This is a genomic window from Actinomadura sp. RB99 (genome assembly GCF_014706005.1).
Lineage (GTDB): Bacteria > Actinomycetota > Actinomycetes > Streptosporangiales > Streptosporangiaceae > Spirillospora.
The window spans coordinates 55397-111041 of sequence record NZ_JABMCA010000018.1; the positions used below are offsets into that span (position 1 = coordinate 55397).

The 55645-nt window shown below is 72.9% G+C and carries 57 protein-coding genes (2 of these 57 cut by a window edge); 25 read left to right on the forward strand and 32 right to left on the reverse strand.

Annotated features, from left to right (window positions below; translation table 11 throughout):
* The 8 genes from amrb99_RS18505 to amrb99_RS18540 form a co-directional block, all read right to left on the reverse strand.
* Window positions 1-692, reverse strand: partial view of a hypothetical protein gene (locus amrb99_RS18505; protein WP_190857379.1) — the 5' portion only. Its footprint begins 49 nt before the window's first position; only the first 692 of its 741 coding nucleotides appear in the window; its start codon is at window positions 690-692; its stop codon lies beyond the left edge, outside the window.
* Between the two features lie 16 nt (window positions 693-708).
* Entirely contained in the window at window positions 709-1050 is a 342-nt protein-coding gene (locus tag amrb99_RS53205) for a helix-turn-helix domain-containing protein (RefSeq protein ID WP_190857381.1), read from the reverse strand.
* On the reverse strand, window positions 1047-1490 hold the full coding sequence (locus amrb99_RS18515; protein WP_190857384.1) for a M50 family metallopeptidase: 444 nt from the start codon (window positions 1488-1490) through the stop codon (window positions 1047-1049). Before amrb99_RS18515 ends, amrb99_RS53205 begins: the two co-directional genes overlap by 4 nt.
* Window positions 1487-3832 carry a YfjI family protein gene (locus tag amrb99_RS51185; protein ID WP_206700000.1) on the reverse strand — a complete coding sequence of 782 codons (2346 nt, stop codon included), beginning with the start codon at window positions 3830-3832 and terminating at the stop codon, window positions 1487-1489. The genes amrb99_RS18515 and amrb99_RS51185 overlap by 4 nt, the downstream gene beginning before the upstream one ends.
* A complete protein-coding gene (locus tag amrb99_RS18525) occupies window positions 3829-4035 on the reverse strand; it encodes a hypothetical protein (protein ID WP_190857387.1) in 207 nt (68 codons plus the stop codon). Before amrb99_RS18525 ends, amrb99_RS51185 begins: the two co-directional genes overlap by 4 nt.
* A gap of 86 nt (window positions 4036-4121) precedes the next feature.
* Window positions 4122-4418: a hypothetical protein gene (locus amrb99_RS18530; protein WP_206700001.1), complete on the reverse strand. Its 297-nt coding sequence runs from the start codon at window positions 4416-4418 to the stop codon at window positions 4122-4124.
* Window positions 4419-4988: 570 nt separating this feature from the next.
* Complete coding sequence (locus amrb99_RS18535) at window positions 4989-5885, reverse strand: tyrosine-type recombinase/integrase (RefSeq protein WP_190857395.1); 897 nt, start codon at window positions 5883-5885, stop codon at window positions 4989-4991.
* Between the two features lie 49 nt (window positions 5886-5934).
* Window positions 5935-7035 carry a DNA polymerase domain-containing protein gene (locus amrb99_RS18540; RefSeq protein ID WP_190857397.1) on the reverse strand — a complete coding sequence of 367 codons (1101 nt, stop codon included), beginning with the start codon at window positions 7033-7035 and terminating at the stop codon, window positions 5935-5937.
* A gap of 64 nt (window positions 7036-7099) precedes the next feature.
* Between amrb99_RS18540 and msrB the strand changes: the two genes are divergently transcribed.
* A complete protein-coding gene (msrB, locus tag amrb99_RS18545) occupies window positions 7100-7501 on the forward strand; it encodes a peptide-methionine (R)-S-oxide reductase MsrB (protein WP_190857399.1) in 402 nt (133 codons plus the stop codon).
* Window positions 7425-8117, forward strand: a complete 693-nt coding sequence (locus amrb99_RS18550; protein ID WP_347256735.1) for a TIGR04222 domain-containing membrane protein — start codon at window positions 7425-7427, stop codon at window positions 8115-8117. Before msrB ends, amrb99_RS18550 begins: the two co-directional genes overlap by 77 nt.
* A 27-nt stretch (window positions 8118-8144) precedes the next feature.
* Here the strand turns inward: amrb99_RS18550 and amrb99_RS18555 are convergent, their stop codons facing one another.
* The 3 genes from amrb99_RS18555 to hemG all read right to left on the reverse strand — a co-directional run bounded on the left by amrb99_RS18555 (window position 8145) and on the right by hemG (window position 10972).
* Window positions 8145-8738 (reverse strand): hypothetical protein, encoded by a 594-nt coding sequence (locus amrb99_RS18555; RefSeq protein WP_190857404.1) that lies wholly within the window; start codon window positions 8736-8738, stop codon window positions 8145-8147.
* Window positions 8739-8826: 88 nt separating this feature from the next.
* Window positions 8827-9531, reverse strand: coding sequence for a hydrogen peroxide-dependent heme synthase (gene hemQ, locus amrb99_RS18560; RefSeq protein WP_190857406.1), 705 nt, complete (start codon window positions 9529-9531; stop codon window positions 8827-8829).
* Complete coding sequence (hemG, locus tag amrb99_RS18565) at window positions 9482-10972, reverse strand: protoporphyrinogen oxidase (RefSeq protein WP_190857408.1); 1491 nt, start codon at window positions 10970-10972, stop codon at window positions 9482-9484. Before hemG ends, hemQ begins: the two co-directional genes overlap by 50 nt.
* A 115-nt stretch (window positions 10973-11087) precedes the next feature.
* On the opposite strand from hemG, the gene amrb99_RS18570 reads away from it, so the two are divergent.
* Window positions 11088-12218, forward strand: a complete 1131-nt coding sequence (locus amrb99_RS18570; RefSeq protein ID WP_190857410.1) for a hypothetical protein — start codon at window positions 11088-11090, stop codon at window positions 12216-12218.
* 129 nt (window positions 12219-12347) lie between these two features.
* Window positions 12348-13415, forward strand: a complete 1068-nt coding sequence (locus amrb99_RS18575) for a DUF4349 domain-containing protein (RefSeq protein WP_190857412.1) — start codon at window positions 12348-12350, stop codon at window positions 13413-13415.
* A gap of 79 nt (window positions 13416-13494) precedes the next feature.
* Here amrb99_RS18575 and hemE read toward each other — a convergent pair whose 3' ends face one another.
* The gene (hemE, locus tag amrb99_RS18580) at window positions 13495-14505 is read right to left on the reverse strand and encodes a uroporphyrinogen decarboxylase (RefSeq protein WP_194736967.1); all 1011 of its coding nucleotides are present in this window, start codon (window positions 14503-14505) and stop codon (window positions 13495-13497) included.
* Between the two features lie 240 nt (window positions 14506-14745).
* Between hemE and amrb99_RS18585 the strand changes: the two genes are divergently transcribed.
* The 4 genes from amrb99_RS18585 to efeU all read left to right on the forward strand — a co-directional run bounded on the left by amrb99_RS18585 (window position 14746) and on the right by efeU (window position 18462).
* Complete coding sequence (locus amrb99_RS18585) at window positions 14746-15015, forward strand: hypothetical protein (RefSeq protein ID WP_190857415.1); 270 nt, start codon at window positions 14746-14748, stop codon at window positions 15013-15015.
* Window positions 15016-15148: 133 nt separating this feature from the next.
* Window positions 15149-15715, forward strand: coding sequence for a DUF3000 domain-containing protein (locus amrb99_RS18590; RefSeq protein WP_190857417.1), 567 nt, complete (start codon window positions 15149-15151; stop codon window positions 15713-15715).
* A gap of 502 nt (window positions 15716-16217) precedes the next feature.
* Window positions 16218-17420, forward strand: a complete 1203-nt coding sequence (locus tag amrb99_RS18595) for an HRDC domain-containing protein (protein WP_190857580.1) — start codon at window positions 16218-16220, stop codon at window positions 17418-17420.
* 172 nt (window positions 17421-17592) lie between these two features.
* The gene (gene efeU / locus amrb99_RS18600) at window positions 17593-18462 is read left to right on the forward strand and encodes an iron uptake transporter permease EfeU (protein WP_190857419.1); all 870 of its coding nucleotides are present in this window, start codon (window positions 17593-17595) and stop codon (window positions 18460-18462) included.
* A gap of 75 nt (window positions 18463-18537) precedes the next feature.
* Here efeU and amrb99_RS18605 read toward each other — a convergent pair whose 3' ends face one another.
* From amrb99_RS18605 to amrb99_RS18630, 6 genes are all read right to left on the reverse strand, one after another.
* The gene (locus amrb99_RS18605) at window positions 18538-18900 is read right to left on the reverse strand and encodes a hypothetical protein (RefSeq protein WP_190857421.1); all 363 of its coding nucleotides are present in this window, start codon (window positions 18898-18900) and stop codon (window positions 18538-18540) included.
* A 98-nt stretch (window positions 18901-18998) separates the two neighbouring features.
* On the reverse strand, window positions 18999-20189 hold the full coding sequence (locus amrb99_RS18610; protein WP_190857422.1) for an ABC transporter permease: 1191 nt from the start codon (window positions 20187-20189) through the stop codon (window positions 18999-19001).
* The gene (locus amrb99_RS18615) at window positions 20186-20896 is read right to left on the reverse strand and encodes an ABC transporter ATP-binding protein (RefSeq protein WP_190857424.1); all 711 of its coding nucleotides are present in this window, start codon (window positions 20894-20896) and stop codon (window positions 20186-20188) included. The genes amrb99_RS18610 and amrb99_RS18615 overlap by 4 nt, the downstream gene beginning before the upstream one ends.
* A complete protein-coding gene (locus amrb99_RS51190) occupies window positions 20893-21939 on the reverse strand; it encodes a peptidoglycan-binding protein (RefSeq protein WP_347256736.1) in 1047 nt (348 codons plus the stop codon). Before amrb99_RS51190 ends, amrb99_RS18615 begins: the two co-directional genes overlap by 4 nt.
* Window positions 21936-22445, reverse strand: a complete 510-nt coding sequence (locus amrb99_RS18625; protein ID WP_190857426.1) for a hypothetical protein — start codon at window positions 22443-22445, stop codon at window positions 21936-21938. Before amrb99_RS18625 ends, amrb99_RS51190 begins: the two co-directional genes overlap by 4 nt.
* Window positions 22446-22616: 171 nt before the next feature.
* Window positions 22617-23747, reverse strand: a complete 1131-nt coding sequence (locus tag amrb99_RS18630) for a serine hydrolase domain-containing protein (protein WP_190857428.1) — start codon at window positions 23745-23747, stop codon at window positions 22617-22619.
* Window positions 23748-23950: 203 nt separating this feature from the next.
* Between amrb99_RS18630 and amrb99_RS18635 the strand changes: the two genes are divergently transcribed.
* The 6 genes from amrb99_RS18635 to amrb99_RS18660 all read left to right on the forward strand — a co-directional run bounded on the left by amrb99_RS18635 (window position 23951) and on the right by amrb99_RS18660 (window position 29130).
* Window positions 23951-24718: an alpha/beta hydrolase gene (locus tag amrb99_RS18635; RefSeq protein ID WP_190857430.1), complete on the forward strand. Its 768-nt coding sequence runs from the start codon at window positions 23951-23953 to the stop codon at window positions 24716-24718.
* Between the two features lie 93 nt (window positions 24719-24811).
* Entirely contained in the window at window positions 24812-25681 is an 870-nt protein-coding gene (locus amrb99_RS18640; RefSeq protein ID WP_190857432.1) for a hypothetical protein, read from the forward strand.
* Between the two features lie 14 nt (window positions 25682-25695).
* Entirely contained in the window at window positions 25696-26310 is a 615-nt protein-coding gene (locus amrb99_RS18645) for a TMEM175 family protein (RefSeq protein ID WP_190857434.1), read from the forward strand.
* A 100-nt stretch (window positions 26311-26410) separates the two neighbouring features.
* Complete coding sequence (locus amrb99_RS18650) at window positions 26411-27196, forward strand: SAM-dependent methyltransferase (RefSeq protein ID WP_190857436.1); 786 nt, start codon at window positions 26411-26413, stop codon at window positions 27194-27196.
* 60 nt (window positions 27197-27256) lie between these two features.
* Window positions 27257-27919, forward strand: a complete 663-nt coding sequence (locus tag amrb99_RS18655; protein WP_190857438.1) for a response regulator transcription factor — start codon at window positions 27257-27259, stop codon at window positions 27917-27919.
* Entirely contained in the window at window positions 27916-29130 is a 1215-nt protein-coding gene (locus amrb99_RS18660) for an ATP-binding protein (protein WP_241755668.1), read from the forward strand. Before amrb99_RS18655 ends, amrb99_RS18660 begins: the two co-directional genes overlap by 4 nt.
* Before the next feature lie 89 nt (window positions 29131-29219).
* Here the strand turns inward: amrb99_RS18660 and amrb99_RS18665 are convergent, their stop codons facing one another.
* The gene (locus amrb99_RS18665; protein WP_190857440.1) at window positions 29220-31052 is read right to left on the reverse strand and encodes an AMP-binding protein; all 1833 of its coding nucleotides are present in this window, start codon (window positions 31050-31052) and stop codon (window positions 29220-29222) included.
* Window positions 31053-31283: 231 nt separating this feature from the next.
* On the opposite strand from amrb99_RS18665, the gene amrb99_RS18670 reads away from it, so the two are divergent.
* The 5 genes from amrb99_RS18670 to amrb99_RS18690 all read left to right on the forward strand — a co-directional run bounded on the left by amrb99_RS18670 (window position 31284) and on the right by amrb99_RS18690 (window position 38111).
* Window positions 31284-32522: an acetyl-CoA C-acyltransferase gene (locus amrb99_RS18670; protein ID WP_190857441.1), complete on the forward strand. Its 1239-nt coding sequence runs from the start codon at window positions 31284-31286 to the stop codon at window positions 32520-32522.
* Window positions 32519-34606 carry a 3-hydroxyacyl-CoA dehydrogenase NAD-binding domain-containing protein gene (locus amrb99_RS18675; RefSeq protein ID WP_190857443.1) on the forward strand — a complete coding sequence of 696 codons (2088 nt, stop codon included), beginning with the start codon at window positions 32519-32521 and terminating at the stop codon, window positions 34604-34606. The genes amrb99_RS18670 and amrb99_RS18675 overlap by 4 nt, the downstream gene beginning before the upstream one ends.
* 103 nt (window positions 34607-34709) lie before the next feature.
* Window positions 34710-36194, forward strand: coding sequence for an amino acid permease (locus tag amrb99_RS18680; protein ID WP_190857445.1), 1485 nt, complete (start codon window positions 34710-34712; stop codon window positions 36192-36194).
* Window positions 36195-36278: 84 nt separating this feature from the next.
* On the forward strand, window positions 36279-37628 hold the full coding sequence (locus tag amrb99_RS18685; RefSeq protein WP_190857447.1) for an FAD-dependent oxidoreductase: 1350 nt from the start codon (window positions 36279-36281) through the stop codon (window positions 37626-37628).
* A 117-nt stretch (window positions 37629-37745) separates the two neighbouring features.
* Entirely contained in the window at window positions 37746-38111 is a 366-nt protein-coding gene (locus amrb99_RS18690; protein WP_190857449.1) for a hypothetical protein, read from the forward strand.
* 28 nt (window positions 38112-38139) lie between these two features.
* Here amrb99_RS18690 and dxs read toward each other — a convergent pair whose 3' ends face one another.
* A complete protein-coding gene (dxs, locus tag amrb99_RS18695) occupies window positions 38140-40050 on the reverse strand; it encodes a 1-deoxy-D-xylulose-5-phosphate synthase (RefSeq protein ID WP_190857451.1) in 1911 nt (636 codons plus the stop codon).
* A gap of 148 nt (window positions 40051-40198) precedes the next feature.
* On the opposite strand from dxs, the gene idi reads away from it, so the two are divergent.
* The 5 genes from idi (at window position 40199) to amrb99_RS18720 (ending at window position 44837) form a co-directional block, all read left to right on the forward strand.
* Window positions 40199-40777, forward strand: a complete 579-nt coding sequence (idi, locus tag amrb99_RS18700) for an isopentenyl-diphosphate Delta-isomerase (protein ID WP_190857452.1) — start codon at window positions 40199-40201, stop codon at window positions 40775-40777.
* 189 nt (window positions 40778-40966) lie between these two features.
* Window positions 40967-42274: an ABC transporter substrate-binding protein gene (locus amrb99_RS18705; protein WP_241755669.1), complete on the forward strand. Its 1308-nt coding sequence runs from the start codon at window positions 40967-40969 to the stop codon at window positions 42272-42274.
* On the forward strand, window positions 42271-43191 hold the full coding sequence (locus amrb99_RS18710; RefSeq protein WP_347256737.1) for a sugar ABC transporter permease: 921 nt from the start codon (window positions 42271-42273) through the stop codon (window positions 43189-43191). Before amrb99_RS18705 ends, amrb99_RS18710 begins: the two co-directional genes overlap by 4 nt.
* The gene (locus tag amrb99_RS18715; protein ID WP_190857454.1) at window positions 43188-44054 is read left to right on the forward strand and encodes a carbohydrate ABC transporter permease; all 867 of its coding nucleotides are present in this window, start codon (window positions 43188-43190) and stop codon (window positions 44052-44054) included. Before amrb99_RS18710 ends, amrb99_RS18715 begins: the two co-directional genes overlap by 4 nt.
* A gap of 339 nt (window positions 44055-44393) precedes the next feature.
* Window positions 44394-44837, forward strand: coding sequence for a hypothetical protein (locus tag amrb99_RS18720; protein WP_190857456.1), 444 nt, complete (start codon window positions 44394-44396; stop codon window positions 44835-44837).
* Here the strand turns inward: amrb99_RS18720 and mug are convergent.
* Genes mug through amrb99_RS18735 form a run of 3 tightly spaced genes read right to left on the reverse strand, consistent with a single transcriptional unit; the run spans window position 44791 to window position 47090 of the window.
* On the reverse strand, window positions 44791-45387 hold the full coding sequence (gene mug, locus amrb99_RS18725; RefSeq protein WP_190857458.1) for a G/U mismatch-specific DNA glycosylase: 597 nt from the start codon (window positions 45385-45387) through the stop codon (window positions 44791-44793). The genes amrb99_RS18720 and mug overlap by 47 nt on opposite strands.
* Complete coding sequence (locus amrb99_RS18730) at window positions 45387-46106, reverse strand: TSUP family transporter (protein WP_190857460.1); 720 nt, start codon at window positions 46104-46106, stop codon at window positions 45387-45389. The genes mug and amrb99_RS18730 overlap by 1 nt, the downstream gene beginning before the upstream one ends.
* Before the next feature lie 45 nt (window positions 46107-46151).
* Complete coding sequence (locus tag amrb99_RS18735) at window positions 46152-47090, reverse strand: aldo/keto reductase (protein ID WP_190857463.1); 939 nt, start codon at window positions 47088-47090, stop codon at window positions 46152-46154.
* A gap of 103 nt (window positions 47091-47193) precedes the next feature.
* On the opposite strand from amrb99_RS18735, the gene amrb99_RS18740 reads away from it, so the two are divergent.
* A complete protein-coding gene (locus amrb99_RS18740) occupies window positions 47194-47784 on the forward strand; it encodes a LysE family translocator (RefSeq protein WP_347256738.1) in 591 nt (196 codons plus the stop codon).
* A 6-nt stretch (window positions 47785-47790) separates the two neighbouring features.
* On the opposite strand, the gene amrb99_RS18745 is transcribed toward amrb99_RS18740, so the two are convergent.
* The 9 genes in view from amrb99_RS18745 to amrb99_RS18785 are tightly spaced (at most 14 nt apart) and all read right to left on the reverse strand, a layout consistent with a single transcriptional unit that may run on beyond the window.
* Window positions 47791-48828: an oligopeptide/dipeptide ABC transporter ATP-binding protein gene (locus amrb99_RS18745; protein ID WP_190857467.1), complete on the reverse strand. Its 1038-nt coding sequence runs from the start codon at window positions 48826-48828 to the stop codon at window positions 47791-47793.
* Window positions 48825-49862 carry an ABC transporter ATP-binding protein gene (locus amrb99_RS18750; RefSeq protein WP_241755670.1) on the reverse strand — a complete coding sequence of 346 codons (1038 nt, stop codon included), beginning with the start codon at window positions 49860-49862 and terminating at the stop codon, window positions 48825-48827. The genes amrb99_RS18745 and amrb99_RS18750 overlap by 4 nt, the downstream gene beginning before the upstream one ends.
* 11 nt (window positions 49863-49873) lie before the next feature.
* Window positions 49874-50752 (reverse strand): ABC transporter permease, encoded by an 879-nt coding sequence (locus tag amrb99_RS18755; protein ID WP_190857469.1) that lies wholly within the window; start codon window positions 50750-50752, stop codon window positions 49874-49876.
* 13 nt (window positions 50753-50765) lie between these two features.
* The gene (locus amrb99_RS18760; protein ID WP_190857471.1) at window positions 50766-51692 is read right to left on the reverse strand and encodes an ABC transporter permease; all 927 of its coding nucleotides are present in this window, start codon (window positions 51690-51692) and stop codon (window positions 50766-50768) included.
* On the reverse strand, window positions 51692-52774 hold the full coding sequence (locus amrb99_RS18765; RefSeq protein WP_190857473.1) for a LacI family DNA-binding transcriptional regulator: 1083 nt from the start codon (window positions 52772-52774) through the stop codon (window positions 51692-51694). The genes amrb99_RS18760 and amrb99_RS18765 overlap by 1 nt, the downstream gene beginning before the upstream one ends.
* Window positions 52771-54288, reverse strand: a complete 1518-nt coding sequence (locus tag amrb99_RS18770; RefSeq protein WP_190857475.1) for an ABC transporter substrate-binding protein — start codon at window positions 54286-54288, stop codon at window positions 52771-52773. Before amrb99_RS18770 ends, amrb99_RS18765 begins: the two co-directional genes overlap by 4 nt.
* A 12-nt stretch (window positions 54289-54300) precedes the next feature.
* Window positions 54301-54651 carry a hypothetical protein gene (locus amrb99_RS18775; protein ID WP_190857478.1) on the reverse strand — a complete coding sequence of 117 codons (351 nt, stop codon included), beginning with the start codon at window positions 54649-54651 and terminating at the stop codon, window positions 54301-54303.
* A 14-nt stretch (window positions 54652-54665) separates the two neighbouring features.
* On the reverse strand, window positions 54666-55616 hold the full coding sequence (locus tag amrb99_RS18780) for a DUF6772 family protein (RefSeq protein WP_190857480.1): 951 nt from the start codon (window positions 55614-55616) through the stop codon (window positions 54666-54668).
* Window positions 55613-55645, reverse strand: the final stretch of a protein-coding gene (locus amrb99_RS18785) for a hypothetical protein (RefSeq protein WP_190857482.1). The gene runs 1074 nt beyond the window's last position; only the last 33 of its 1107 coding nucleotides appear in the window; its start codon lies off the right edge, out of view — the gene reads right to left on this strand; the stop codon is at window positions 55613-55615. Before amrb99_RS18785 ends, amrb99_RS18780 begins: the two co-directional genes overlap by 4 nt.

Genomic DNA, 55645 nt, shown 5'->3' on the forward strand with positions numbered 1-55645 from the left:
GCCTGATTCGCCGTCTGCTGCGTCTGCGTCCCGCCACCGGGGTTCAGGTGGGAGACGTCCGCGCCGTCCGGCGGAGCGGCGGCCGTGACCCGCTGGACGTCGGCGGGGCTCATGCCCTCCATCTCCGGCGGCCGGTGCACGCCGGTCTCGATCGCCTCCATGGTGCGGCGCTCGCGGGTGTCGACGTTCTGTAGGTGGACGAGCTCGTCGACCACGGGCTTGAGGTCAGGGCGGGCCTGGTCGACGTAGGCGCGGACGACTTCGCCCCAGCCGGATCCGAGCATCCGGTCGCCGGCGCGCTGCCACCCGGCGTCGAACAGTGCGCGCTGCAGGATGTGGTCGCCGTGGCGGATCGCCTGCCCCATCATGATCTGGGCTTCCGCTCCGGTCTTGATGTCCCGGACCCGGTCGGCTGCGTCCCGCATGGACAGCGACGCACCCACCGAATCGGGGTAGTCGGCGGACAGGTCGAACAGCTTGCGCTCGAGCTCGGCGCGCCGTCCGCTGTAGGTCTGCTGCGCAGCCTGCTTGATGGCCTCAATGTCGTTGAGGGCCTGCTGGCGGGCGACCGCCATCGCCTGCCGCTTGCCTTCCGCGGACAGGGTGATGTCGGAGCGGATCAGCTTGATGCGCCGGTTGTAGGCGTCCTGCCGGCGCCGGATCTTGTTCATGGAGTCTTCGTCGATCGGCACGCCGGCGCCCTCCTGCTCAGGCGGCCCGGTTGCGGTACTCCACGTACGCCGCGGCGGTGATCCGCCATTCGCGGGAGCCCGGCCGTTTCACGGCTTTGAGGCGCCCGGTCCGGCATGCCTGCCGGACGGCTTTCGGAGTGACTCCGAGCCGGGCCGCTACCTCGCTCGGTGTCATCTCCAACGATCCCGGATCACCGTCCTGACCGGCGAATACAGGTGCGTCGGCGCACCCGTACTCCTCCACCAGGTAGTGGATGATGAGTAGGTCCCGGTGGATCGCGGGCCGGTTGCGGTACTGGCGGCGGAGCCGGCGGAGAATCGTGAACGTCTCCGCGCTGATCCCTGGGGCGTCGGTCACTTGTCGCCCTCCCCCAGCAGTGCGAGGAACTCTCGGTAAGTGAGGGCGCGGGTCTGATCCTGCAGGGCGTTCGCGATCGTCTCGACCGCCCGTAGGCGGGTGCTCACGGCGAGAACCTTGTCGACGGCAAGGACCGTCTCCCAGAGGTCTATGCCGGGGGTTCGCTCAACGATGTCGGCAGCCTTGAGCAGGTCCCGGCATCCCGTGCTGGTGAGGACGTCCACGACGGGCCGCCCCTCAATCGCCGATTGCACGACCGGGCCAGCCATCAGGACATACACCATGGCTAGTCGGCCGGGCGTGCGGACGCCGTACACGTGGCCGTTCGTGCCAGCCTTCTTCCCCCGTGGCCGCAGGGTGATGTAGCGGAAGTGACCGCGGACCATGTGGCACATGACGGCGTGTCCGGCCTCATGCCATGCGGTTGCCATGCGGCTCATGTGGAGGACTCCGGGGGCTCGGCGACCCATGGGTGGACCTCATAGCGTGGTGAAGGCTTACGGCCGCGGCGGCCGGAGGTGTCCGGCGGCGGGAGCATGGCTATCCAGCCGTGCTCCTCCAGGTCCTCAAGAACCGACCACATGGCGTCCATGTCTTCGGCCCACTTGCGGCCCTTGAGCGCCTGCCAGACCTCCCGCGCGGTGAAGTCCGCGCCCGGCTTGCTGCGCTGACGGAGCCACGCTAGGACGTCCTGCAGCGGCTTGAGACGTCCGGCGTGGTTCTGGCCCATCAGGTCGAACACGGCCCGTGCGTGCGCGATGAAGTACGGCGCCATCGCCAGCACATCGGCGATGCGTTCCGCGGTGATCTCGCGGGCGAGCGGCTCCTCATAGAGCGTCAAGCACGCGGCGAGGCGGATGAGCTGCCCGCGGAACTTGCCCGCCCAGTCGGCGATGTCGTGGAGGTCCCCGCCCGGCATCCTGCGCTTGGCGAAGTCGTCGTAGTACTGGCCGAACATCTGCAGCGCTTCCGGCGTCAGCGTGAGCGCGTGCGGCTCATGGTCGGGGTAAACCGAGGTGATCAGCCTTCGGATCCGCCGGTCGTACTCGTTGCAGACCTCGATGGGGATGTCAGGTGCGCTGAACGAGTCGACGCCGCAGGCTGCGGGCAGGGCGTACAGATACCGGCCCAAGAGACCGTTCTCGCGGAACTCGGGGTTCTTCTTCTCGATGCCGGCGAGGACCCCGGGTTGCACGATGAGCCCCACGGACAGGAACGTCGTGGGCATGTGCGCCGCGGGGCGGCCCGTCCGGTCGATGGTGTACGGGCCGCCGCTGAACGCCTCGAGCAACAGGTCGGTGTTGGCCTTGCCGTTGTTGCCGTACAAACCCGCCGCGACCTTGAGGAGCCCGCCCTCGGAGGCGAGAAGACCGATGCGGCCGCCCTGCTCGTACATCACCTTGGCGATGGCCTCAAGGGTCGCGTCACGGATCAGCAGCCGGGGAAGGTGGGGCGCCTCCCCCAGTTCCAGAAGCTTGTCTCGGGCGGCTTCCGCATCCGCGATGGCGTTGTCCGGCTTGTCACCGGCGGCCTTCTGCTCAGCCTTCGCCATACGCGCCTGGGTGATGCGGATCTCCTGAGCCTTCTTCTCCACCTCCGGCCGGGCCGCCTCCATGAGATGGCCCTCGACGTCGCGGAGCGTCTCCGCGGCGAGGTTCAGCGCCGGCGTCTTCTTCTCGGAGGAGTCAGCTAGGGCAGCCATGTACAGCGCCAACGACTCCGACCAACTCGGCTTCACCCGCACGTACCGGCGCCCGCCCGTGCACATGGAGATGGTGGCGAGGCACGCGAACGCAATGAGATCCGGCGGAGTCTGCAGGGCAGCAGCGCCCGCCTCCACGAACGGCGCCAGCTTGCCGAGCCGCTCCACGGGAAACGCGGGGAGCGGCGCGACCTCGACGGGGATCGGATCGTCCCACTCCTCAGAACGCGTCCCAGAAATCCCAGAATTAGCCGCAGCGGCGCCCTCCTGGCTGTCACTGGCCATTCTGGGATTTGTGGGATGCGTTTCGGCGGGGACCAGGTCCGCGACCGCATGACCGGCGTTGATGTGGTCGGTAGCGTCCTTGCCTTCCGCAGCCTCGACGACCCGGACGGTCCGGGCGACGTGGGCGAGGGCTGCAGACACCTTCGCAGCGTGCTGGCGTCCCTGGTCGTCGCGGTCCTGGACGATGGTGACGTCCGCGCCCTTGAAGAAGTCGCTGTACTCCGCACGCCACCCGCCGCCCACGCCACCCGGGTTGCACGTGGCGGTGACGCCGTGGCGGGCGAGGGTGTCGGCGTCCTTCTCGCCCTCGACGATGAACACCGGGTTCCCGGCCGCGACGGCCGCGACGAGTTCGGGGAGCCGGTACGGCACCCGGCGGGTGTCGCCGAGCTTCCACCGCCACCCGTGCTTCGCGGTCGCGTCGGGGATGCGCACCGGGAACTGCTTCCCGGCCGTGCGGAGCACCTGGTACAGCAGTACGCCGTGCTCGTCGACGTAGTCATAGACGGTGGTCGCGGGCCCGTGGGGCGTCCACTCGCCGGCGCCCTGGTCGTCTTCACGCGGGTGGCACAGGTCAGGCCACGTGAACCCGAGAGCGGCGATGACATCGTTCGGGTGGCAACCGGCCTTGCAGTCCAGAAGGACGGGTTGCCGGTCCCCGATCCGGATGGACAGGGACGGGTTGCGGTCGTCGTGCGCGGGGCACTGCGCCGACCAGTAGCCGCCGCGGGGCAGGACGGTGAAGTCCTGCGCCTGCAGCGCATCGAGGAGCCGGTCAACCGGCCGGTCGCTCACGCGGCACCCTCCGGCGGCTCGGAGTTCCCGCCAAAGATCGGGAACAGGTGGTAGGTCCGTCCGCAGCACGAACGGACACGCGGCGGCGCCGTCCGGGTGCCGTAGAACTGGTGGGGGCGCTGGCACCTGGGGCAGACCTCGAGGACGACCAGCCAGCGGGTGCGGCGCGCGTCCGGCTGGTATGCGACGACCGGGACCGGCATGTCGGCTACGCTGGTCGTCGTCCTGGTCGAGGACTTCTGTGGGCGGCTCTCCGTGTCGGGCGGGGGGCCGCTTCGCTTTCCGGTGGTCACGATGCCGCCGCCTCCCCCGCTTCGGCTGCAGGCTGCGCCTGGGCGGCGCGTTTGCGGCGCGCGACGGCCGACTTGAAGGCGAGCCTGGCGAAGTAGGCGCGGCGGGCGTTCGCGGCCCGCTTCTCGCGCTCGGCGGGGTCGAGCGTGTTGTCGGGGTCAACCTCGCGGTAGAACCGCAACTCGAACGCAGCCCGGCCGGCGGCCGTCTCCTCGCTGCGGTCGCCGGTCTTCGCCCACTTGCTGTGGGCCGCCATGGTGGCGCGGAGCGAGCGTTCTTCTGGCGTCAGGGCCATGGGGGGACCTCTCCCATATGGCCCAGCGCAACGCGGGGATCATGTCAGCATGGCGCTCGGGCGCGGCGCGCCCTCCTACTCACCTGGCTTGTTTGCAACCTGGCGAGCCCTGCCCGTAATCTGACAGCGCTGGGTACCCACACGCGAGTAGGGCCCAGCATGATCCCAGCGCTGAGCTGGGTATTTGGTTGGTTGGGCCCGGTAGAGCGGCTAGTTTGGCGACTACGCTCTGTCGGGCCTGACTTGTTTTCTAGCACCTCCAAACGGGCTACGCAATTCAAGCACAGCGCTCTCAGAGCAAACCATGATCAACTATCCGTATGCGGATATGCATAACGAGAAGAAAAGACTGGCTAGGACTGACTCTAGGAATCAATCAGACGCGATCAGACACGCTCCGACCTGCGTCTTTGATAGGCGGCGAGCCATTCCGAGATTCTCCGAGAATCCGGGGGCGGGGTGCCGCGAACCATCCAGGACGCCCGGCTCAGCCAAGGTTTCCATGCATCCCGCGTGCGACCGCACCGACCGCCCTGTTCGACTACAAGTCGTAGTTGAAAAGGCCCTGCGTCACAGGCGGTCCCCCCTCTTGAGTCGCCGCGCCGCCTTGTGCGCGCGCTCGACGGCGGCTGACGCGCCATAGACGCCGATCATCGTGTCCGAGGACCAGCCCATCAGACGCATGAGGTCGCGTTCCTGTCCGCCCTGGACGAGCCAGTCATGTGCTGCTGTATGGCGGAACCGGTGCGCGTGGAGCCCCTCGACGCCCGCCTGCTCGGCACGGCCGCGGAGCATGTTGTCCACGCCCCACGTGGAATAGGGGCCGCGCTGCCCCAGCCACAGCCCGTCAGCGTCGGCATGCTCATGCCGGCGGCGGAGCCGTAGGTACCGGTCGAGAGAGCGGGCGGTCTTCGCGCCGAACGGGACGACGCGAACCTTGCCGCCCTTCCCGACGACCCGCAGTACCTCTTGGTCGAGGTCGACGTCATCGACGGTTAGTCCGGCGAGCTCGCTGATGCGTAGTCCGCAGTCGAACAGCACACGGAGGATCGCCTCGTCCCGCCGGCCCCGGAACGTCTTGGGGTCGCACGTCTTGAACAGCGCCAGGACGTCCTTGTCGGTCAGGACCGGGACCGGTTTGGGTTGAGGCTTCGGCTGCTCCAGCGTCGCGAACGGGTTGCCCTCGATCTCCTCTTCGGCGATGAGCCATCGCACGAACCGACGCATGGAGCGATACCGCGTCAAGATCGTGTTCTCCGACTGGCCCTCATCGGCGAGGTGCGCGAACCAGTCCGCGAGGTTCTCCTTGGTGAGCGCGTCGACGGTGGCAGGGGTGCCCTTGGAGGCGAGCCACTCAGAGAAGAACCGGACAGCTTGCCCGTAGATCTCGATCGTGCGTGGCGCCTTCTGTGCCGCACGTAGGTCCCGCGCGAACGACGCGAAGAGACCGTCCAGGGGTTCAGTCACGGGGGTAGGTTATCTGGCGAACCTGCGTTATGCTAGTCCCCGTGTGGAGCTACTCCGCAGTGTTTTCCCTGGTAGAGGCGGCTTTCCGGCTCGGTTGAACCCGCTTCGGCTCGCCCGGCATCTTCGGGTAGTTGGGCGGGTACGGCATGTCGCCGAGGCCGTGGTCGCGCTCGTCGCGGTCGGCCAGCTCCAGCAGCCTGTCCAGGGAGAACGCCTCGTCGTCGATCGACGCGTGCAGGTCGCCGACCTTCGCGAACCGCTCCGGCATGGTGGCGATCGTGAAGTCGCGCGGGTCGACGTCGGCCAGCTCGTCCCAGGTCACCGGCGCCGAGACGGGCGCGTGCGGGGCCGGCCGGACGCTGTAGGCCGACGCGATCGTCCGGTCGCGGGCGTTCTGGTTGAAGTCGATGAAGATCTGCTCGCCCCGCTCCTCCTTCCACCACCGGGTGGTGACCTCGTCGGGGACGCGGCGCTCCACCTCGCGGCCGAACGCCAGCGCCGCCCGGCGCACCTCGGTGAACGTCCAGCGCGGCTCGATCCGCACGTAGATGTGCACGCCGCCCTTGCCGGAGGTCTTCACGAACCCCGTCATGCCCAGCTCGGACAGCAGGTCGCGGGCCGGGCCGAGCGCGACCCGCACGGCGTCGGAGAAGTCGGTCCCGGGCTGGGGGTCGAGGTCGATGCGCAGCTCGTCCGGGTGGTCGACGTCGCCGTCGCGGACGGGCCACGGGTGGAACGTCAGCGTGCCGAGGTTCGCCGCCCAGGCGATCACCGCGACCTCGGTCGGCCGTACCTCGTCGGCGAACCGGCCGCTGGGGAAGGCGATCCGGGACGTCCGCACCCAGTCGGGCGCGCCCTTGGGCACGCGCTTCTGGTAGAACGCGTCGGACCTGCCCGCGCCGAAGCCCGCCTGGCCGCGCGCGTAGTCCTCCCGGGTGGCCATCTTCGCGCCCTCGAAGACGCCGGCCGGCCAGCGCTCCAGCGTGGTGGGCCGGTCGCGGGTGGCCCGCAGGATGCCCTCCCCCACGGCGATGTAGTACTCCACGAGCTGCCGCTTGGTGTAGCCGTGCTCGGGGAAGTAGACCTTGTCGGGATTGGTCACCTTGACGAGCCGATCCCCTACCGGGATCTCGATGAAGGGCGAGGCCATGACTGCACGTTAACCCAGGGATACGACAGTCTCCGGGAGCGGCCTCTCCGGGTACCTTCGAAGCATGGAGAAGATCCGCAAGAGCGAGGAAGAGTGGCGGGCCCGGCTCAGCCCCGAGGAGTTCCACGTGCTCCGCGAGGCGGGCACCGAGAAGCCCTTCACCGGCGAGTACACCGACACCAAGACCGTCGGCGTCTACCGTTGCCGCGCCTGCGGGACGGAGCTGTTCCGGTCGGAGACCAAGTTCGAGAGCCACTGCGGCTGGCCGTCGTTCTACGCGCCGTCCGACTCCGACGCGGTCACCCTGATCGAGGACCGCTCGCTCGGCATGGTGCGGACCGAGGTGCGCTGCGCCGCCTGCGACTCCCACCTCGGCCACGTGTTCCACGGTGAGGGCTACGCCACCCCGACCGACGACCGGTACTGCATCAACTCGGTGTCGCTCACGCTCGAACCCGCCGAATGACCGCAACCGCGGGCACGCTCCGCGCGTCCTAAGGACGACGACGCGCCCGCGGGAGGCCATCATGGGCGAGCACGGTCCCTACGAGAGCGAGCACGGTCCCTACGAGATCGCGTTCCTGACCGGAGGCGCCGTCCGGGTCGCCCAGACGGCCCTGGTCGCCCTGCACGAGGGGCGGCGCGTCCGCGTGTCCCGGGGGACGCACCGGGTGCAGGCCGTGAACCGGGAGGCGGACGACGCGGTCCAGGCCGCGCTCCTGGCGCTCGTCCCCGGCACGGGCATCCTGCTGGGGGACCTCCTCCAGGGGGCCGCCGCGTCGGAGGAGGTCCGCGCCATCGGGGACGCGCTCAAGGAGGCGGGACTGGTCCGGGGCGGCCTGCGCGGCGCGCTCCGCCCCACCCGAGCCGGCCGGGCGGCGCGGAACCGGGCCGTCGAGGACGTCCCGCCGGACGGCCCGGGACGCTGCGCCGCCCTGGGCCCGGACGGCGTCGAGGACGCCAGGCTCCGCGAGATCCTGCTGACCAGGGACCCGAAGCCGCTGAAACTGGACCAGGGCCGCAGGCAAGGCCACCAGAACCTGGAATCCAGCAACCTCTCGGACAACCAGTACGGCCTCTGACCGGGCCGATACGGGCCCCAGCCGGGCCTAGGGGGTGTCGGGGACCTTGCAGTCGTCGGAGTCGCTCTGCTTGTTGGCGAGGACGACGCTGCCGTTGTCGCTGCTCTTGCCGTGCACGAACACGCGCGGCTCGTCATCGCCGCCGTCCTTGAGGTAGCCGACCGTCCACTCGCAGAGAGAGACGGCGGACTTGGAGTTCTCGTCGTCCTCGCCGAGGTCGGTGTAGACCCGGACGAACGTCCCGCTGCGCCGCACGTCCTTGACATGCTTGACGATCTCGCCGCCCGGGTCCTTGGACCGCAGGTACGGCAGGGCCTCGGAGGAGAGGTCGTCGGGATCGCCGGAGTCGCCGGCCGCGGCGAGGGTCGCTCCGGCGGAGGACGGCGCGGACCGGGCCGTGTGCGCGGCGGCGGCCGCCCTCGGCGCGGTGCCGGAGCCGCCGCCGGTCAGCGCCACCGCGGCGAGCAAGGCCACGACCGCCAGCGACGCGCCGCCCGCGCCCACCGCGACGAGGCGGCGCCGCCTGGACGCCGCCGCGAGCATCCGGTTCCAGCGGGCGGACAGCTCGGACGGCGGCTTGGCGTGCCGCCCGCGGGAGGCACCGGCGGGAGTCTCGTTCACGGGCGGCACTTTACTGGCGTTGCGTCCGGATTCTGGGCGGATCCTGGGATCTATACGTTCCCGTCGGGCAAGATCCCCAATGTTCCGGTTACGGGAGGTTCGCTATGAGTTCGGCCAGGGGCTTGCGGCGGCCGGTGTAGAACGGGATCTCCTCCCGGGTGTGCAGCCGGGCGCGCGCGCCGCGCAGGTGCCGCATGAGGTCGACGATGCGGTGCAGCTCGTCGGCCTCGAACGCGAGCATCCACTCGTAGTCGCCGAGCGCGAACGCCGACACCGTGTTGGCGCGGACGTCGGGGTAGTCGCGCGCCATCTTGCCGTGCTCGGCGAGCATGGCGCGGCGCTCCTCGTCCGGCAGCAGGTACCACTCGTAGGACCGGACGAACGGGTACACGCACACGTACGCGCGCGGCTCCTCGTCGGCCAGGAACGCCGGGATGTGGCTCTTGTTGAACTCCGCGGGGCGGTGCAGCGCCATCTGCGACCACACCGGCTCGCTGGCGCGGCCGACGGCGGTGCGGCGGAACCGCGTGTAGACCTCCTGGAGGTCGTCGGAGCTGGGCGCGTGCCACCAGAACATGTAGTCGGCGTCCGCGCGCAGGCCCGCCACGTCGTAGGAGCCGCGGGTGGTGACGTCCTTCTCGGCCATCTGGTCGAGCAGGTCCCGCACCTCGGCGGCGTCCTGCTCGCCGAGCGTGCCGGTGTCGCGCACCCGGAACACCGACCACATGGTGTAGCGGATGACGTTATTGAGTTCGCGCGCCTTCGGCCTGGCCGCCGGCTCCGTCCCTGACATCGTTCGTTCCTCCTCGACTGCGCAGATGGTCCAGCACCCGGTCGGCCGCCGCGTTCGCCGAGGCGATGCAGGCGGGGATCCCCAGGCCGTCGTAGGCGGCGCCCGCGACGGCGAGCCCCGGTTGGCGGGCGACCGCGGCGCGGACCCCGGCCACGCGGTCGGCGTGGCCCACGTTGTACTGCGGCAGGCCGCCGCCCCAGCGGGTCACCCGGCTGTCGACGGGCAGCTCGGTGACGCCGGAGGTGGCGGCCAGTTCCGCCATCGCGGCGGCCTTCAGCTCCTCGTCGGGCCTCTGGAGCACGTGCTCCTCGCCGAACCGCCCGATGGAGCACCGGACGGCGATGAGGCCCGGGTCGCGGTCGCGCAGATGCGGCCATTTTACCGAGCTGAAGGTGACGGCCTTGACGCCCCGGCCGCCCGCCTCGGTGTCGCTCTCCACGCCGGGGACGAGGTATCCGCTGCCGTCCAGGGGCTTGGGGAACGCGGTGGCCTGGTAGGCGAGGGTGACGATCGCCATGCTCGCGGACTCGATGCCCGCCAGCGCGCGCCCGGCGGCAGGCACCTCGTCGGCCAGCAGCCGGGACGCGGGCGCCGCGGGCACCGCGATCACGACGGCGTCGGCGTCGAGGAGTTCGGGGTCGCGGGCCGAGCCGACGGTGAGCCGCCAGCCGGCGGGACGGCGCCGCAGCTCGCGGACGGTGGCGTTCACGCGGACCGTCCCGCCGGCCGCCTCGACGTCGGCGGCGATCAGCGACGGCAGCGAGCCGAGCCCGCCGGTCAGGGTGGCGAACACCGGACCGGCGTCCTTCGGCGCGGTCTCCCGGATGCCCTGGACGGCGTTGATCAGCGAGCGGTGGGCGCGCGCGGCGGCGGCCACGGCGGGCAGCGTGGAGTCGAACGACAGCAGCTCGGCGCGTCCCGCGTAGACGCCGCCGAGCAGCGGCTCGACGAGCCGGTCGACGACCTCGCGGCCCATCCGGGCGCCGATGTAGTCGGCCACCGAGACGTCGTCGCCGCGCTGGGTCTCGGGCATCACCAGGTCGAGCGGGACGCGGGCCAGCCCGGCCGGGGACAGCACCTGCGAGGCGGCGAGCGCCTTCATGTCGGACGGGACGCCCATCACCTGCCCGGACGGGATGGGGCGGAGCGCGCCGCGGCTGAGGATCGCCGAGGAGGTCGTGCCGGGGTTCACCAGGTCGTCGCCGCGGTCGAGGGCGCGGACGAGCGCGAGGCCCTCGGGGCGGCGGGCCAGCATGGACTCGGCGCCCTCGTCCACCGGGATCCCGGCGATGTCGCTGACCCGGAGCTTGCCGCCGATCAGAGGGGAGCCCTCCAGCACGGTCACGCGGACGCCGGCGTGGGCGAGCGCGCGCGCGGCGGTCAGGCCCGCGATGCCGCCGCCGACCACGACGGCGTGGGAGGCGGGTCGAGACGGGGTCATGCGTCCAGCCTTCCAGACGCCCCGCGGAACCGCGCACCGGGGCGCCCGCAGCACGGCCCGGTTTCTATCCGGGAGTGACAAGATCTTCAGACCTTGCCAGTGAATACTGGCAAGCATGAAGATCTGGAGAGTCCCGCTCGCCGCCGCCGCGGCGGTGGTCCTGGCCGCCGGCCTGACCGCCTCCGCGTCCGCCGCGACCCGCGGCGACTTCAAGCCCGTGTCCCTGCCCTTCTTCTGGCCGGAGAACGGCATCACGGACGTCGACGCCGCCTCGCCCGACAGCGTCTGGATCACCGGGTACCAGGGGGCGATCACCCTCCCCGGACCGATCCCCGGGATGGGCACGCAGATTCCCGGCAACCCGGTCGTGCGCCGCTGGCAGAACGGCGACTGGGTGGAGTACGACCTGCTGAACCTGCCGAACCACGCCTCGATCCAGGACGTCGACGCGGTCGCCCCCGAAGACGTGTGGATCAAGGGCGTCAGGTACGGCGACGACAAGACGACGTCCCCCTACCTGGGGCACTTCGGCGGCTCGGCGTTCAACGAGGTGCCGCTGCCTCCGGGAGCCGGCGGCGCCGGGACGCTGCAGGCCGGCGCGTCCGGCGTCTGGTACAGCACCCTGACCGACGTGTACCGCTGGACCGGCGACATCTGGACGGACAAGTGGACGCACGTCACCACCTTCCCGGACATCAGCCTCGACACGGGCTACATCCGGGCCGACGATGACATCTGGCGCCTCGGCACCACCTCCGAGTGGAGCACGACGTTCGTGGCGCAGCACTGGGACGGTCGGTCCTGGAAGAGCGTCCCCATGAACACCGACGGCCTCGGCGTGGGGTTCGGCTTCGCCGACATGGTCGCCCTCTCCCCCACCGACGCCTGGGCCGCCGGCACCGACAACCACACGTCGCCCGCCACGCCCGTCCTGATGCACTGGGACGGAACAGCCTGGTCGAAGGCCGCCGTCCCGGCCGGGCTCAACGGGCTGACCAGGATCATCAAGGGCGTGGACGGGGACCTGTGGGCCCTCGGGCACACGCTCGACGAGCCCGCCAAGCCCGGCCTGCTCCACTACAGCGGCGGGACGTGGTCGCGGGTGCCGACCAGCGCCGTCCCGAACCGGACCAACATCAACGCGACGCAACTCGCGGTCGTCCCCGGCACCGGCGCCCTCTGGACGCTCGGCACCACCACCGTCGGCACCGTCAACACCGGCGTGATGGTCCTCTCCGACCGCTGACGCGCCCCTGGGACGGATGCGCCGGGGCACGGCCGCGCGGGGACGGCCGTGACCCCGGTGTGCCCCCGCCGTGGCCGGATCGCGACGCGGCCGCCGGAACGGTGATCTGCACCACTCCGTCCAAACCTCATGCTGAACGTCAGGAGCGTCAGGCAGGTCCCGTACGCGCTGATCGTCCTTCTGCTGGCCGGGGTGCTGGGCGGGACGCTCGCGGCGTGCGGCGGCAGCGGACCGTCGTCCGATTCGTCGGAGCGGAGCGCGGCGCGCGGCGTCCCCGCCCCGGCGGCCACGCCGGGCGGTGTCGAAGCCCAGCGAAAGGGGGCGTCCGGCACGTCCGGGTCCGGCACGTCCGGGTCCGGCGCGCGCGGGGGCGCGGCGGCGCAGCCGCAGCCGCTGCCGCCGGCGGGCCGCGCCGTCGTCTACACCGCGACGATGCGGATCCGGGCCAAGGACGTGGACGCGTCCGCGACCAGGGCCAAGCAGCTGGTGAGCGCGGCGGGCGGGTACGTCGAGCACGAGTCCGGGTCGAGCGACCCGCCCGGCTCGACGATCACGCTGAAGATCCCGTCCGACCGGTACGCCGGCGTGCTGGACCAGCTGTCCCGGCGGCTCGGCACCAAGCTGTCGGTGTCCCAGCAGGCCGACGACGTGACCGGCGAGGTCGCCGACGTCGACAGCCGGGTGCGGTCCGCGAAGGCCGCGCTGGCGTCGTTCCGCAAGCTGCTCGACAAGGCCACGACGGTCGGCGAGATCATCGACGTCGAGCAGGAGATCGCCTCGCGCGAGGCCGACCTGGAGTCGCTGCAGGCCCGCCAGAAGGCACTGAGCCAGAGCACGCAGTACGCGACGGTCACCGTCACGCTGGAGGCGGCGGCGACGCCCGCGCGGCACCACGGCGACCGAGGCGGGTTCGTCGGCGCGCTCGGCGACGGCTGGCACGCGTTCACCGGATTCCTCGGCGGCGTCGCCGTCGTGTTCGGCTGGCTGCTGCCGTTCCTGGTAGCCGCCGCGATCATCGTCGCGCCGATCGTGGCCTACCGGAACCGGCGCCGGAGCCGCGGGCCGGCGGAACCGGACACCGGCGGAGGCCGCGAGGAGCGGCCCGTCGCGGTCGGGACCGGCGGCGCGAGCGGCGCCAGCGGCCCGGATGACCCCGCCGGCGAGCCGGTCCGGCCGGAGACGCCGCCCGCCGAATGAGAGGCGCCGCCCGCCGAATGAGAGGCGCCGCCCGCCGAATGAGAGGCGCCGCCCGCCGAATCAAAGGCGGGGGCGCGGGTCAGTGCTCGGAGCCCGCCTCGTGGACCAGGTCGACGAGGCGGGTCAGCACGTCGGGGTCCGTCGACGGCAGCACGCCGTGGCCGAGGTTGAAGACGTGGCCCTCGGCCGTCCGGCCCCGGGCCAGCACGTCCAGCGCGCGCCGCTCGACCGTCTCCCACGGCGCGAACAGCACCGCCGGGTCGAGGTTGCCCTGCAGCGCCTTGCCCGGCTCGACGCGGCGGACCGCCTCGTCCAGCGGGACGCGCCAGTCGACCCCGACCACGTCCGCGCCGGCCTCGCCCATCAGCCCGAGCAGCTCGCCGGTGCCGACGCCGAAGTGGATGCGCGGGACGCCGAGCGGCTCGATCTCGGCGAAGATCCGGCTGGTGTGCGGCAGCACCGAGACGCGGTAGTCCTCCGGCGCGACCGAGCCGACCCAGGAGTCGAACACCTGGATCGCGCTCGCGCCCGCGGCGATCTGCACCTTCAGGAACGCGATCGTGAGGTCGGCGAGCCTGCCCATGAGCCGGTCCCACAGCTCGGGCTCGCCGTACATCATGGCCTTGGTGCGCTCCTGGTTCTTCGACGGCCCGCCCTCGATCAGGTAGGACGCCAGCGTGAACGGGCCGCCCGCGAAGCCGATCAGCGGCGTGGCCCCGAGCTCCCCGACCAGCCCCCCGACGGCCTCGGTGACGTAGGGCACGTCATCGGGCTCCAGCGGGCGCAGCGCGTCCAGGCCCGCCGCGTCCCGGATCGGGTCGGCGATCACCGGGCCGACGCCGGGCTTGATGTCGAGGTCGATCCCGATCGCCTTCAGCGGCACCACGATGTCGCTGAAGAAGATCGCCGCGTCCACGCCGTACCGCCGCACCGGCTGCAACGTGATCTCCACGATCATGTCCGGGCGGGCGCACGACTCCAGCATCGGCACGCCCTCGCGGAGCCGCAGATACTCTGGCAGCGCGCGGCCCGCCTGGCGCATGAACCACACCGGGGTGCGCGGCACGGGACGGCGGCGGCACGCGAGCAGGAACGGGCTCTCCGCGAGCGGACCCGGATCGGCGGGCGGGTTCGCGGCGGCGTCGTTGGGGCGGGCGGCGTCAGCGGTCACGTTGTGAATGGTCCCACGAGAGCGCGTTCCCGGCGCACCGGGGTGACGACGAGGCGGCGGCGGTGAGCCACGAAGTTCCGGACACGCCGAGCGAAGTCCCGCATTCTGTCACCGGCGCGTGCGAACGTGATGCGTGTCATAGCCGAGGGAGGTTCCCCCTTGCACTGCTCCACCTGCGGTGATGAGCGTGAGTTCGAGCAGCCGCCGTGTCCCGACGGGCACGGCGCGGAGTGCCCCGAGCGGGTCTGCGTCGACTGCGGAGCGGCCGTCCTGGTCGACCCGCCGCTGACGTCCCCCGACCCCGCGCACGCGCCTCCCGGCCGGCCCGCCGCGTCCCCCGCGGGCCCGGCGGTCCAGGCGTCCCCCGGCGGGACGGGCCCCAGACGCGCCGGCTCCTCGCCGGCCGCATCCGCGCGGGCCGTGGCCTGAACGCCGCGGCCCCCGAGACGAAACCCACTGTGCTGTGCCTGCATCCCCTCCGTACCCTCCGGTCGCGCGCGGCGGCGTCCCGTCCCGGCACCACCGACACGAGTCCCGCCCCCGCACCCAGGCCGGTCCGCCCATGAACCCTCCCGCCTTCCAGCGGGCCCTCGACACCCTGCGCGAGATCCTCGACGGGCCGGGCCCGCGGCCCGAGCTCGACCTGGAGGACATGCCCGCCCCGCAGAGCCTGGCCCCGTACGCCGCGGCCCTGTCCGGGTCGGTCTACCGCGACGACGACACCGAGGTCGCGATGGGCCGGCTGATCGTCCTCTACGACCCCGACGGCGCCAAGGGCTGGACGAACGGCTTCCGGATCGTCGCCTACATCCGCGCCGACCTCGAACCCGACATCGCCGCCGACGAGCTGATCGGCTCCGTCGCCTGGGACTGGCTGCTCGAGGCGCTCGAGCCGGCCGGCTACGCGGGCGTCTCCGGGACGATCACCCGCGCGGTGTCGGAGAGCTTCGGCGACAAGCGCGACGAGCCGTCCACGACCGAGCTGGAGCTGCGCGCCTCCTGGTCCCCGACCGGCGACGACCTGGCCGGGCACGTCGCGGCCTGGTGCGAGGTGATGTGCACCACCGCGGGCCTGCCCCCGGCGGGCGTCTCCGCGCTCCCGGACCGGCCCGGCGGCGCGGGCCCCTGAGCCCGCGGGGCCGGCCGCGGAGCGTCCCTTCCGCGGAGGCACCGGCCCCGGCGGCACCGGCCGGCGCGACCGGGGGTCGTCCCTCCTCGGGAGGTCCTGAGAGCGACGTACGGTAGGGGACGTGAGCACAGCGTCCGGAACCGAGGCGGCGGGGGAGAACACGGGAAAAGTGGGAGTGTCCGAAACGCGTGCCACCGGTCCCGACCGGGACTCCGGTGGCGAGGAGCCCGCCGCACGGCCGGCGGGCGCGAAGAAGGCGGGCAAGGCGGTGCCCGCGGAGCCCGGCACGGCGGAGGAGCAGACCGGCACGGGCGACACGCCCGGCGCGGTACCGCCGGGTCCCGCGCCCGGCGCGACGGTGCCCGGCGGCGGCGCGGCCGGCGCCACGGCGGCCGGCGTGGCCACCGCGGCGGGCAACGGCGCCGGTGAGAAGGCCGCCGGTGAGAAGGCCGCCGGTGAGCAGGCGGCCGAGGACGCGGCCGGCGACGAGCGGCCCCCGGCCGTGCTGCTGCTGGAGCCGCGCGAGGGCGTCCCCCCGGTCGTGGTCGACGCCGCCGAGCTGGAACGCGTCATCGCCGCGTTCGCCGCGGGCACCGGCCCGGTCGCCGTCGACGCCGAGCGGGCGTCCGGCTACCGGTACGGGCAGCGCGCCTACCTGATCCAGCTGCGCCGCGCGGGCGCCGGCACCGCGCTGATCGACCCGATCGCCTGCCCCGACCTCACCGGCCTGAACGCGGCGCTCGCCGACACCGAGATGGTGCTGCACGCCGCCAACCAGGACCTGCCGTGCCTGGCGGAGGTCGGCCTCGTCCCGAAGCGGCTGTTCGACACCGAGCTCGCGGGGCGGCTGCTCGGCTACCCGCGCGTCGGCCTCGGCTCCATGGTCGAGAACGTGCTGGGCTTCCTCCTGGAGAAGGGCCACTCCGCCGCCGACTGGTCCACCCGCCCCCTCCCCGAGGACTGGCTGCGCTACGCGGCGCTGGACGTCGAGCTGCTGGTGGAGCTGCGCGACGCGCTGGAGGCCGAGCTGCGCGACGCCGGGAAGCTGGAGTGGGCGCTGGAGGAGTTCGAGGCGATCCTGACCACGCCGCCGAAGCCGCCGCGCCCCGACCCGTGGCGCCGCACCTCCGGCATCCACCGCGTGCGCAACCGGCGCGCGCTGGCGACCGTCCGCGAGGTGTGGGAGGCCCGCGACAAGATCGCGCGCGAGCGGGACCTGTCCCCCGGCCGGGTGCTGCAGGACGCGGCGATCGTCGAGCTGGCGCTGAACCCGCCGAAGACCCCCGCCGAGCTTCAGTCGCTGCCCACCATGCGGGGGCGCGGCGCCCGCCGGCACCAGTCGGCGTGGCTGCGCGCGGTGTCGCGGGCCCGCGCGGTGCCCGACCGGCAGCTGCCCGAGGCGAACCTGCCCGGCGACGGGCCGCCGCCCGCGCACCGCTGGGCCGACCGCGACCCCGAGGCCGCCAAGCGGCTGACCGCCGCCCGCGCCGTCGTCGCCGCGCTCGCCGACGAGCACTCGATGCCGTCGGAGAACCTGATCCAGCCCGACTTCGTCCGGCGGCTCGCGTGGTCGCCGCCGGAGGAGCCGTCGGCGTCGGCGATCGGCGCCGCGCTGCGCGGGCTGGGCGCGCGCCGCTGGCAGGTCGAGCTGACGGCGCAGCCGATCGCGCGCGCGTTCCTCCGGCTCGACTTCCCCGCGCCGTGATCCGGGCGGATCGCGGCCGGGTTCACCGCGCGGGCGGTGCCCTCATCCGCATGTGAGGCACGTCTCGTCGGATGAGGTGACGCGATCGGGTCTTGCGGGGGGCGCCGCGGAGGCACACACTGGCTTAGGTTAGCTTTGCCTAAACCACTCGTGTCTCTGGAGGAGGTCAGCGATGCTCCTGGGCAACTTCCTCATCGGTATGCGGGAGGGGCTGGAGGCCGCCCTGGTCGTCAGCATCCTCATCGCCTATCTGGTGAAGACCGGCAACCGCCGGGCCCTCGTTCCCGTCTGGACGGGCATCGCGATCGCGGTCGCGCTCGCCGTCGGGTTCGGCATCGCGCTCACCGCGGCGTCCTCGGAGATGCAGTTCAAGACCCAGGAGCTGTTCGGCGGCGTGCTGTCGATCGTCGCGGTGTGCCTGGTCACCTGGATGGTCTTCTGGATGCGCAAGACCGCCCGGTTCATGAAGTCGGAGCTGGAGGGCAGGCTCGAAGGGGCGCTGAACGTCGGGCCGCTCGCGCTCGCCGCCGTCGCGCTGCTGTCGGTCGGCCGCGAGGGCATCGAGACCGTGCTGTTCCTCTGGACGAACATCCAGAGCTCGTCCGGCGGCTCCACCCAGCCGATCATCGGCGCGGCCCTCGGCCTGGTCGTCGCGATCGTGCTCGGCTACCTGCTCTACCGCGGCGGCCTCAAGATCAACCTGGGCCGGTTCTTCACCTGGACGGGCGGCGCGCTGATCGTCGTCGCGGCGGGCGTGTTCGGCTACGGCTTCCACGACCTGCAGGAGGCCGACGTGCTGCCCGGCCTGAACGCGGTCGCGCTCGAACCGCACGTGTTCTTCGACAAGCTCGGCACCCCCGGCGACTGGCTGCAGACCGTCCTGCAGGGCGTGCTGAACGTCACCCCGCAGATCACCTGGCTTCAGCTGGTCATGTGGGCGGCGTACCTGGTGCCGGTGATGGCGCTGTTCCTGCGCAAGACCGGCCCGAGCCGGCCGACCCCCGCCCCGAAGAAGGCCGTCGAGCCCGCCCCGAGCTCCTGACCGGCCCGAACCCGTGACGGCCGTCGGCCCGGCCGGCGCCGGACCTCCAGCCGGCGCCGGCCGGGCCGGCCCCGGCTAGAGGTCCGGCAGCGGGTCGCGGGGCAGGGTGTCGCGGGCGAAGACCTCGCTGTCGGCGGCGTTGACGACCGGGACGTACTCGTCGTCCACCTCGAACGCGGCGCCGCCGAACTCGAAGGACGCGCCCGCGCCGGTCTCCACCGGGCCGATCCGGGTGCCGCGCGGGTAGGCGCCCCAGATGCTCTTCGGCGTGCTGCGCCCCAGCGGACCGGTGGAGATCACGGCGACCTGGTCGTCGGTGACGACGAAGATGAACCCCGCTCCGCCGCCGTAGGACCTCGCGGGGAAGATGTAGCGGATCTGGCCGTCGGTACCGAGGAACTCGCGGCAACGCTCGCGCAGCGGACGTGGCACGGGCATGGCTGTGCGGGCACCTCCCGGGGAGGACGTCGTCGGCGTCCCCATCATGCACCGGTTCGCCGAATCCGGGCCAGAGCCGGATCCGGATCGGAGACCCGTCACACCGCGGCCAGCGCCACCGTCGGCGACAGCCGCGCCGCCCGCACCGCCGGGTACAGGCCCGCGACCGTGCCGATGAGCAGCGTCGCGCCGAGCGCGCCGGCGGGCGCCCACCCCGGCAGGACCGGCGGCCAGCCCTTCGCCGCCGCGAACCCGGCGGTCACCGCGGCGCCGAGGAGCACGCCCGCCACCCCGCCGGACGCCGACAGCAGCAGCGACTCGGCGAGGAACTGCGTCCGCACCTGGCCGCGGGTGGCGCCGAGCGAGCGGCGCAGCCCGATCTCGCGGCGCCGCTCCAGCACCGACACCACCATCGTGTTCGCGACGCCGACGCCGCCGACCAGCAGCGCCACCGCGCCGAGCCCGAGCAGCAGCCCGGTGAACGCGCCCGCCGCCTCCGCCTTCGCCCGCAGCGCGTCCGACGGCCGCGCGACCTCGACCTCCTCGGGGTGCTCCGGGTTCACGGTGCGGGCCAGGACGTCGCGGACGCCGTCCACCGACGCGTCGGTGGACCGCTCGTAGATCGTCGTCGGGTGCCCGTCGAAGCCGAGGTAGCGTTCCGCCGCGTCCCACCCGACGAGCGCGGACCGGTCGATCTCCGGCGCCAGCTCCGCGGGCCGCAGCACGCCCAGCACGGTGAACCAGCGGCCCCCGGCGAACACCCGGCCGCCCGCCGCGTCCACGCCGAGCCGCCGCGCCGCCTCCGAACCGAGCACCATGCCGGGATACCGCTCGGTCGCCGCGTTCAGCCACCGGCCGCTCGCGGTGCCGGCGCCGAGCGTCGCGAGCAGGTCCGGCGAGGCCGCCTGCACCGCGATGCCCTGCGTGACCTCCACCGGGATGCGGTCGGTGCGGCGCACCGTCGCGTCCACCGACCCGGTCGCGCCGACCCCGGTGACCGGGCCGATCCGCCGCACCATCTCCGGCGCGGTCTCCGGCAGCTCCGCCTGGTCGCCGAACAGGGTGCTGCCCGGCTTCGCCGTCAGCAGGTTCGTGCCGAGCCGGTCCAGCCGCCGCAGCAGGTCCTCCTTGCTCGACGACGAGATCCCGATGACCGCGACCATCGTCGCGATCCCGATCGCGATGCCGAGCGCCGACAGCACCGCCCGCGCCGGACGCGTCCGCAGCCCCGCGAGCCCGGCCCGCACGACGTCCCGCGGCCCGAGCCGCGCCGGGGCGAGCCCGCTCATCGGCTCCTCGCCCCCGCCCGCTCGTCCTCGACGACCAGCCCGTCCCGGACCCGGACCCGCCGCGGCGCGCGGGCCGCGACGTCCGGGTCATGCGTGATGATCGCGACGGTGGTGCCGGCCCGGTTCAGCTCGTCCAGCAGCGCCAGCACCCCGGACCCGGCCGCCGTGTCGAGGTTGCCGGTCGGCTCGTCGGCCAGCAGCAGGTCCGGACCGCCCGCCACCGCGCGCGCCACCGCGACCCGCTGCTGCTCGCCGCCCGACAGCTGGTGCGGCCGGTGCCCGGTCCGTTCGCCGAGCCCCACCCGCTCCAGCGCCTCCCGCGCGCGCTTGCGCCGCTCCTTCAGGCCCGCGCCGCTGTAGAGCAGCCCGTCGGCCACGTTGTCGAGGGCGCTGACGCCCGGCGCGAGATGGAACTGCTGGAACACGAACCCGATGTGCCGCGCCCGAAGCGCCGACAGCTCCCGGTCGCTCAGCCGCGCCACGTCGTGGCCCGCGACCCTCACCCGGCCCGCCGTCGGCCGGTCCAGCGTCCCGATCATGTGCAGCAGCGTCGACTTCCCCGACCCGGACGGCCCGACGATCGCCACCAGCTCCCCCGTCCCGATCACCAGGTCCACGCCGCGCAGCGCCGCGACGCTCCCGTACTCCTTCGTCACGCCGGCCAGCTCCACGATGGCGTCGCCGGCCGCACCGTCTCCGAGCCTCATTCGGCCGGCACCCCCACCCGGACGCCCTCGCGGACGCCGTCGCCCTCCACCTCGACGCGCCCCCCGCCGAACGCCCCCGTCCGCACCGGGACGAGCCGCCGCCGCGCCCCGTCCACGACCTCCAGCCCGAAGCCGCCCTCCTTGAGCGCCAGCAGCGCCTCCACCGGCACCGACAGCACGTCCTTCCGCCGCTCGCTCTCCAGCTCGACGCCGACCGGCGCCTCGTCGAGCCGGCCCGTCCCCTCGCCGCCCAGCGACACGTCGACGCCCACGGTGGTCTTCTGGTCCTGCCCCGAGCCGGTCGTCTCGGCGACGCTCCCGACCTTCGCGACCGTCCCGTCCACCGTCCTCCCGCCGGGCAGCTCGACCCGCACCTTCTCCCCCACGCGCGCCATGTCCTGCTTGTCGGCGTCCAGGTCGATGTGCACGACCCGCCGCGTCCCGGCGACCGTCAGCACCGGCTGCCCCTGCACGGCCCGCTTCCCCTCCGGCGCCTTCACCTCCTTCACCTTCACGGCGCCCGCGAGGAACACCACCTGCCCCGGCGAGACCGTCCCGGTCCGGTCGAGGCCCCGGTCGTCCTGCCACTCCTCCACCGCGGCCTCGGTCGCGCCGGTGAAGTCGTCGTCCACGGTCATCCCGCCGTACCCGAGGGCCCGCAGGTTCTCCTCCAGCTCCCGGACGTCCTTGCCCGAGTCGCCCTCCTTGAGGACCCGGTACATCGGCACGCCCCCGTACATCAGCGTGACCGGGTCGCCCGCGACCCGCAGCAGCGTCCCGCCCCTCCGGACCGTCGCGCCCTGCTCCGGCGCCCACGTCACGACCCCGGACGCCCCCGCCCATACCTCGCGCTCGTCGCCGTAGGTGAGCTTCCCGTCCACTTTCTCGGTGTCGACGAGGTCGCCCCTGGTCACGGCCGCCGTGCCGAGCCGCGCCGCCGGGGGTTCGGCGCCCTTCCCGTCGCCGGACGTCCAGGCGAGCGCTCCCCCGCCGGCCGCCACCACGACGGCCGCGGCCCCGCCCGCCGCCACGGCGCGCCTCACTTCCCCGCTCCCGGCACGAGGGCCTTGCACGCCTCCCGCGCCTTGTTCACGGTCCCCGGGTCGGCCTTCCCCGTCGGGATCCGGATCGTCCCGTCGGGATCCGGGTCCTTCATGTCGACCCCGTGCTCCCGCATGCACTGCGCGAACTTCACGTACTGGTCGCGCACCTTCGGGTCCTTCAGATCGGGCAGCTTCCCGCCCGCCTGCAGCCACGATTGGCACTTCTTCATCGCGGCCTGCAGTTTCTCCCGGTCGGCGCCCTTCCCGATCCGCATCGTCTCCGCGTGCCCGCTTCCCGGGTCCGGGACGTCCACCCCGTTCTGCCGCATGCACTGCGCGAACTTCAGTTGCGCGTCCTCCGGGCTCAGCGACCGGCTCGGCGACGCGGACGCCTTCACCGCCGCGCCCCCGGCGCTCGCGACCCCGTCCCCGCCGTCACCCCCGCCCCCGCACGCCACCGCCCCGGCCAGAACGGCCCCGGCCACCACGATCACCCGAATCCTCATGCCTCCCTCTCCGCCGGACCACCCGGCCCAGCGGCCCCCACCAAACCCACCCCCGCGTTAAACGTGCATTAGGCGGTGTGTGATGGGAGGCGGGTGCGGGTGGGTGTCCGCACCCGCCTTGGAGGGCTTCTCAGCCGCTGGCGGTCCCGGCGCGTGCCCCGGGTGGCGCGGCTAGTCGGCGCGGCAGAGTTCCTGTTCGGCGATGGAGAGCGTTTGCCGGCGCAGCGAGGGCTGTAGGGAGTTGGTGTTCAGGAGAAGCGCGACGCGGCTATGGCCGAGTTGCATCACGCTGGAGGTGTATCCGTCGATGTCTCCGAGAGAGCCGTAGGCGGTTCCGCACGGCGTCGAGGTGATCGTCAGGCCGAGGCCGTAGCCGACGCCGGGCATACCGGCGGCGGTGAAGAACGCATCGGCTCCCGGCGTGGGCCGCTCCATCTCCGCGAGCAGGTGCCGCGGGACGAGCCGCCCGCCGAGCAGCGCGCCGAGGAACCGGTCGACGTCGTCGCCCGTCGACACCATCGCGGCCGCCGCCCCGGCCGCGCCGGCGCTCGTCCGGGTGGTCGCGTCGAGTGCGGGGCCGGAACGGGGCGGCAGCGGAGCGGCGAAGACGTAGCCGCGTGCCTGGCGGGGTGCGACCGTGGTCGCGGTGGGGAACGTTGTGCCGGTCAGGTGGAGGGCGCGGATCAGGCGCGTCCGCACCTCGTCCTGGATCGTGTGACCGGTGACCCGGCGGACGATCTCGCCGAGGACGATGTAGTTGGTGCTGGAGTAGTAGAAGCCGGTCCCCGGCATGAAGTAGGGCGGGTGCCCCGCGCCCAGAGCGATGAGCTGCGCGGGCGTGTACGCGGCGCCGGGGTCGAAGCGGGGATCGGCCGAGTAGTCGAAGAGTCCGCTGGCGTGGTCGAGCAGGTCCCGCACGGTGATCAGGTCGGCGTGCGGGACCGGTTCGGGCAGGAGCCCCGCGATCGGCTGGTCGAGGGCGAGCCGGTGCTCCGCGACCAGTTGCAGCACCACCGCGGCCACGAAGGTCTTGGTGATCGAAGCGATCCGGAACCGGTCGCCGGGGCGCATCGCCCGGTTCGCGGAGACGTCCGCGAGGCCCGCGGCCATCCGCCGCACCGGCCGTCCGTCGCGGCTCGTGACCGCGGCCACGCCGGGCACACCGTCGACGTCGACGAGTTCCTGGATCTCCGTCCGCAAGCGGGCATCGCGGGACGGGTCGGTCGTGGCGTGCGCCGGCGACGAGGCGGCGACCCCGATCAGCGCGGCGATGACCGGGGCGGCACAGCGCTTCATCCACATGAGCGTTCTCCTTCAAGACCAGGCATGGCCGCCACCATCGCAACCGCACGGCCGGCCGTCTTGGAGAAATGTCCACACCCGTGGCCGACGCCGCGCGTGCCGAGCGATCCGGGAACGGCGGACATTCGTACAAGCCACCGGCCCCCGCCTGCGGCGACAGTGACCTGTGACCGACGGGATCTCACCGAGCCGAGGGGAACGCGATGCCGCAGACCGGTTCAGGCATGTACTGGGAAGAACACGGCCAGGGGCCGGCGACACTCGTCCTGTTGCCGGGGTTCGGCGCCACGGCCGGACTGATGGCCGGGATCGCGCGGCACCTGAGCGGATTCCGCGTCCTGGTCTTCGACCTGCCCGGACACGGCCGGTCCACCGGCGCGCCGGCGGACGGGAGGCTGCCCGCGCTGGCCGCGACCCTGCACGACGCGATCAAGGACGCCGGCGTCGGCGCGCACTTCCTGGCCGGCTGTTCCCTCGGCGGTGCGATCGCGCTGCGCATGGCGCTCGACCACCCGGACGAGGTGCGTGCACTGGTCGGCATCGTGCCGTGGAACGCCGCGGGGACGACCGCCGACGACCAGGTGATCGCCGCCTTCGATGCCGCGTACGGCGACACCGAAGCCCTCGCCCAGGGAGTCGCGGCGATCTCCGTGGACGCGTCGAAGACGTCGAGTCTGGTGGACGGCATGCTGACCGTCACCGAGCCGATGTGGCACGGCTGGCTCGCCGGAGGCGCCCTGACGAGCCAGGCCGACGAACTGCCGGGGCTGCGCGTGCCGGCCTGCTCCATCATCGGCGGCAAGGACGTCGTCGTCGACCAGGCCGCGCAGCTCGACGACGTACGGCGCATCCCGGGCGGCCGCGCGGTCCTGCTGAGCGACCTCGGCCACCTGTGCGGTCTCGAAAGGCCCGATGTCCTCGCGAACGAGATCACCGCGTTCCTGACCACCGTGGACACGGAATCCGGGTGAGACGGGCGGGTTGTTGGTTCGGTGATAAACGGCGGGGTGACGCTGTGCGGTGAGGCACATAACCGAGCGTGCGCGGTCGGCCATAATCCGTTCGTGCCCAGCAATGCCGCGCCGCCGCTGAACGAGGACTTCCGGCTGGTCGAGGGGCTCCGGAGGCAGCGGCCCGGGGCTGTCGGCCACGTCTACAACGTGTACGGGCCCGAGCTCGTCGAGTACGCGGAGGGGCTGCTCGGCGACCACGGGCGGGCGGTGGCGGCCGTGCGGGCGGCGCTGCTCGCGCTGCGGCGGGCCGAGGGGGCGGACGTTCCCGACGCGGGAACGTTCCGGGACTGGCTGTACGAGGTGGTCCGCGACGAGTGCCGCAGGCCCGAACGGGGGCGCCGGCGGATCGCGGTGATCGGGGCGGCGGCCGCGGCGGTGCTGGCGGCCGGGGTGGTCGCGGCGTTCGAGACGGGCGGCGGGGACGCGGCGCCCCGGCGGGCGCCGACGGTGGCGGCGGCGACGCCGGAGCCGAGCGCGCCGCCGGTGACGGTCTCGCCCGCGCAGAAGGACGAGCAGGAGAAGAAGGATGTGAAGGAGAAAGGCGGGAAGAAGGACGAGCCCGCCGGGAAGACGAGGCCGGCGAAGCACGAGCCGGGCGGCGGAGTCGGGGGCGGGGCAGGGCGGCTGGCGGTGAGCGACGGCGGCTGCCACGGCCTCGGTGTCGCCGGGCTGCCGAGGTCGTGCCCGGTGCGGCTGACGGCGGTGGGCGGGACGGTCCACTGGGCGGTGGCGTCGGTGCGGTCGCGGGGCGGGCGGATCAGCGCGTCCGGTGCGGGGACGCTCAAGGCGGGCCGTTCGACGACGGTGACCGTGGTGGTGCGGCCGACGGTGCTCTGCTACATGGGCGGGGGCGGCGGAGGGTCGGTCGGCTTCTCGCCCGGCGGCACCGCCACCGTCTCCTACACCTGCTGGCGCCGCTAGTAGCATCACGCCTCATGTCGCGAGCGATCTCCCGGGACCCCGATCGGCTGGTCCTCTTCACCGACGCGGTCGTGGCCATCGCCGTCACGCTGCTGGTCCTGCCGCTGGTCGACGTGGTGCCGGAGACGGTGCGCGGGCACGGGGCGTCCAGCGAGGTGATCACCGAGCACAAGGCGCAGATCTACAGCTTCCTGCTCAGCTTCGTGGTGATCATCCGACTGTGGCTGGTGCACCACCGGACGTTCGAGCACATCCGCGGCTACACGCGCGCCCTGATGCTGTGGAACGCGGGGTGGGTGCTGGCCATCGTCGTGCTGCCGTTCACCACCGAGATGGTCGCCTCCTACTCCGCGCACGACCGCTTCACCATCGGGTTCTACATCGGCAACGTCCTCGCCGCGGCGGTGTGCCAGACCCTGATCACCGTGATCGCCTACCGGACGGCCGGGGTGGCGTCGGAGGACGACCCGCCGACGGCCGCGGCGATGCGCGGCGGCCTCTCCACCGTGCTGCTGCTGATCGTCGCCCTGGCCGTGGGGGTCGTGTTCCCCCAGGTCTCCTACTGGGGCCTGCTGCTGCTCGTCCTGGAGCCGCTGGTGAGCAGGGGCTGGCGGTTCGTGGGGCTCTAGCCCCCGGACGGCCGTATCGGCGGGGTACGACGGGTATCCGGGCGCGGTCCGGGGAAGGTTCCCGGGGGTCGGCACCGCCTCCGGAGACCGAGGAGCTGGCATGGACCAACGGCCCGAGATCGACACGACCGTGCCGCATTCGGCGCGGATCTGGAACTTCCTGCTGGGCGGCACGGACAACTTCCCCGTCGACCGCCGGGCGGGCGAGCAGGTCTTCCGGTCCTTCCCCGGGATGGTCGACATGGCCCGCCGGTCCCGGCAGATGCTGACGCGGGTGGTGCGCTTCCTGGCCTCCGAGGCGGGGGTCCGGCAGTTCCTCGACATCGGCACGGGCCTGCCGACCATGGACAACACCCACGAGGTCGCGCAGCGGGTCGCGCCGGAGGCCCGCGTCGTGTACGTCGACAACGACCCGCTGGTGCTCGTGCACGCCAGGGCGCTGCTGACCAGCAGCCCCGAGGGCGCCACCGACTACATCGAGGCCGACGTGCGCGATCCCGAGCCGATCCTGGCGCAGGCCGCGCGGACGCTGGACCTCGGGGAGCCGGTCGCGCTGATGCTGATGGGCATCCTCGGGCTCGTCGAGGACTACGACCAGGCCCGCGACGTCGTCCGGCGGCTGATGGCGCCGCTGACGTCGGGCAGCTACCTGGCGGTCTACGACGGCACCGACGACGATCCGGCGTACCTGGCGGCCATCGAGGCGTTCAACTCCGGGAGCGGCGCCGTCCCGTACACGCCGCGCAGCCGCGAGCAGATCGCCCGCTACCTCGACGGCCTGGACGTGCTGCCGCCCGGCGTCGTGCCCGTGACGCGGTGGCGCCCCGACCCGGACGGGGAGCTTCCCGAGGTGGCCTGCGCCGGGGGCGTCGCGCGCAAGCCCTGACCCGCGCGGTACCACGCCGCCCTTATCGGCGTTTAACCCCCGTTGGGCCATGCTCGGCGCATGCGTGTGCTGATCGTGGAGGACGAGCGGGTGCTCGCGGACACGATCGCCGAGGGCCTCCGTGAGGAGGCCATGGCGGTCGACGTCGTGTACGACGGGGACGACGCGCTGGAGCGGACGTTCTCCACCGAGTACGACGTCGTCGTGCTCGACCGGGACCTGCCGACCGTGCACGGCGACGAGGTGTGCCGCGAGCTCGCGGAGCGGCGCGGCCCGGCGCGGATCCTCATGCTGACGGCGGCCGGGGACGTCGAGGACCGGGTGGACGGGCTGTCGCTCGGGGCCGACGACTACCTGCCGAAGCCGTTCGTGTTCGGCGAGCTGGTGGCGCGGGTGCGCGCGCTGGCGCGGCGGACGGGGGCGCCGGTGCCGCCGGTGCTGGAGCGCCGCGGGATCCGGCTCGACCCGCACCGCCGCCGGGTGGCGCGGGACGGCCGGGAGCTGCGGCTGACGAACAAGGAGTTCGCGGTGCTGGAGGAGCTGCTGCGCGCCGAGGGCGGGGTGGTGAGCGCCGAACGCCTGCTGGAGCGGGCGTGGGACGAGAACATCGACCCGTTCAGCAACATCGTCCGGGTGACGATGGCGACGCTGCGCCGCAAGCTGGGCGAGCCCGCGGTGATCGAGACGGTCACCGGGTCGGGGTACCGGCTGGAGGCGCGATGAGCGTGCGCGGGAGGGTGCGTGGGAGGGTGCGGACGCCGCGGCTGAGCGTCCGGACGCGGCTGACGCTGGTGTACGGGTCGCTGTTCCTGGTGACGTCGGCGGTGCTGGTCGCGGTGATGTACGTGCTGACGGCGCGGACGCTGGACCAGCGGCTTCCGGAGCGGACCGCCGTGGACCCGCGGGTCGCCGCGAAGCTGCGGATCCTCGTGTCGAAGAAGGACTTCGGCCAGGTGCTGGCGCTGAAGGCGGACGCCGACCGGCAGCTCGCGCAGCAGAAGCACGACGTGCTGGAGCGGCTGCTGCAGACCTCGCTGCTGACGATGGTGGCGCTCGGCGTCCTGGCGGTGGTGATCGGGTACCTGGTGGCGGGGCGGATGCTGCGCCCGCTGAACAAGGTGACGGCGACGGCGCGGCGGCTGTCGGAGAGCACCCTGCACGAGCGGATCGCGCTGGACGGCCCGCAGGACGAGATCAAGGACCTGGCCGACACGTTCGACCGGATGCTGGACCGGCTGCACCGGGCGTTCGACGCGCAGCGCCGGTTCGTCGCGAACGCCTCGCACGAGCTGCGCACGCCGCTGACGATCAACCGGACGGTGCTGGAGGTGGCCCTCGCCAGCCGGAAGAACCCGCCGGAGACCAAGGCGCTCGCGGACGTGCTGCTCGGCAACACCGAACGGCACGAGCGGCTGATCGAGGGGCTGCTGCTGCTCGCCCGGTCGGAGCGGGAGCCGGCGACGCGGACGCCGACGCCGCTGCCGGACGTGGTGCGCGGCGCGCTCGGCGACCTGGACGGGCGCACCGGCGAGGTGGAGGTGGAGGCGCGGCTGGCGCCGGCGGAGGTGGCGGGCGACCCGGTGCTGCTGGAGCGGTGCGCGATGAACCTGCTGGAGAACGCGGTGAAGTACAACGTGCGGGACGGCCGGGTGTGGGTGCGCACCGGGGTCCGGGACGGGGAGGCGTTCCTGCAGGTGGTGAACACGGGGCGGCCCGTCCCGGCGTACGAGGCGGCGCGGATCTACGAGCCGTTCCGGCGGCTGCGGGCGGACCGGGTGGGGTCGGCGGACGGCGCGGGGCTGGGCCTGTCGATCGTGCGGGCGGTGGTGGGCGCGCACGGCGGGACGATCGAGACGGTCCCGCGGCGCGGCGGCGGGCTGTCGATCACGGTCCGGCTGCCCGCGGTCGCGCGGGACGCCTTGGCCCCCACCTGAGACGCGGCGGCGCGGGAGAGGCGCCCACGCGGGAGAGGCGCCCACGCAGGAGACACGCACGCGTGTGAGCGCCCGGGCCCCGGGGCGGGTCAGCCGGCGTGCTCGGCGGGCAGCGGCCAGGGCGGCGGCTGCGGCCAGTCGACGCGGCCCTCGGGACGGGGCTGGTCGTCGCCCGCGGTGAGCCAGCGGTGCACGACCTTGCCGGTGGCGTTGCGGGGCAGTTCGGGGATGAAGTGGACGTCGCGCGGCACCGCGTACCGCGCGACCTGCGCGTGCACGTACGCGCGGACGGCCTCGGCGTTGAGCCGGGCGCCGGGCCGCAGCACGATGAAGGCGGCGAGGCGCTGGCCCCAGTCGTCGTCCGGGACGCCGATCACGGCGGCCTCGTGGACCTCGGGGAGCCGCAGGATCGCGTCCTCGACGTCGCGCGGCACGACGTTCTCGCCGCCGGAGACGACCATGCCGTCGGCGCGGCCATCCACGAACAGCAGGCCGCGGTGGTCGATGTGGCCGAGGTCGCCGGTGGCGAGCAGCCCGTCGCGGACCTGCATCGGCTCGCCGCCGGTGTACCCCTCGAAGAGCAGCTCGTTCGCGGCGAAGATCTCCCCGATGGTGGAGCGGCCGGCGCGGCGGCCGTCGGCGCCGACGATGACGAGCGAGGTGTTGCGCGGCGGCCGGCCCGCGGTGCGCGGGTCGATCCGCAGGTCGCGCGGGGTGGCGATGGACACCCAGGACGCCTCGGTGGAGCCGTAGACGTTGTAGAGCCGGTCGCCGAACGCGTCCATGAACCGGGTGGCGAGGTCGCCGGGCAGGGCGGCGCCGCTGAGCGCGACGATCCGCAGGGACGAGGTGTCGTACAGCTCGCGCCGCTGCGGCGCCAGCTCCAGGATGCGCTGGAGCATGACGGGGACGGCGAACACGACGGTGTCGCGGTGGGAGGCGATCGAGCGCAGCGTCCGCTCGGGGTCGAACCTGCGGTGCAGGACGATCGGGGCGCGCAGCGCCCACGCCATCTGCAGCGCGGCGTAGCCCCAGGTGTGGAACAGCGGCGCCTCGATGATCATGGTCTGCCGGGTGCGCAGCGGGATCCGGGAGGTCATCGAGGCCAGCGGCCACAACCCGGGGCGGGGCGGGCGGCGGGCGCCCTTGGGACGGCCGGTGGTGCCGGAGCTGAGCATGATCGTCCGGCTCTGGATCTGCGGCGGGGCCGGCGCGGTCTCCGGCGCGGGCACCGAGGCGATCACCTCGTCGATGCTCGGCCCGGTCTCGGCGGGATCGGGCCGGGACGGGGCGGCGGCGGACGGGGCGGCGGGCGGCGCGGCGACGGGCGCGGCCAGCGGCGTCCCCGGCCCGTGCGGATCGCCGGAGAAGCCGCCGCGCGGGCCGGGGCGGCGGTCGGCCCACAGCACGGTGCGGCGCAGCGCGATCGGCACCTCGGCCAGCAGCGGCGCGAACTCGGCGTCGGCGACGATCAGCGCGGGGCGCAGCTCGCCGAGCACGGCGCGGATCTGGCCCGCTCCGAAGCCGGTGTTGAGCAGCACGACCTCGGCGCCGCGCCTGCTGCACGCGACGAGCGTCTCGACCATGCCGCGGTGGTTGCGGCACAGCACGCCGACGCGCGGGCGGGGGCCGTGCAGCGGCAGCCCGAGGGCGAGGCGGGTGGCGCGGTCGTCCAGCTCGCCGAAGGACAGCACGCCCGCGTCGTCGATCAGGGCCGGGCGGGACGGCGAGTGCGCGGCGGCGGCGGTGAGGACGCCGGCGAGGGAGGTGCCCCAGCGGCGCAGCGCGCCGAGCTGGCGGCCGACGCGGCCGGGGCCGCCGGACAGCAGCAGTCCCGTGCGCAGCAGGAGGGCGGCGAGGTCGCGGACGTGCCCGATCCGCCGGCGCAGTCCCGGCCGGTATACGGGCCTCGCGTGCGTCACCGCGCCTCCTCCGGTGATTTCGAGCCACGTTACCCACGAGTCCCGGGCCGAACAAGGGCGCCGCCCGGTCAGTGGTTACTGACGAGTAGCCTTTGTGGTTACCTGCGAGTAGCATCGCGGGTGCGGGCACTCGTGCCGCCCGATCGACGGCCATCCGCTCCGAACGGACGCGCCGGGCGGCACGGGGCTCGACGCTTCCACCACACCGCCCATCCGCAGGGAGGACGACCCGTGCCTCGCACCGCACGCGACGTCGTGTTCGTCGACGGCGTCCGCACGCCGTTCGGCAAGGCCGGCCCCAAGGGCCTGTACGCGCAGACCCGCGCCGACGACCTGGTCGTCCGCGCGATCCGCGAGCTGATGCGCCGCAACCCGTCCCTCCCGCCGGAGCGGGTGGACGAGGTCGCGATCGCCGCCACCACCCAGACCGGCGACCAGGGACTGACGATCGGCCGGTCCGCCGCCGTGCTCGCCGGGCTGCCGAAGAGCGTCCCCGGCTTCGCCATCGACCGGATGTGCGCGGGCGCGATGACCGCCGTCACCACGACCGGCGCCGGCATCTCGTTCGGCTCCTACGACGTCGCCATCGCGGGCGGCGTCGAGCACATGGGCCGGCACCCGATGGGCGAGGGCGTCGACCCGAACCCGCGTTTCCTCGCCGACAAGCTCGTCGACCCGTCCGCGCTGGTCATGGGCTCGACCGCGGAGAACCTGCACGACCGGTTCCCGCAGATCACCAAGGAGCGCGCCGACGCCTACGCGGTGCGCAGCCAGCAGAAGGTCGCCGCCGCCTACGCCGCCGGGAAGATCCAGCCGGACCTGGTCCCGACCGCGATCCGCTCCGCCGACCGGGGGGTGGCGGGGCGCAGCCATGGGGGCGAAACACTGGGCTGGGGCCTCGCGACCGAGGACGAGCCGCCGCGCCCCGGCACCACGATGGACGACCTCGCCAAGCTGAAGACCCCGTTCCGCGTGCACGGCAACGTCACCGCCGGGAACGCCGCGGGCCTCAACGACGGCGCGACCGCGTGCCTGCTGGCCGCCGAGGACGTCGCCCGCGACCTCGGCCTCACACCGAGGATGCGGCTCGTCGACTTCTCGTTCGCCGGCGTCGAGCCGGAGGTGATGGGCGTCGGGCCCGTCCCCGCGACCGAGAAGCTGCTCGCCCGCAACTCCCTGACCATGGACGACATCGGCCTCATCGAGATCAACGAGGCGTTCGCCGTGCAGGTGCTGGCGTTCCTGGAGCACTTCAAGATCGCCGACGACGACGCGCGGGTGAACCCGTGGGGCGGCGCGATCGCGCTCGGCCACCCGCTCGCCTCGTCCGGCGTGCGGCTGATGAACCAGCTGGCCCGGCTGTTCGAGGAGCGCACCGACGTGCGCTACGGGCTCACGACGATGTGCGTCGGCATGGGCATGGGCGGGACCGTCCTCTGGGAGAACGTGAACTGGGAGGGCTCCAAGTGAGCGATCTGGCAGCGGTTTTCGCGGACGAGGTCGTCACGCACGCCTACGTCCGGGACGTGGCGCTCCCCCACGGCGCGGGCACACTCGCGCTGATCACGCTCGACAACGGCCACGACCACACCAAGCCGAACACCTTCGGCCCGAACGGGCTCGCCGAGCTGGACGCGGCCCTCGACCGCGTCGCCGGACGGGACGACATCGTCGCCGTCGGCGTGACCGGCAAGCCGTTCATCTTCGCGGTCGGCGCCGACCTCAAGGGCGTGCCGCTGATCACCGACCACGCGGACGCGCGGGCAATCGGCAGGCTCGGGCACGACGTGTTCCGGCGGCTCGGCGAGCTGGGCGTCCCGTCGTTCGCCTACTACAACGGCGCGGCGATGGGCGGCGGCGTCGAGATCGGCCTGCACTGCACCTACCGGACGATCTCGTCGGGCGTCCCGGCGTTCGCGCTGCCGGAGGCGTTCCTCGGCCTGGTGCCCGGCTGGGGCGGCACGTACCTGCTGCCGAACCTGATCGGCGCGGAGAAGGCGCTGAAGGCCGTCATCGACAACCCGCTCGCGCAGAACCGGATGCTGAAGGGCCGGCAGGCCTACGAGCTGGGCATCGCGGACGCGATCTTCGACTCGGCCGACTTCCTGGAGGAGTCGCTCGCCTGGACGGCCCGCGTCCTCAACGGAGAGATCACCGTGACCCGGCCCGAGGTCGACAAGGGCAAGGCGTGGGACGACGCGGTCGCGATGGCCCGCTGGAACCTCGAGGGCAAGCTGCACGGCGCCGCGCCGTCCTTCACCCGCGCGCTCGACCTGGTCGCCGCCGCGAAGGACCGGAGCCGCGACGAGGGCTTCGCCGCCGAGGACGAGGCTCTCGCCGACCTCATCATGAGCGACGAGCTGCGCGCCGGGCTGTACGCGTTCGACCTCACCCAGAAGCGCGCGAAGCGTCCCGCCGGGGCGCCCGACAAGTCCCTCGCCCGCAAGGTCACCAAGGTCGGCGTCGTCGGCGCCGGGCTGATGGCCTCGCAGCTCGCGCTGCTGTTCGCGCGCCGCCTCGAGGTCCCGGTCGTGCTGACCGACCTCGACCAGGCGCGCCTGGACAAGGGCGTCGGCTACGCGCACGGCGAGATCGACAAGCTGCTCGGCAAGGGCCGCCTCTCCCCCGACAAGGCCAACCGGCTGAAGGCGCTGATCACCGGCTCGCTGACCAAGGACGCGTTCGCCGACGCCGACTTCGTCATCGAGGCCGTGTTCGAGGAGATGTCCGTCAAGCAGAAGGTGTTCGCCGAGGTCGAGGAGCACGTCTCCGCCGACTGCGTGCTCGCCACCAACACCTCCTCGCTGTCGGTCACCGAGATGGCGGCCGGGCTGCGGCACCCCGAGCGGGTCGTCGGGTTCCACTTCTTCAACCCGGTCGCGGTGCTGCCGCTGCTGGAGATCGTCCGCGGCGAGCGGACCGACGACGCGGCCCTCGCCACCGCGTTCGCGACCGGCAGGGCGCTGAAGAAGTCGTGCGTGCTGGTCAAGGACGCCCCGGCGTTCGTGGTCAACCGCGTCCTGCTGCGGCTGCTCGCCGAGATCGTGGCGACGGTCGACGAGGGCACCCCGATCGAGGTCGCCGAGCGCGCCGCCGCGCCGCTCGGCCTGCCGATGCCGCCGTTCGTGCTGATGGGGCTGGTCGGCCCGGCGATCGCGCTGCACGTCAACGAGACCCTGCACGGCGCGTTCCCGGACCGGTTCCCGCTGTCGGACAACCTGGCGAAGATGGTCGCGGCGGGCAAGCGGGGCGTCTACCTGCCGGACTTCTCCCTCGACCCCGAGGTCGTGGCGATCTTCGGCGGCGGGACGAGCCCGTCCACCGAGGAGCAGGTCCTCGACCGGGCGCTCGCCGCGCTCGCCGACGAGATCCGGATCATGCTGGACGAGGGCGTCGTCGCGGCGCCCGAGGACATCGACCTGTGCATGATCCTCGGCGCGGGCTGGCCGTTCCACCTCGGCGGCATCACCCCGTACCTGGACCGGTCGGGCATCGCCGAGAAGACGACCGGGCGCCGCTTCCTCGCCCCCGGCACGGCCTCGCTCCCCGCCTGACCCGGGTCGCCCACCGCCCGCGCGATCGCGGGCGGTGGGTGATCATAAGCGGCGCGCATCCGGGCATAGGGGTGTCATAACGACGTGACGCCGAGGAGCGACGATGAACCTGCTGCGCACCAAGTCGGTCGAACAGTCGATCAAGGACACCGAGGAACCCGGGCACCGGCTGCGCCGCGACCTGTCCGCGCTCGACCTGGTCGTGTTCGGCATCGGCGTCATCGTCGGCACGGGCATCTTCGTCCTCACCGGGCAGGTCGCCAAGGAGAAGGCGGGCCCGGCGGTCGCGATCTCGTTCATCCTCGCCGCCGTCGTCTGCGCGCTGGCCGCGCTGTGCTACGCCGAGTTCGCCTCCACCGTCCCGGTCGCGGGCTCGGCCTACACGTTCTCCTACGCCACCCTCGGCGAGTTCCCGGCCTGGATCATCGGCTGGGACCTCATCCTGGAGCTGGCGCTCGGCGCGGCGGTGGTGTCGGTCGGCTGGTCGGGGTACTTCGCCTCGCTGCTGGACAGCGCGGGCGTGCACCTGCCCGCCGCGATCCTCAACCCGCCGGGCACCGGCGGCGGTGTCGTCAACGTCCCGGCGATCGCGCTGGTGCTGGTGGTGACGGGGCTGCTCGTCCTCGGGGTGAAGATCTCCTCGCGGGTGAACGCGGTCGTCGTGGTGGTGAAGGTGTCCGTCGTCCTGCTGGTCATCGTCGCCGGCCTCTTCTTCGTCAAGGGCGAGAACTACCACCCGTTCATCCCGCCCTCGGAGCCGAACCCGTCGGTGAAGGGCGCTGCGGCGCCGCTCATGCAGGTGATCTTCGGGATCACCCCGGTCAGCTACGGCTGGCTCGGCATCTTCGCCGCGATCGCCATCGTCTTCTTCGCCTACATCGGCTTCGACATCGTCGCCACCGCCGCCGAGGAGGCCCGCCGCCCGCAGCGCGACCTGCCGATCGGCCTGATCGGCTCCCTCGTCATCACCGCGCTCCTCTACGCGGCGGTGTCGACGGTCGTCGCCGGGATGCAGAACTACAAGAAGCTCTCCGACGCCGCGCCGCTCGCGGACGCGTTCAAGGCCGTCGGGCACTCCGCGTTCGCCACGATCATCGACGTCGGCGCCGTCGTCGGCCTCATCGCCGTCGTGCTCATCCTGCTGCTCGGGCAGAGCCGGGTGTTCTTCGCGATGAGCCGGGACGGGCTGCTGCCGCCGTGGCTGTCGGCCATCCACCCGCGGTTCGGCACGCCGTGGCTGTCGACCGTCATCATGGGCGGCGTCGTCGCCGTGCTGGCCGGGTTCATCCCGCTGGCCAAGCTCGCCGAGCTGGTCAACATCGGCACGCTGTTCGCGTTCCTGCTGGTGTCGGTCGGCGTGCTGATCCTGCGCCGCACCCGCCCCGACCTGCCGCGCGCGTTCCGCACCCCGCTCGTCCCGGTGATCCCGATCCTGTCGGTGCTGGGCTGCCTCTTCGTCATGATCAACCTGCCGCTGGAGACCTGGTACCGGTTCCTGGCCTGGATGGTGGTCGGCTCGATCATCTACTTCGGCTACGGCCGGAACCACAGCCGCGTCGGGCTCGCCGCGGCGTCCGAGCGGTCCTGACGGGGCGCGCCCGAGCCGCCGTTAAAGGATCCCGTGACCGGTGTCACGGTGTTCTTTTGGCGTGGGGGTCGGCACAATACGCGCATGGCTACCCCTGTGCTCGTCGCGGTGATCGGCTCCGGGCCCGCCGGCATCTACGCCGCCGAGGCCCTGGTGAAGCAGACCGACGGGAACGTCCGGGTGGACGTGTTCGACCGGCTGCCGACCCCGTACGGCCTGGTCCGCTACGGCGTCGCCCCCGACCACACGTCGATCAAGTCGATCGCCAAGTACCTGCAGCGGGTCCTGGAGAACCCGGCCGTGCGGTTCTTCGGCTGCGTCGAGCTCGGCCGCGACCTCACCCGCGCCGACCTGCTCGACTGCTACGACGCCGTCGTCTACTGCACCGGCGCGATGGTCGACCGGCAGATGCGGATCCCCGGCGAGGAGCTGCCGGGCAGCATCGCCGCCACCGACTTCGTCAACTGGTACTGCGGGCACCCCGACGCCGCCGACCACGCCTTCGACCTGTCGGTCGAGGAGGCCGCCGTCATCGGCGTCGGCAACGTCGCCGTCGACGTCGTGCGGATCCTCGCCAAGACGGCGGAGGAGCTGCGCGCCACCGACGTCCCCGAGCAGGTCATCGAGGCGCTGAGCCGGAGCCGGGTGAAGCGCGTGCACATGATCGGGCGGCGCGGGCCCGCGCAGGCGAAGTTCACCACCAAGGAGGCCCGCGAGCTCGGCGAGCTGGAGAACGCCAGCATCCACGTCAGCCCCGAGGACATGGACCTCGACCCCGTCAGCGCCGAGCTCGCCGAGAACGACCGGCACGTGCGCGGCAACGTCAAGGTGCTGAACGGCTGGACGGGCGAGCCCGCCGCCGGCCGCGCCCGCCACATCGACGTCCGGTTCTGGCGCGCCCCCGCCGAGATCCTCGGCACCGACCGCGTCGAGGGGCTGCGGCTGGAGAGGACCGCGCTGGACGCGTCGGGCCGCGTCGTCGGGACCGGCGAGTTCGAGACGCTGCCCGTCGGGCTGGTGCTGCGCTCGGTCGGGTACCAGAGCGTCCCGCTGGAGGGCGTCCCGTTCGACGAGCAGTCCTTCACCGTGCCGAACGACGGCGGCCGCATCCTCGGCGCGGACGGCTCCCCCGTCCCCCGCGAGTACGTCGCCGGGTGGATCAAGCGCGGGCCGTCCGGCGTCGTCGGCACCAACAAGTCCGACGCGGCCGAGACGGTCCGTCACCTCCTGGCGGACCTGGAGGGCACCGACACGGCGCCCAAGCGCACCGTCGAGGAGCTGCTCGAGGCGCGGGGGCTGCCGGTCGTCACCTACAACGACTGGCTCAACCTCGACGCCGCCGAGATCGCCCTCGCCCGCACCCTCGACCGCGGCGAACGCGTCAAGCTCGCCCGGTGGGAGGCGATGACGTCCGCCTGCCGCGAGGCGGAGTAGCCGCCCGGTGGTCCCCGCCTCCGGCCCGCGCCGCCGATCCGGTCGTGGACCGATGAGACGGAAGAACCCGCCGGGAAACTAGTGACGAAAGCGTGCACGGACCGCTACCGTGCGCCTGTGACCGTCGGTCCTGAACTGTACGGGTTCCCCCCTCCCGAGACGGTGCCAGACCTCAGGTGGCTCGGACCCGACTACGTCTCCGTACTGGTGTACGACCTGACGCAGGGACTGCTGCGCCAGGACCCGCGCACGTCCGTGATGGGCGTGCGGTGCGAGGGCGAGCCCCGGCTCGCCCCGTCCGTCGACCCGGCCGGGGTCATCCGCGCCCATGACGCCTGCTTCCCGCTCCAGGTCTACGTGCAGGACGGCGCCGGGCGGCCGTGGCGGCTGCGGGGCCGGTGGACCTACTCGGGCCGCGAGCTCGGCACCCGCGCCGCGTCCATCACCCACTTCTGGCAGCTGCTGTCCGCCGAGGGCATCTGACGCGCCCCCGGCGGCGCTCCCGGGGGCGTCAGTCGGAGGTGGCGGGCTCGGGCGCGTCCGCGGCGGTGACGCGGGCGACGGCCTCGGTGATGTCGCGGGCCAGGTCCTGCGAGGTGAGGCCGCAGTCGGCGAGGATCAGGTCGCGCTTGGCGTGGTCCAGGAACTCCTGCGGGATGCCGAAGGTGCGGACCGGGGTGTCGACGCCCTCGTCGCGCAGCAGGCGGGCCACGGCGTCGCCGACGGCGCCCACGCGGCCGTTGTCCTCGACGACGGCGACCATGCTGTGCGCGGCGGCCGCGCCCGGCAGGGCCGGGTCGAGGGGCTTGACGAAGCGCGGGTCGACGACGGTGGCGCCGATGCCCTGGGCGGCCAGGCGCTCGCCGACCTCGACCGCGGCCGTCGCCATCGCGCCGACGGCGACGATGAGCACGTCGGCGCCGTTGGCGCCCTCGTGCCGGGCCAGCACGTCCATCGAGCCGATGCGGTCGACGGCGTCCAGGTCGGCGGCCACGGCGCCCTTGGGGAAGCGCAGCGCGGTCGGGCCGTCGGAGACCGCCAGGCACTCGCGCAGCAGCTCGGCGACGCGGGCGCCGTCGCGCGGGACGGCGATCCGCATGCCCGGCACGAGCTGGAGCAGCGACAGGTCCCACATGCCGTTGTGGGACGGCCCGTCGTCGCCGGTGACGCCGGCCCGGTCCAGGACGAACGTGACCGCCTGGCCGTGCAGCGCGACGTCCATCAGCACCTGGTCGAACGCCCGGTTCAGGAACGTGGCGTAGACCGCGACGACCGGGTGCAGGCCGCCGAGGGCGAGCCCGGCGGCGGACGTCACCGCGTGCTGCTCGGCGATGCCGACGTCGTAGATCCGGTCCGGGTAGGCGGCGGCGAAGTCGGCCAGCCCGACCGGGTGCAGCATCGCGGCGGTGATCCCCACCACGTCGCGGCGCTCCCGGCCGATCTTGACCATCTCCTCGCTGAACACGTTGGTCCAGATGCGGCCCTTGGGCTTCTGCACGCCGGTCTCGCGGTCGTACGGGCCCGGCGAGTGGAACTGCTCCTCCTCGTCGTTCTCCGCGGGCGAGTAGCCGTGGCCCTTGCGGGTGATGCAGTGCACGATCACCGGCCCGCCGAACGCGTGCGCCTTGCGCAGCGCGTGCTCGACGGCCTGCTCGTCGTGGCCGTCGATGGGGCCGATGTACTTGAGGCCGAGGTCCTCGAACATGGCCTGCGGCTGCAGGATGTCCTTGAGACCCTTCTTGATCCCGTGCAGCGCCTCGTAGGCGACGTTCCCGACGACGGGCGCCCTGGGAACGGTCCTTTTGACCAGGTCGAGGGCCTGCTCGTAGGTCGGGGTGACGCGCAGGGCGGCCAGGTGGCTCGCCAGCCCGCCGATCGTCGGCGAGTAGGAGCGGCCGTTGTCGTTGACGACGATGATGACCCGGCGGTCCTTGCCCTCGGCGATGTTGTTGAGGGCCTCCCAGCACATGCCGCCGGTGAGCGCGCCGTCGCCGACGACGGGCACGACCACCCGGTCGCTCTCGCCGCGCAGCTCGAACGCCTTGGCCAGCCCGTCGGCGTAGGACAGCGCGGTGGAGGCGTGCGAGTTCTCGATCACGTCGTGCTCGGACTCGGCCCGGCTGGGGTAGCCGGAGATGCCGCCGCGCCGCTTGAGCAGGGTGAAGTCGTGCCGGCCGGTGAGCAGCTTGTGCACGTAGGACTGGTGCCCGGTGTCCCACAGGATCTTGTCCTTGGGCGAGTCGAACACCCGGTGCAGCGCGATGGTGAGCTCGACCACGCCGAGGTTGGGGCCGAGGTGCCCGCCGGTCTTGGCGACCGCGTCGATCAGGAAGTCGCGGATCTCGTCCGCGAGGCTCGACAGCTGCGCGGCGTCCAGTCGTTTGAGGTCGTCGGGACCCTTGATCGACTCCAGCAGGCTCACGCGTGTCAACTCCTCCGTCGGGGACCGGTTCCCCTGGCTCGGGCCGTTCCGAGTTTAATCCCGGTTCGCCCGCGACGCGCCGAAGGGGACCTCCCCGCGGGGTGTGAAACGACTGACCCCGGCGAGGCCGATGGGGTAGGAAAAGAGCATGGCCGTCGAAGAGATCGTACTGCTCAACGCGGATGACGAGGCGGTCGGAACCGCCCCCAAGGCCGCGAGTCACCATAGAGACACGCCGTACCACCTGGCCTTTTCCTGCTATGTGGTGGACACGGAGGGTCGCGTTCTGATCACTCGCCGCGCCCTGTCGAAGCGGACGTTCCCGGGCGTCTGGACGGGCAGCTGCTGCGGCCACCCCGGTCCGGGCGAGGGGCTGCGGGACGCCGTGCTGCGGCGATTGCAGGACGAGCTGGGCATCTCCGGCGTGTCTCTGACATCCGTCCTCCCGGCGTTCCAGTACCGGGCGGTCGCCGAGGACGGCACCCTCGAGAACGAGCGCTGCCCGGTGGTGCGCGCCGACGTCCCGGCCGGCACGCCCGTCCGCCGCAACCCCGACGAGGTCGAGGACGCCGAGTGGTGGACGTGGCGGCAGTGCCTCGACCTCGCCGGCCGGCCCGAGTCCTCGCCGTGGTACCGGCTGCAGCTCGAAGAGCTGGCGCCGCTCGGCGAGCCGCGCGACTGGCCCGACGCGGGCACCGCGACGCTGCCGCCCGCCCTTCCCTGGTAGCCGCGTCCCTGGTAGCCGCGGAGAGGGGCGGGGGGACCCCGTCCGCAGGACCATTCCGGGGGCCGGGCGCGCGCCGCGCGCCCGGCCCCCGGCCGGTAACCGAGTGATCACTTTTCCGTCCCCGGTGTTGACCCGGTCACGTCCCGAACGGACGCTTGCTTACCCCGGGGGTTACCGAAGGGACGGACGATGCTAGGACGTGCTCCCCGGCACCGCTGGACGGCGTTCGCGGCCGTCGCGATGACCGGTGCTCTCGCCTTGTCGGCGTGCGGCGGAAATGACAAGAAGGGCAACAACGACAAGTCCCAGGTCGAGGTCTTCTCGTGGTGGACCGGTCCAGGTGAGGCCGACGGGCTGGCCGCGATGAAGGCCGACTTCGAGAAGAAGAATCCCGGCACGAAGTTCGTCAACGCCGCGATCGCCGGCGGGTCCGGCACGCAGGCGCAGGCGGTGCTGGCGAGCCGGCTGCAGAACCGCAAGCCGCCGGACTCCTTCCAGGGGCACGCGGGCGCCGAGCTGCTCGACTACATCAAGGCCGGGCAGATCGAGCCGCTGGACTCCTTCTACGACGAGAACAACCTGAAGTCGGTCTACCCCCAGCAGCTCCTGCAGCAGATCAGCTACAAGGGCCACATCTACTCGGTGCCGGTGAACATCCACCGGTCCAACATGCTCTGGTACAACCCGGGCATCCTGAAGGACGCCGGCATCTCCGACGCGCCGAAGTCGATCCCGGAGTTCATCGCCGACCTGAAGGCCGTCAAGGAGAAGACGAAGAAGGTGCCGCTGTCGCTCGGCGCCCAGTGGACCGCCGACCACCTGCTGGAGAACGTGCTGCTCGGCGACCTCGGCACCGACGCCTACAACGCGCTGTGGAAGCCGGGCGCCGACTGGAGCTCCCCGGCGATGACGAAGGCGCTGAACGACTACGCCGAGATCCTGAAGTACACGACCACCGAGGCCGCGTCCACCGACTGGCAGGGCGCCGCGAAGGCCGTGGTGGACGGCAAGGCCGCGTTCAACATCATGGGCGACTGGGCGTACGGCTACTTCGTCGGCAGCGCGCCGAACGGCCTCGGCAAGAAGCTCGACACCGACTTCAAGTACGCGCCGACGCCCGGCACCGACGGCACCTACCTGTGGCTGTCGGACAGCTTCACGCTGCCGAAGGGCGCGCCGCACCGCGCCGGGGCGCTGGCGTGGCTGAAGGAGGTCTCCAGCCGCGAGGGCCAGGACCTCTTCAACCCGAAGAAGGGCTCCGTCCCCGCCCGCAAGGACGCCGACAAGAGCCTCTACAGCACCGGCTACCTGAAGTACGCGTTCGAGCAGTGGAACAACCCGGCCACCAAGCTCGCGGGCTCGTTCTGGCACGGCGTCAACGCCAGCAAGAAGCAGCACACCGACATCGACACGGCGGTGGGCCTGTTCCTGCAGAGCAAGGACGTCGGCAAGCTCCAGTCCCAGCTCGTCGCCGCCGCGAAGAACAGCGGTCAGTGACGGGAGCGCGCACGGGACGCCGCTGGAACCTGCGCCGGAGCAGGAGGTGGCTGCCGGGTCTGCTGCTGGTCTCGCCGTCCATCGTGGCGATCGGCCTGTTCGTCTACGGGCTGATCTTCTGGAACACGCGGGTGGCGGTGAGCGGCAAGCACGACGAGGTGTCGCCGTACGGGTTCGACAAGGGCAAGAACTTCGTCGACCTGTGGCACGAGCCGAGCTGGCCGGGCGCGGTGAAGCACGCGCTGCTGTTCACCGCCGTGTTCGTGCTCGGCGCCCTCCTGCTCGGCGCGTTCCTGGCGTTCCTGATGGACAAGGGGATCCGGGGCGAGGCGTCGTTCCGGGTCGTCTACCTGTTCCCCATGGCGGTGTCGTTCATCGCCAGCGGCGTGGTGTGGCGGTGGCTGATGAACCCGGCGCCGCCGCAGCGCGCCGTCGGGTTCAACCAGCTGTTCGACAAGCTGCACCTGAACGCGCTGGCGAACGACTGGTGGCAGGACCCGCACTGGGGCATGGCCGCGATGGCGCTCCCCGCGATCTGGCAGATGTCCGGCTACGTCATGGCCCTGTACCTCGCCGGGTTCCGCAGCGTCCCCGAGGAGCTGCGGGAGGCCGCGCGCGTCGACGGCGCGTCCGAGTGGAAGGTGTACCGGTACGTGGTCTTCCCGCAGCTGCGCCCGGTGACGCTGTCGGCGCTGATCATCCTCGGGCACATCTCGCTGAAGGTGTTCGACCTGATCATGGCGATCGCCGGCAAGCAGATCATCACCTACGTCCCGGCCATCGCGACGTACGTGGAGATCTTCGACCGGCACGACCCCGCCAACGGCGCCACCATCGCCACCTACCTGCTGCTCGCGGTGGCGCTCCTGGTGATCCCGTACCTGGTGTGGTCGGTGCGGGCGGAGCGGACCCGATGACCGCGGCGAGCACGGCCCGGCCGCCGGCGGGCGCCGGCGCGGCGGCCCGCACCCTGCGGATCGCCCGGCCGGTGGTGCTGCTGGCGTTCGTGATCCTGTTCCTCATCCCGGTGTACGTCCTGGTCGTCACCAGCTTCAAGCCGCTGCAGGAGGCCGATCCGAGCAGCGCGTGGAACCTGCCGCACCACTGGAGCGCGTCGGGGTGGAGCGCGGCGTGGGACGCCCTGAAGCCCGGCCTTGAGAACAGCGTCAAGATCGCGGTGACCGGTTCGCTGATCTCCGCGGTGCTCGGCTCGCTGAACGGGTACGTGCTGTCGAAGTGGCGCTTCCCCGGCGCCGACGCGGTCTTCACGCTGTTCCTGTTCGGGATGTTCATCCCGTACCAGGCGGTGATGATCCCGCTGGCGGGGCTGCTGACGAACATGGGGCTGGTCGGGACGATCCGGGGCCTGGTCCTCGCGCACGTCGTCTACGGCATCCCGATCTGCACGCTGATCTTCCGCAACTACTACGTGACGATCCCGGACGAGCTGATCGAGGCGGCCCGCGTCGACGGCGCCGGCATCATCCGCACGTACTGGTCGATCATCGTGCCGGTGTCGGGGCCCGCGTTCGCGGTGACGGTGATCTGGCAGTTCACCTCGATGTGGAACGACTTCCTGTTCGCGGTGTTCCTCGGCGCGCCCGACAGCTGGCCGGTCACGGTGATGCTGAACAACACCGCGGGTTCGGGCGCGGTCGCCGTCCAGTACAACCAGCAGATGGCGGAGGCGCTGCTCGCGTCGCTGCCGACCCTGCTGGTCTACCTGCTGCTCGGGCGGTTCTTCATGCGCGGGCTGATGGCGGGCGCCCTGAAGGGCTGAGACGGGACGGACGGGGCGCTCCGGCGATCGGGCCGGGGCGCCCCTTTTCTTCGCCGCGCCCCGGTCCCCCGCCGGGCGCCGATCCGTCGCACCGGACGCCCCATCCGCCCCACGGGCACGTCCCTTCCGTCCCGCCGGCACGTCAACCGGGCACGGTCCTCGCGCGTCACATTGGTGATCGAAGGGGATCGGAATGGCCACGCACGAGCCGCTCGCCTCCCGCATTGGCAATCGGGCGGAGATGCGCCTAGCCTCTCGGGCATCATCGCGCGGCGAACCGGCGGCGACCGTCCGGCCGGACCCGCGCGATCACACTTCGGGCCGACAGGAGGTGACCGCGTGCAGGCGTTGAGCGTTCAGCAGCCATGGGCGTTCGCGATCGCGCGTGGCGGGAAGACCGTCTCGAACGAGAACCTGCCGACCGCCTACCGCGGCCCGCTGCTCGTCCACGCGTCGATGCGCGTCGACCTGAAGGCGTGCGACTCGCCGCTCGTCCAGGCGGCCGGCTGGGACCCGCGCGACCCGCTCGCCACGATCGGCGCCGTCATCGCCGTCGCCGAGCTCGACGGGGTCTGCTCCGCCGCCGCGCGGGGCGGCTCCTGCGACTGCGGTCCGTGGGCGGACCCGGGGGCGCACCACTGGCACCTCGGCGGCGTCCGCGCCCTCCCCCGGCCCATCGTGGCGCTCGGCCGCAGCCCGGGCCTGTGGGAGCCGAAGCCGGCGCTCGTCACCGAGATCAGCACGATGTTCGCGGCGACCGCGGCGCTCGACCACTCGTCCTGAGCGCGTCGGCGGCCTCGCGGAGGCGGGCGAACTCGGCGGCGAGGCGGTCGAGCTGCCAGCTCGCGTTCAGGCCGCTGGGGTTGGGCAGGATCCACAGCTTCGCGGCGCCGAACGCCTCGTCCTGCGGGCCGATCCCGGCGCGGGGGCGCCCGAACGCGGTGCGGTAGGCCGTGACGCCGCAGATGGCGACATAGGCGGGGCCGTGCCGCTCGACGAGCGCGGTGAGGCGGCGCCCGCCGTCGCGGAGCTCCTCGTCGGTGAGCTCGTCGGCGCGGGCGGTGGCGCGCGGCGCGATGTTGGTGATGCCGAGCCCGTAGGCGGGCAGCAGGTGCTGCTCGGACGGGTGCAGCAGCCGGTCGGTGAAGCCGGAGCGGTGCAGCGCGGGCCAGAAGCGGTTGCCGGGGCGGGCGAAGTGGTGGCCGGTCGCGGCGGAGTACAGGCCCGGGTTGATGCCGCTGAACAGGACCCGCAGCGGCTCGCCGTCCGGGGGCAGGACGTCGGGGATCAGGCGGTCGCGGGCGGCCTCGAGGTCGGCCTTGGTGGGGCGCATCAGACCAGGTTACGGACGATCAGGACGGTCGCGGACGTCCCGACGACGATGAGCAGCGCGACGCGCAGGCGCCCGGCGTCCAGGTAGCGGCGCAGCGGGCCCGCGGCGAAGAAGCCGGCGTAGACGAACGGGAGCAGCGCGAGGCCGGCGGTGACCTGCCGGACCGGGAGGCGCCCGGCGGCGCCGAGGGTGCCGAGCGACAGCAGCGCGCCGGCGATGAAGAAGACCGCGAGGGTGGCGCGGATGCGGGGGCCGCTCTCGCGCTGGTAGAGCAGCGCCATCGGCGGGCCGCCGATGCCGGACGCGGTGGCGGTGGTGCCGGAGATGGCGCCGGCGACGGCGAGCGTGCGGCGGTTGCGCGGCACCTCCCGCGTCCAGGTCGTCACGGCGAGCCCGGCGAGGACGACGGCGCCGATGGCGATGCCGAGGACGCGGTCCGGGGCGGTCGCCACGAGCCACGCCCCGGCGGGGGTCCCGGCGAGGCGTCCGGCGAACGCCCAGCCGAGGCCCCGCATCTCGACGTGCCGGACCTCCTGGACGAGCGTGGCGACCGGGAGGGCGAGCGCGATGACGAGGATCGAGCCGGGCATCAGGGACGGGAACAGCATCGTCACGATGGGGGTGGCGACGAGGCCGACGCCGAGGCCGACGCTGCCCTGCACGATGGCGCCGAGCAGCGCGGCCAGGCCGCCGATCAGCAGGAAGTCGGGTGGTGGCACGCCATGGAACGGTACATCCCGACTTTTCCGATCTGCGATTGCCGATCAGGCGGACGCGTCGGTGAGCGCGGCGAGCTGGGCGTCGGTGAGGGTGGTCCGGAGCGCCTGGAGGATGGGCTGGAGCTGCTCCAGCGTGCGGGCGCTCGCGATCGGCGCGGCGACCGTCGGCTGGGCGGCGAGCCACGCGAGCGCGACCGTCGCGACGGGCGCGCCCTGCTCCTCGGCGACCAGGTCGAGGGCGGCCAGCACCCGGCGCCCCCGCTCGGTCTTCAGGTACTCCCCCGCCCGGCCGGCGCGCGGGCTGTCCACCTCGGCCCCGGGGCGGTACTTGCCGGTCAGGAACCCCGACGCCAGGCCGTAGTACGGGACGCAGGCCAGCCCGTACCGCTCGGCGAGGTCGCGGCGCGGCCCCTCGTAGGTGTCGCGGGACACGAGGTTGTAGTGCGGCTGGATCGCGACGTAGCGGGCCGTGCCCTCGCGCTCGCTGAACTCCAGCGACGCCTCCAGCCGGTCCAGGTCGATGTTGGACACCGCGATCTCGCGGACCTTGCCCGCGCGGACCAGCTCGTCGAGCGTCCCCATGATGTCCTCGACGGGGATGGACGGGTCGTCGAAGTGGGTGTAGTAGAGGTCGATGCGGTCGGTGCGGAGCCGCCGCAGCGAGTCGTCGGCGGCGGCCCGGATGTTCGCGGGCGCGAGGCCGCGCCGGCCGGGGTGCCGCCCGACCTTGGTCGCCACCACGATGTCGTCGCGGTTGCGGCGCTCCGCCATCCAGTCGCCGATGATCGTCTCGGACTCGCCGCCCGCGTTGCCGGGCGCGGACGCCATGTACGAGTCGGCGGTGTCGACGAAGTCGCCGCCGGCCGCCGCGTAGGCGTCGAGGATCTCGAACGAGTGGTCGCGGTCCGCCGTCCAGCCGAACACGTTGCCGCCGAGCGACAGCGGGTGGACGTCGAGGTCGCCGATCTTCCTGGTGTCAGCCATGCTCCGATCCAATCAAAGGGTGCGCCGCCGCCGTTCCCCCGGCGGCCCCGAACATTCCTGGCAGAATGTCCGAATGCTTGCCGCTTGTCTTGCCTTTGCCGCGGTGGCCGCCGTCGTCACCGTCACGCCCGGACTGGACACGATGCTCGTCGTCCGGACCACGGTGGCCGCCGGCCGCCGCACCGGGTACCTCGCGGCCGCCGGCGTCGCGTCCGGATGCCTGACCTGGGCGGTGGCGAGCGCGGCGGGGCTGACCGCGCTGCTCGCCGCGTCCCGGTTCGCCTTCGACGCGCTGCGCGTCGCGGGCGCCTGCTACCTGTTCTGGCTGGGCGCCCAGGCGCTCTGGCGGACGCGCCGCCGGTCCGGCGCGCCCGCCGCCGAGCCGGACGCGCCGGTCTCCGGGCCCGCCGCGTTCCGCACCGGGTTCACCACCAACCTGCTGAACCCGAAGGTCGGCGTGTTCTACATGAGCCTGATGCCGCAGTTCGTCCCGCACGGCGCGCCGGTGTTCGGGACGAGCATGGCGTTCGCGGCGATCCACACCGCCGAGGGCCTGCTGTGGCTCGGGGCCGTGGTGGGCGCCGCGGGCGCGGCGCGCCGCGCCCTGGCGCGCCCGGCCGTCAGGCGGCGGCTCCAGCAGGTCACGGGCCTGGCCTTCATCGGCTTCGGGTTGCGCCTGGTCACCGAGCGCTAGACCGCCCTAGACCACCGTCCCGGCGTCCGCGTCCGCGAAGTGGCAGGCGACCGCGTGCGCCGCCCCCTCCCGGACGATCAGCTCCGGCACCTTCTCCGCGCACGTCTCGGCGGCCATGAAGCAGCGGGTCCGGAACCTGCACCCGCTCGGCGGCGCCGCCGGCGACGGCACCTCTCCCTCCAGGACGATCTCCCGGGCGGCGTCGTCCGGCCGGTCGCGCACCGAGGGGACCGCCGAGAGCAGCGCCCGCGTGTACGGATGCCGGGGGTCGCCGAACACCTGCTCGGCGGTGCCCTGCTCGACGACGGTGCCGAGGTACATCACCGCGACCTCGTCCGCGATGTGCCGGACGACGTCCAGGTCGTGGGAGATGAACAGGTACGCCACGCCCAGCTCGGCCTGCAGGTCCGCCAGCAGGTTGAGGATCTGCGCGCGGACCGACACGTCCAGCGCCGACACCGCCTCGTCGCACACGATCAGCCGGGGCCGCAGCGCGAGCGCGCGGGCGATGGCGACGCGCTGGCACTGCCCGCCGGACAGCTCGTGCAGCCGCCGCGCGGCGTGCTCGGGCCGCAGGCCGACCAGCTCCAGCAGCCGCGCGACCTCGGCGTCCTCGCGGTCGCGCGGGACGATGCCGGAATGGACCCGCCACCCCTCCGAGACGACCGCGGCGACGGTCATGCGCGGGTTCAGCGAGGTGTACGGGTCCTGGAACACCATCTGCACGTCGCGGCTCACACGGCGCCGCCGCCGGGGCGGCATCGACGCGAGGTCGGCGCCGTCGAACTCGATGGTCCCCGCGAACGCGGGGATCAGCCCCACGATCGCGCGCGCGAGCGTGGACTTGCCGCAGCCGGACTCGCCGACGACGCCGAGCGTCCGGCCCGCCCGGACCGCCAGGTCGAGCCCGGCGACGACGGGCACCCGCCGCCGGCCGAACCCGTGCCGGCCGGGCCGCTGGTAGCCGGCCTCCAGGCCGCCGACCCGCAGGACGACGTCGGCGTCCCCGGCCGGTGCCGCGGTGCCGTGCGCGGTCGCCGTCATCGGTCCTCCTCGGGTTGGTGGGCGGTGCCCACCTCGTCGGCGTGGTGGCAGGCGACGGCCCGTCCGCCGCTCTCGGCGAGCGGGGGGTCCTCGGTCCGGCACACGTCCGTCGCGAACGGGCAGCGGGGATGGAAGGCGCAGCCGCCGGGCGGGCGCCGCGGATCCGGCGGCAGCCCCGCGATCGGGGTCAGGCGGCCGCCCTCCTCCTTCCCGTCCGGCATGGCCCGCAGCAGGCCCAGCGTGTACGGGTGCGCGGGACGCGTGTAGACGGCGTCCAGCGGCCCCTGCTCCACGATCCGCCCGGCGTACATCACGGCGACCTCGTGGGCCATCCGCGCGACCACGCCGAGGTCGTGCGAGACCAGCAGCGTGGCGAGCCCCGCCTCCCGCTGGCGGCGGGCCAGCAGGCGCAGGATCTGCGCCTGGACGGTCACGTCGAGGGCGGTGGTGGGCTCGTCGGCGAGCAGCACGGACGGGCCGAGCGCCAGCGCCATCGCGATCACGGCGCGCTGCCGCATGCCGCCGGAGAACTCGTGCGGATGGTCGCCGTAGCGCGTCTCGGCGTCGGCGATGCCGACCTCGCGCATCAGCGCGACGGCCCGCTCGCGCGCCTCCCGGCGGCTCAGGCCGAGCCGACGGCGGAACGGCTCGGCGATCTGGGGGCCGACGGCGAAGCCGGGGTTGAGCGCGGCCATCGGGTCCTGGAAGACCATCGCGACCCGGCTGCCGCGTGCCTCCCGCCACTGCCGCGCGGTGAAGCCGGCGGTGTCGTCGTCGCCGAGGACGACGCTCCCGGAGGTGATCTCGGCGCCGGGCGGAAGGAGCCCGATGAGGGCCAGGGACGTGAGGCTCTTGCCGCTGCCGGACTCGCCGACGAGCGCGAGGACGCGCCCGGGGCGCAGCCGCAGCGAGACGCCGCGGACGACGGGGGTGACGTGCCGGCCGGAACGGAACCCGATGTGGACGTCGCGCAACTGCGCGGCGGCGTCCTCGCCGGGCGGGGTGGGGACGGGGTGGACGGCTGACATGGTCATGGGGGTGCCTCTCAGAGCTGGGCCCGGGGGTCGGCCAGGTCGCGGAAGGCGTCACCGACGAGGCCGACTCCGGTGACCACGGCGGCCAGCGCGATCGCGGGCATCGTGGAGATCCACCAGGCGGAGCCGAGGTAGTCGCGGCCCGCCGAGACGGTCGCGCCCCACGAGGCCTGGTCGGGCGGGATGCCGAGGCCGAGGAAGCTCAGCGACGCCTCCGCGACCATCACCAGGCCGATCTGGACGGTCGCGGCGACCAGCAGCGGCTGCCAGCACGACGGCAGCACGTGCCGCAGGAGGATCCGCAGGTGGCCGGCGCCGAGCACGCGGGCGGAGTCGACGAACTCCAGGTCCCGGGTCGCGAGCGCGGACGCCCGCACGACCCGGGCGAACACCACCCAGCGGGTCACGGCGAGGGTGATGACGACGTTGGTGACGCTCGGGCCGAGGACCCCGGCGATGAGGATCGCCAGCAGGATCGACGGGAACGCCAGCTGGACGTCCCCGACGCGGGACAGGACGGCGTCGGCCCAGCCGCCGAAGTAGCCGGAGACGAGCCCGGCGGCGAGCCCGACGGCCCCGCCGGCGAGGACGGTGGCGGCGGCGACCAGCAGGGACACGCGGCTCCCGGCGAGCAGGGTGGTGAGCATGTCCCGGCCGAGCTGGTCGGTGCCGAGCCAGGCGACCGACCCGTCCCCGAGCCGCGAGCCGGGCGGCAGGAGACGGTGCGGCAGGTCGGTCGCGACGGGGTCGTAGGGCGTCAGGACCGGCCCGAGGAGCGCGGCCAGGACGAACAGCCCGACGACGGCGAGCCCGATCCACGCCCGCACCGGCAGCCGGCGCCCGCGGGGCTCGGCGGCGGCCGGCGCGGGCGCGGCGGCGATGGCGCTCATGGTGTGCTCCCGTTCATGCGTTCTGCGGGGTGAGGCGCGGGTCGAGGGCGACGCACAGGACGTCGACGACGAGGTTCAGCGCGATGTAGCAGACGGTGATCGTGACGATGGCGGCCTCGACCACGGCGTAGTCGCGGTTGGTGATGGCGTCGACCATCAGCGAGCCGAGGCCGGGCCAGGAGAACACCACCTCGACGATGACGGCGTTGGCGATGAAGTTGCCCATCAGCAGCCCGAGGACGGTCACGACGGGCAGCGCGATGTTGCGGGCGACGTGCACGTACAGCACGGCGCCCTCGCCGGTGCCCTTGGCGCGCGCGGTGCGGACGTAGTCCTTGCCGATCTCCTCCAGGGCGCCGTTGCGGACGAGCCGGGCGAGCCACCCGACGAACGGCAGCGCGAGCGTCACCGACGGCAGGATCACCGCCTCGGGGCCGCCGCCCGCGGTGCTGGGCAGCCAGTGCAGCTGCCGGGCGAACAGCAGGATCAGCACGATGCCGAGCCAGAACGACGGCAGGGCCTGCCCGACGAGGGAGCCGGCGGACACGAGCGCGTCGAGGATCCGGCCGGGCCGCCGCGCGCACAGCATGCCGAGGGGGAACCCGGCGGCGACGGTGATGACGAGGGCGAGGGCGGCGAGCGCGAGGGTCGCGGGGAAGCGGTCCAGGGTGGCGCTCATCGCGCTGCCGCCGAGCCGCCAGGAGTCGCCGAAGTCGCCGTGCAGCACCTCGCCCATGTGGGTGAGGTACTGCCGCCACAGGGGCTTGTCGAGGCCGAAGTCGGCGCGGACGGAGGCGAGTTGGTCGGCGCTGGCGTCCGGCCCGAGGATGAGGGTGGCGGGGTCGCCGGGGACGATCCGCACGACCACGAACACCAGCGTGACGGCGCCCCAGGCGACGAGGACGGCCTGGCCGGCGCGGCGGAGCAGGAAGCGGCCCATCAGGACGTCCTTCCGTTCCGTGCGCCCGAGGGCGCGGGGCCGTTGGTTGAAGAGCGGACGACGAGGTCGGCGGCCAGCAGCGTCCGGCCGGGGACGTCCGCGGGCGGCGCGCCCGCCATCCGCTCGAGCAGCCGGTCGACGGCGGTCGTGCCGACGCGCGCGGCGGGCAGCCGGACGGTGGTGAGCGGCGGGGCGAGGTACGCGGCGAACGGGTGGTCGCCGTGCCCGGCGACGGCGACGTCCCCGGGGATGGACAGGCCGTGCTCGGTGAACGCCCGGTACAGGCCGAGCGCGAAGTAGTCGTTGCCGGCGAGGACGGCGGAGCCGGGCTCGATCCGGTCGGCGAGCCGGCGGCCGATGGCGTAGGAGTCGATCGGGTCCCAGGGCTGCGAGCTGGCCTCCCGGCGGCGGGTCGGCACCCGCAGGACGTGGTCGTCGCGGACCTCGATGCCGCGCTCGGCGAGCACGGCGCGGAAGCCGCGGATCCGCTCGGCGACCGGCGAGATGTCGAGGTCCTCCTCGACGAGGAACAGCTCGCGTGCGCCGCCGTCCACCAGGTGCTCGGTGGCGCGGCGGGCGCTGTCGTAGTAGTCGACGCCGACGAGGTCGGCGTCCAGGCCGGGCAGGTCGCGGTTCAGCAGCAGGACGGGCGTGCCGGACTTCTCGAGCCGCTCCCAGTGGTCGATGCCGTGCTGCACGGGGACGGCGAGGACGCCGTCGACGCCCCACCGCATCAGCTCCTCGGCGACGCGCCGCTCGTTCTCGGCGCTGTCCTCGGTGACCATCAGCATCAGCGAGTAGCCGTGCACCCGGCCGCGCTCCTCGATCGCGCTGATGAGCCGGGCGTAGAACGGGTTGGAGGGGTTGGTGATGACCAGGCCGATCGCCATGGCGTTCTGGAGCACCAGCGACCGCGCCATCGTGTTCGGCACGTACCCGAGCCGGTCGGCCTCGGCCCGCACCCGCTCGCGGGTCTCGGCGCTCACCGCGTCCTTGCCGGCGAGGGCGCGGGACACGGTGTTGACCGACAGGTCGAGCGCGGCGGCGATGTCGCGCAGGGTGGCCCGGCGGCGCGGCGTCATGGCGTCCTCCTCGTGACCGTGGACAGGTCGGGCTGGTTGTTCGCGGCCGGGGCGAACCCGGTGATCCCGGAGCCGAGGCCGTAGGCGGTGGTGAGCGCGGCGGGGAAGACCCCGACCGCGTCGTCCCAGACGATCCTGCACGCCTCGGCGTACAGCCGGGCCCGGTCGCCGGAGTCGGCCGCCTGCCCCGCCGCGGCGAGGATCTTGTCGAGCGCGGGGTTCTTGTAGCCCATCCGGTTCGCCTTGGAGGTGTAGAGGCGGCCGAGGGTGAAGGCGGCGTCCCCGGTCGTCACCGTGTTGGTCTGCAGCTCCATGTCCCAGTCGAGGGCGTTGAGGCGCTGCAGCCACTCGGCCTTCTCGATGCTCTGCGGCCGGACGGTCACGCCGACGTCCTGCCACGCCGAGATCATCGACTGGGCGAGCTCGCGGGCGAGCGGGCCGGTGGCGTCGAACCACATCATCGTGGTCGTGAACCCGTCGCCGAGGCCCGCGTCCCGCAGCGCCTTGCGGGCGGCGCCCGGGTCGTGGGCGTAGGGCCGCTGCGCGGCGTGGCCGAACACCGTGGCGGGGATCGGGGCGTCCATCCGCCGCGCGCCCGCGCCGAACAGCTTCCCGACGATCTCGTCCATGTCGAGGGCCTGCACCATGGCCCGCCGCACGCGCGGGTCGGTGAACGGCCTGCGCCCGCAGTTGAACCAGGTGAGGTAGTACGTCCAGCTCGGCACGGACGCGACCCGCACGCCGTGCTTCCCCTTCACCTCGCCGAGCTGGTCGGACGGGACGGGCCACAGCAGGTCGACGTCGCCGTTGCGCAACGCGGTGATCGCGCTGGACGTCTCGGCGATGAACGGCATCGAGATGCCCGGCAGCCGCGCGGGCCCCGCCCAGTACCCGTCGAAGCGGGCCAGCTCGACGGCGGTGGACGGGGTGAACCCGGTGACGCGGAACGGCCCGGAGCCGATGGGGCGGCGCTTCTGCGCCGGGTCGGCGACGAGCCGCGCCGGGACGATGAACAGCAGCGTCAGGTTCACCGGCAGCGTCCCCATCGGCCCGTCCGTGACGAACGTGACCGTGGTGTCGTCGTCGGCCCGCGCGGACTTCACCGTCGCCCACAGCGCGCTCTGCGCCGACTTCACCGCCTTCGTCCGGTCGAGGCAGGCGACGACGTCGCGGGCCGTCAGCGGGCTCCCGTCGTGGAAGCGCACACCGGACCGCAGCCGGAACACCCAGGTGGTGTCGTTCTCGCGCCGCCACGACGCGGCCAGGCCGGGCACCAGCCGGCCGGCCGCGTCGCGGCGGACGAGGGTGTCGAAGACCAGCCGCTTGACGATCAGCGACGCCTCGTCCACCGCGGTGCCCGCGTTGTACGGGTCGAGGTCGGTGACCGGCTGCCCGAACGCGGCGCGCAGCGACCCGCGCGGCGCGGCCGCGCCCGCCCCGCCGCAGCCGCCGAGCGCCACGGTGGAGGCGCCCAGGCCGGCCAGCGCGAGGAACTCGCGCCTTCGCAGGTCCATGACGGCGCTCCCTCAGCTCTTCAGCGCGAGATAGATCATCACGGTGGCGGTGGGGCCGGTCCCGGGCTCGGGCCCGTCCCCCGCCTCGACGGTGCCCTTGAGGCGCAGCCAGCCGCCGAAGCCGGCCGACTCCCAGCTCTCCAGGTCGCCGGTGATCTCGCGGCCGGCGTCGAGGTCGCACCAGTGCAGGCCGTCGGGCGAGATCTGGGTCGTCACCCGCAGCCGGGTGCCGGCGCCGGTCCGCTTCAGCGTCCGGACGAACCAGCGCGCCTCCGCGGCCCAGGCCGCCTCGTAGGGTTCCGTCGCGAACTCGCCCGCCAGGGTGCGGTTGCGTTCCAGGACGGCCGTGAACGACTCGCGCATGCTGCCGGGGCTCCTCACCAGTCCACCGAGATCAGTACCGAGTCCAGGTACAGGAAGTTGCGCACGTCGGTGTGCGTCCTGACCGAGACGTAGAAGTTGAGCAGGTTCTGCAGGGACCCGTACTCCTCGTCGTACGGGGGGACGGGCACGTCGCGCATGTCGTAGACGGTGTCGTTGACCTGCAGCTCGATGTTGGAGCGCGTGCTCGTGTCGATCAGCCAGCGCACGTAGTGCCAGTTGACCTTGGTCGGGACCTCGTTGTAGCAGAGCTCCTGCGGCCCGCCGAACGCCTTCCAGTCGTCCGGGTCGGGGGCGGTGAAGTCCGCGGTCGGCGGCAGCTTCAGCTTGCCCTCGAAGTGCTCGCGCGGCGTCGGCTCCGGCACCGTCGGGTACACCCACTCGCGCCGCAGGTTGTTGTCCAGGTCGGTGTTCAGATACCGGGCGACGCAGTGGTAGCGGACGCCGTCGCAGATGTCGGTCGCGATGGTGAACGCGCCGAACTGCTGCTCGGACGGGTGCAGGTTCGCGTCCCACTCCCCCGCGCCCGCCTTGGCCGCCGCCTGGTTCTCCTCCGACGCGGCCTCGGTCTTGAACGTCAGGTACGCCTCGAACTGCACGCGGCCGCGCCCCGCCATCGTCAGCCGGCGGATCGCGACGCCGGTGTGCCCGGCGAGCGGCCGGGTCGCGACCTTCAGCGCGTACGTCCCGGACATCGCGCCGTGCGTGCCGACGTCGAAGAAGTTGCAGGAGCTGAGCTGCGGCGGCCGGAAGTCGCGCATGTGGTCGTCGACGGTGTCGAGGTTCCCGTGCCCGTCGTAGTTGCCGAGCAGCTCGATCCAGCCGTGCGTGCCGGTGTTGAAGTCGTCGTGGACGAGGATCCGGTCCAGCGGGTCGAACCGGGACAGCGCGGGGTCGGCCTTGCGGAGCTCGGCGGCCAGGGAGCGTCCGCTCGCGGCGGCGGTCATCGGGCGGCCCCTTCGATCCTCACGGTGGC

Excerpts from the sequence above, each read along its gene's own strand:
- amrb99_RS18515 (WP_190857384.1), bottom strand. The coding sequence starts at position 1,490 with ATGAGCCGCATGGCAACCGCATGGCATGAGGCCGGACACGCCGTCATG.
- amrb99_RS18525 (WP_190857387.1), bottom strand. The coding sequence starts at position 4,035 with ATGCCGGTCCCGGTCGTCGCATACCAGCCGGACGCGCGCCGCACCCGC.
- amrb99_RS18530 (WP_206700001.1), bottom strand. The coding sequence starts at position 4,418 with ATGGCCCTGACGCCAGAAGAACGCTCGCTCCGCGCCACCATGGCGGCC.
- amrb99_RS18540 (WP_190857397.1), bottom strand. The coding sequence starts at position 7,035 with ATGGCCTCGCCCTTCATCGAGATCCCGGTAGGGGATCGGCTCGTCAAG.
- msrB (WP_190857399.1), top strand. The coding sequence starts at position 7,100 with ATGGAGAAGATCCGCAAGAGCGAGGAAGAGTGGCGGGCCCGGCTCAGC.
- hemQ (WP_190857406.1), bottom strand. The coding sequence starts at position 9,531 with ATGTCAGGGACGGAGCCGGCGGCCAGGCCGAAGGCGCGCGAACTCAAT.
- hemG (WP_190857408.1), bottom strand. The coding sequence starts at position 10,972 with ATGACCCCGTCTCGACCCGCCTCCCACGCCGTCGTGGTCGGCGGCGGC.
- amrb99_RS18570 (WP_190857410.1), top strand. The coding sequence starts at position 11,088 with ATGAAGATCTGGAGAGTCCCGCTCGCCGCCGCCGCGGCGGTGGTCCTG.
- amrb99_RS18575 (WP_190857412.1), top strand. The coding sequence starts at position 12,348 with ATGCTGAACGTCAGGAGCGTCAGGCAGGTCCCGTACGCGCTGATCGTC.
- amrb99_RS18590 (WP_190857417.1), top strand. The coding sequence starts at position 15,149 with ATGAACCCTCCCGCCTTCCAGCGGGCCCTCGACACCCTGCGCGAGATC.
- efeU (WP_190857419.1), top strand. The coding sequence starts at position 17,593 with ATGCTCCTGGGCAACTTCCTCATCGGTATGCGGGAGGGGCTGGAGGCC.
- amrb99_RS18605 (WP_190857421.1), bottom strand. The coding sequence starts at position 18,900 with ATGCCCGTGCCACGTCCGCTGCGCGAGCGTTGCCGCGAGTTCCTCGGT.
- amrb99_RS18610 (WP_190857422.1), bottom strand. The coding sequence starts at position 20,189 with ATGAGCGGGCTCGCCCCGGCGCGGCTCGGGCCGCGGGACGTCGTGCGG.
- amrb99_RS18615 (WP_190857424.1), bottom strand. The coding sequence starts at position 20,896 with ATGAGGCTCGGAGACGGTGCGGCCGGCGACGCCATCGTGGAGCTGGCC.
- amrb99_RS18625 (WP_190857426.1), bottom strand. The coding sequence starts at position 22,445 with ATGAGGATTCGGGTGATCGTGGTGGCCGGGGCCGTTCTGGCCGGGGCG.
- amrb99_RS18630 (WP_190857428.1), bottom strand. The coding sequence starts at position 23,747 with ATGTGGATGAAGCGCTGTGCCGCCCCGGTCATCGCCGCGCTGATCGGG.
- amrb99_RS18635 (WP_190857430.1), top strand. The coding sequence starts at position 23,951 with ATGCCGCAGACCGGTTCAGGCATGTACTGGGAAGAACACGGCCAGGGG.
- amrb99_RS18645 (WP_190857434.1), top strand. The coding sequence starts at position 25,696 with ATGTCGCGAGCGATCTCCCGGGACCCCGATCGGCTGGTCCTCTTCACC.
- amrb99_RS18650 (WP_190857436.1), top strand. The coding sequence starts at position 26,411 with ATGGACCAACGGCCCGAGATCGACACGACCGTGCCGCATTCGGCGCGG.
- amrb99_RS18655 (WP_190857438.1), top strand. The coding sequence starts at position 27,257 with ATGCGTGTGCTGATCGTGGAGGACGAGCGGGTGCTCGCGGACACGATC.
- amrb99_RS18660 (WP_241755668.1), top strand. The coding sequence starts at position 27,916 with ATGAGCGTGCGCGGGAGGGTGCGTGGGAGGGTGCGGACGCCGCGGCTG.
- amrb99_RS18680 (WP_190857445.1), top strand. The coding sequence starts at position 34,710 with ATGAACCTGCTGCGCACCAAGTCGGTCGAACAGTCGATCAAGGACACC.
- amrb99_RS18685 (WP_190857447.1), top strand. The coding sequence starts at position 36,279 with ATGGCTACCCCTGTGCTCGTCGCGGTGATCGGCTCCGGGCCCGCCGGC.
- idi (WP_190857452.1), top strand. The coding sequence starts at position 40,199 with ATGGCCGTCGAAGAGATCGTACTGCTCAACGCGGATGACGAGGCGGTC.
- amrb99_RS18705 (WP_241755669.1), top strand. The coding sequence starts at position 40,967 with ATGCTAGGACGTGCTCCCCGGCACCGCTGGACGGCGTTCGCGGCCGTC.
- amrb99_RS18715 (WP_190857454.1), top strand. The coding sequence starts at position 43,188 with ATGACCGCGGCGAGCACGGCCCGGCCGCCGGCGGGCGCCGGCGCGGCG.
- mug (WP_190857458.1), bottom strand. The coding sequence starts at position 45,387 with ATGCGCCCCACCAAGGCCGACCTCGAGGCCGCCCGCGACCGCCTGATC.
- amrb99_RS18735 (WP_190857463.1), bottom strand. The coding sequence starts at position 47,090 with ATGGCTGACACCAGGAAGATCGGCGACCTCGACGTCCACCCGCTGTCG.
- amrb99_RS18745 (WP_190857467.1), bottom strand. The coding sequence starts at position 48,828 with ATGACGGCGACCGCGCACGGCACCGCGGCACCGGCCGGGGACGCCGAC.
- amrb99_RS18750 (WP_241755670.1), bottom strand. The coding sequence starts at position 49,862 with ATGACCATGTCAGCCGTCCACCCCGTCCCCACCCCGCCCGGCGAGGAC.
- amrb99_RS18755 (WP_190857469.1), bottom strand. The coding sequence starts at position 50,752 with ATGAGCGCCATCGCCGCCGCGCCCGCGCCGGCCGCCGCCGAGCCCCGC.
- amrb99_RS18760 (WP_190857471.1), bottom strand. The coding sequence starts at position 51,692 with ATGGGCCGCTTCCTGCTCCGCCGCGCCGGCCAGGCCGTCCTCGTCGCC.
- amrb99_RS18765 (WP_190857473.1), bottom strand. The coding sequence starts at position 52,774 with ATGACGCCGCGCCGCCGGGCCACCCTGCGCGACATCGCCGCCGCGCTC.
- amrb99_RS18770 (WP_190857475.1), bottom strand. The coding sequence starts at position 54,288 with ATGGACCTGCGAAGGCGCGAGTTCCTCGCGCTGGCCGGCCTGGGCGCC.
- amrb99_RS18775 (WP_190857478.1), bottom strand. The coding sequence starts at position 54,651 with ATGCGCGAGTCGTTCACGGCCGTCCTGGAACGCAACCGCACCCTGGCG.
- amrb99_RS18780 (WP_190857480.1), bottom strand. The coding sequence starts at position 55,616 with ATGACCGCCGCCGCGAGCGGACGCTCCCTGGCCGCCGAGCTCCGCAAG.